The sequence below is a fragment of the Tabrizicola sp. T74 genome, assembly GCF_057219935.1.
In genome coordinates this window covers 220772-274376 of record NZ_JBXVVT010000003.1, presented here as the reverse complement: position 1 = coordinate 274376, position 53605 = coordinate 220772, and the positions used below count along the sequence as shown (strand labels likewise).

Below are 53605 nucleotides of genomic sequence, written 5' to 3'. Positions count from 1 at the left end.
CGATTTGGCACTGTCGCGGCGGATCGAGGCGATGACGTAAAGCGCCAGCGATTGCAGTTCGAGGCCCATATAGAGGGTGATGAGGTCGGCCGAGGACACCATCACCATCATCCCCACCACCGACAGGGTGACGAGCAGCGGATATTCGAACCTGAGCAAGTCGCGGCGGGTCATGTAGTCCTGGCTCATCACCAGCACGGCGGCAGCGGAGAGAAGGATCGTCACCTTGGCGAACCGCGCGAAGGGGTCATCGGTGAAAAGGCCGTTGAAGACGGTCCGCTCGCCCTCACCCGTGCCGCCGATGTAAAGCGCCAGCGCCACGAAGAGGCCCGCCGTCGCCCAGACGAGCGTCGCAGCCAGCTTGTCCTTGGTGGTGTAGACCGCCACCATCAGCGCGGCCATCGCGTAGCCCGACAGCACGATCTCGGGCAGCAGGGTCTGGAAATCGGCGGAGGTCATTCCGAATGTCCTTCGTTCAGGGCCAGCGCCGCATCGTCAGCGGGCAGCGCGGCCTGGTAGTCGGTCACAAGCGCCGAAACCGAGGGGCCGATGATGTCGGTCACCAGGCTCGGGTAGACGCCCAGGATCAGGGTCATTGCGATCAGAGGGGCGAAGATCGCCTTCTCGCGCCGGTCCATGTCGGTGATCGACTTCAGCGCCTCCTTGATGAGATCGCCAAAGACGACGCGGCGGTAGAGCCACAGCGCATAGGCGGCCGACAGGATCACGCCGGTGGTGGCCACGGCGGCAACCCAGGTGTTGACCTGGAAGATACCCATCAGCGTCAGGAATTCACCAACGAAGCCCGAGGTGCCTGGCAGGCCCACGTTCGCCATCGTGAAGAACATGAACACCAGCGCGTAAGCCGGCATCCGGTTCACGAGCCCGCCATAGGCGTCGATCTCGCGCGTGTGCATCCGGTCGTAGATGACGCCAACGCAGAGGAACAAAGCGCCCGAGATGAAGCCGTGGCTCAGCATCTGGAAGATCGCACCGTCGATACCCTGCTGGTTCGCGGCGAAGATACCCATTGTCACGTAACCCATGTGGGCGACCGAGGAATAGGCGATCAGCTTCTTCATGTCGGTCTGCGCCAACGCGACGAGGCTGGTGTAGACGATGGCGATGGCCGACATCCACAGGACCAGCGGCGCCATCACGTCGGACCCCACCGGGAACATCGGCAGGCTAAAGCGCAGGAAGCCGTAGCCGCCCATCTTCAGAAGGATCGCGGCCAGCACCACGGACCCTGCGGTCGGGGCCTGCACGTGGGCGTCGGGCAGCCAGGTATGGACCGGCCACATCGGCATCTTAACGGCAAAGCTGGCGAAGAAGGCCAGGAACAGCATGGTCTGCAAGCCCCCCACGACCTGGAAGCCGAGGAGGCTGAACGTCTCATGCCCGAAGTCATGCGCCAAGAGCTTCACGATGTCGGTCGTCCCCGCATCCAGATACATCGCGATCATCGCGACCAGCATCAGGACGGACCCAAGGAAGGTGTAGAGGAAGAACTTGAACGCCGCGTAGATGCGGTCCTTGCCACCCCAGATGCCGATGATCAGGAACATCGGGATGAGGCCTGCCTCGAAGAAGAGGTAGAAGAGGACGAGGTCGAGGGCGCAGAAGACGCCCAGCATCAGCGTTTCCAGCACCAGGAAGGCGATCATGTATTCCTTGACGCGGGTTTCGACGTTCCAGCACGACCAGATGGTGATCGGCATGAGGAACGTGGTCAGCATCACGAACAGGATCGAGATCCCGTCGACGCCCATCTTGTAGGTCAGGCCCAGGATCCATTCCCGTTCCTCGACGAACTGGAAGCCGGTGTTCGACGGATCGAACCGGAACAGGATGAACAGCGAGATGACGAAGGTCGCCGAGGTGGTGAAGAGCGCAAGCCACTTCGCCCCCTGCCGGGCCGCCGCATCGTCGCCCCGCATGAAAAGCGCGAGGATCAAGGCCGCGACCAGCGGCAGGAAGGTGATGATCGAGAGGAGTTGGTTTTCCATTGTGCGCGCCCCTTACTTCGCGCCGCCGAACAGCGTCATCCAGGTGACGAGGGCAACAATCCCCAGCACCATCGCGAAGGCGTAGTGGAACAGGTAGCCGGACTGCGCGCGGCCTGCGAGGCGGGTCAGCATCGGGATGATCCCCATCGCCACACCGTTGAGTGACCCGTCGATGACATTGCCGTCGCCCTTCTTCCACAGGAAGGCCCCCAGCCACTTGGCCGGGCGGACGAAGATCCAGTCATAAAGCTCGTCGAAGTACCACTTGTTCAGAAGGAACAGGTACAGCGGGCGCTGCTGCGCGGCCAGGCGGCGCGGCAGGCTGGGGTCCTTGATGTAGAAGAGCCAGGCCACGGCAAGGCCGATCAGCATCGCGACGAAGGGCGAGACCTTGACCCAGGTCGGCACCAGATGCGCCGCGTTGATCATCGTGGTGGGCGCGTGTTCCGACTTCGCCACCTTGTCGGCGTCGAGACGGCTGTCGACCACGGCCTGTTCCTCGGGCGTGAAGGGCAGCATCAGCAGCGCACCCTTCGGCGCGACGCCTGCGGCATGGCCCTCGGCGGCGTGCCCGTCAGCCGGGGCAGCCTCGGTCGCGGCATGGTCCTCGGTCGCTGCCGGTTCCGCAGGCGCGGCTTCGGTGGTGGCAGCCTCTGCGGTCTGGGTCTCGCCTTCGGTGTTGGCGGCGGCAACCTCGCCATGCGCGTCGCCATGTGCCTCGCCGTGGGCGGCAGCTTCCATGCCGAACCAGTTCCGCACTGCGGTCTCGTCCCCGAAGAAGACCTTGTACCACAGCATCCCCGAGAAGATCGCGCCCAGCGCCAGGACCCCCAGCGGGATCAGCATGACCATCGGGCTTTCGTGCGGCTCGTGATGGCCGTGGCCGTGGTCATCATGCCCGTGCGCTTCGTGGCCGTGGCCATGGCCGTGCGCGTCGTGTCCGTGACCATGCGTCCGGCTTTCCCCGAAGAAGGTCAGGAACATCAGCCGCCAGGAATAGAAGCTGGTGAAGCAGGCCGCGACTACGAGCAGCCAGAAGGCGAAGCCCGAGCCGACCCAGGCGCTCTCGATGACGGCGTCCTTCGACAGGAAACCGGCAAAGCCGTAATGCGTCAGCGGGATGCCCACGCCGGTGATCGCAAGTGTGCCGATCAGCATGGCCCAGAAGGTCAGCGGGATCTTTTTCCGCAACCCGCCATAGTTGCGCATGTCCTGTTCGTGGTGCGTCGCATGGATCACCGAACCGGCGCCCAGGAACAGCATGGCCTTGAAGAAGGCGTGGGTGAAAAGGTGGAACATCGCCACCGAATAGACGCCAACCCCGGCGGCCACGAACATGTAGCCGAGCTGCGACATCGTCGAGTAGGCGATCACGCGCTTGATGTCGTTCTGCACGAGGCCAATGGTCGCCGCGACAAAGGCCGACAGCGCCCCGATCACCACGATCAGCGACGAGGCATCAGGCGCATATTCGTACAGGGGCGACATCCGGCAGACGAGGAACACGCCGGCGGTCACCATGGTCGCCGCGTGGATCAGCGCGGAGACCGGCGTCGGGCCCTCCATCGCGTCCGGCAGCCAGGTGTGCAGGATCAGCTGCGCCGACTTGCCCATCGCGCCGATGAACAGAAGCACGCCCACCAGGTTCGCCGCGTTCCACTCGCCCCAGAGGAAGGTCAGGTTCGTCTCGGCCAGCGCCGGGGCGGCGGCAAAGACATCGTCAAACCGGATCGAGTCGGTCAGGTAGAACAGCGCGAAGATGCCAAGCGCAAAGCCGAAGTCGCCGACGCGGTTGACCACGAAGGCCTTGATCGCGGCGGCATTGGCCGACGGTTTGCGGTAGTAGAACCCGATCAGCAAGTAGGACGCGACGCCCACGCCTTCCCAGCCGAAGAACATCTGGACCAGGTTGTCCGACGTCACCAGCATCAGCATCGAGAAGGTGAAGAACGACAGGTAGGCAAAGAAGCGGGCCTTGTAATGCTCGCCCTCGCGCCAGTTGTCGTCATGCGCCATGTAGCCGAAGCTGTAGAGGTGGACGAGCGCCGAGACCGAGTTCACCACGACCAGCATGATCGCGGTCAGCCGGTCGAGGCGGATCGCCCATTCCGAGCCCATCGTGCCGGATTCGATCCAGCGCATCAGGACGATGCGCTGCGTCTCGCCGTCGAAGGTCAGGAAGATCTGCCAGGACAGGGCGGCGGCCAGGAAGATCAGCGCGGTGGCAATAACCTGCCCGGCCTTCTCGCCGATGAGCCGCCAGCCGAAGCCGCAGATGATGGCCCCGATCAGGGGAGCGAAGAGGATGATCGTTGCCATGGTCAAGCCCGCCGTTTCTCAAGGCAACCGGGTGCCTTACAGGTAATCTTCTCCTCCACCCCCGCCGGAACGGGGTAAGAGCAGTCGCAGTGGATGCACCGCAAGAAGACGATGCCGTTTTCTTCCTTCACAACCCTCATCCCTGCGAGGGTGCGTCGCTCCTTGGCCGTTCCCATCCGGATCAGCCCTTCATCACGTTGACGTCTTCCACCTCGATCGTGCCGCGGTTGCGGAAGAACACGACCAGGATGGCCAGACCGATCGCGGCCTCGGCGGCGGCGACGGTCAGGACGAACATGGTGAAGACCTGCCCCACCAGATCGCCCGAGAAACTGGAGAAGGCGACGAGGTTGATGTTGACCGCCAGAAGCATCAGTTCGATCGACATCAGGATGACGATCACGTTCTTCCGGTTCAGGAAGATCCCGAAGATCCCGATGACGAACAGCGCCGCGGCCACCGTCAGGTAATGTTCAAGTCCGATCATTCGTCATCTCCATTCGCTGACCGCGAGTCTTGAATCAACGGCACGTAGACGTAGGGCGTCTTGCCGCGGCGGTCATTCGGGTACAAGGCCTTGCAGGCACATATCTCTTGGTCGGCAACGGTGAGGTCGGACTCAAAACCGGCTTCGGCAAGCAAACCCTTAACATCAGTGAATGTGTAGCGGGTGTTCGATGCTACTGCGTCGCGGATCACGCCCAACGCGACATCACTGCGGGAATTTATCTTCACATCAACGTCAATCGTCTCGCCTGAGCGGCAATGCACGAAGGTAACGAAGTTCCAGCATCCGCCATCGACGCATCCCCCGTGCTGATATGCGATCAGGGAATGCCCGAAATCTTCGTAGTCGCCCTCCGCTGCGTGCGGGGCCATGATGTCGGCAGCTTCAGAACATTGATTGACATCCAGCGCGACGGCAGGAAGTGCGACGATTGCTGTTAATGCGGCGCAGAACGCTGCCTTCGCACCAACCGATTGCTTCCATTTCACCATCGTCTTGTTCCCTCGTCGGCCGTTCGGCCTTTACGTTCATTGGCGGGCTGAAGCCCGTCCTAAGCGCCTTGTAGGTCGGGCTTCAGCCCGCCTCCATCACAACCCCTGCCCCGGCTTGACGTCCTTCAGCTCCATCGCCTTGGCCGGGTCGCGCCACATCTGCTGCAGCACGTTCTGCCGCTTGATGTCCTTGCGATGCCGCAAGGTCAGCAGGATAGCCCCGACCATCGCCACCAGAAGGATCAGGCCGGACAGCTGGAACAACAGGAAGTACTTGTCGTAAAGGATCAGCCCCAGCGCGCGAGTATTCTCGATCTCGGTTGGCGTGACCGCCTGGCGCAGCGCATCGCGGTTTTCCGCCGCATCCCAGACGCCGACGCCGATTGCGACCTGCATCAGCAGGACCACGGCGATTAGCAGACCCAAGGGCATGTAGCGCGCCAACTCCCCCTTCAGCGCCGCGAAGTCGATGTCGAGCATCATGACCACGAACAGGAACAGCACCGCCACGGCGCCGACGTAGACGATCACCAGCAGCATCGCCACGAACTCGGCCCCCAGCATCACGAACAGGCCCGAGGTCGACAGGAACGCCAGGATCAGCCAGAGGACCGAGTGCACCGGGTTCCGCGACAGCGTCACCATCAGGCCCGAGGCGACCGTGGTGAAAGCGAACATGTAGAAGGCGAAACTGAAGACGGTCATGCGTCTTTCTCCATTGCATTCTTCTCGGCGGTCTCGGCAAAGACGGCTTGAGCCACCTCAAGCGCCTTCTGCGTGGCGGGCAGGCCGCCGAACATGGACATCTGCCAGATCACTTCCGCGATCTCGCGTTTCGTGGCCCCGGCTGCAAGGCCGTTCTTGATCGTCATCCGCAGCTGCGGCTCACCCACCGGGCCCAGCACCGTCAGCGCCGCGATGGTCACGAGGAACCGGGTCCGGGCGTCGAGGCCTTCCGGGTTGAAGGTCTTGCCGAACCACATCTCCAAGAGTTCCTTCGGCATGGCCGGGAAGAACTTCTCCATCGCCTTCGCGTCGAAGGTTTCCATGCCCGGCACGAAAGCCTGGGCCATCTTCTGGCCCTGCTCCATCCAGGCGGAAAACATCTTGGCGAAGTCGTCGGTCATCAGCGATACGGCGCGTCGATTTCAAGGTTGCGGGCGATCTCGGCTTCCCAGCGGGCGCCATTCTCAAGGAGTTTTTCCTTGGTGTAGAACAGCTCTTCCCGGGTCTCGGTCGAGAATTCGAAGTTCGGGCCTTCGACAATGGCATCGACCGGGCAGGCCTCCTGGCAGAAGCCGCAGTAAATGCACTTGGTCATGTCGATGTCGTAACGCGTGGTCCGGCGGCTGCCGTCCTCACGCGGTTCGGCGTCGATGGTGATCGCCTGCGCCGGGCAGACCGCCTCGCAGAGCTTGCAGGCGATGCAGCGTTCCTCGCCATTGGGATACCGGCGCAGCGCATGTTCGCCGCGGAAACGGGGCGACAGCGGCCCCTTCTCGTGCGGGTAGTTCAGCGTGGTCTTCGGCGCGAAGAAGTATTTCATCCCAAGGCCGAAGCCCTTGATGAAGTCCATCAGCAGGAAATACTTCGTGGCGCGGGTCCAGTCGATTTGGGTCATTGCAGGTACTCCTCTTCGCACCGCTTGAACTCTCGTTCGTCCTGGGCCTGAAAGACCCGAAAATATAGTGATGACAAGTGCGCTTCCATTTCTGGCTTACCTGCTTGTGCCATATCAGCCGCCAGGAACGCTTCACTTGTCTTTATCCAGTTGCTGCATTCGAGCACCTTCGCAGCCTCAAGGAACAGCGCGTTTTTCTTTTCTTTGCTGACAGCAAACTTTGAAAGCTCACCGTCATCGGGGGCGAGGCACTTCAAGAGTTCGGTGCTGGCGCGCGCCGAGTCGAAAAGCATTGCGGGATCGGTTTCGTGACCCTCGAGTTTTCCGGTGATGAGATAACCGAGATACTCTGCGATGAGGTCGGATTGAATGTCAGCCAGCGCAACGAAAGCCAAGCCATGATAGTCGGCGTTATATGGCCGCCCAGCGTCTTCCCAGCCATCCAATGAATCGTTCCAGATGCGATCAAGGCCTTCTACTTCCAGCTTGTTTTCAACGATGGCACGGAAGCGGTCAGCCTCCGGCTTGGTAAATGCCTCCGCCTCGACCGGGCATCGGGTTTCAGCCAGAGACCAGTGTGCGTCGACAAGACGCTGAGTTGTCGCCACATCCGCCTGTGCCATATGCACAAAGGATACGGTCGAAGCTATCGCAAGGACGCTGTGCATCCTCACCCCCCCACCGCCCAGCGGGCCCAGAAGCCGCCAAGCACTTCGAATTTCGCAAGGAACGCCACGATCACGACCCAAGCCAGCGACATGGGCAGGAAGACCTTCCAGCCGATCCGCATCAGCTGGTCGTAGCGGTAGCGGGGGACGATGGCCTTCACCATGGCGAACATGAAGAAGAAGAGCCACATCTTGGCGACCATCCACCACCAGCCGTCGGCGAGCCCCGGGATCGGCGAGAGCCAGCCGCCGAAGAAGAGGAGGCTGATCAGCGCGCACATCAGGAAGATCGCGATGTATTCGCCGGCCATGAACAGAAGGTAGGGGGTCGAGGAATACTCCACCATGAACCCGGCGACGAGTTCGGATTCGGCCTCGGGCAGGTCAAAGGGCGGGCGGTTGGTCTCGGCGAGCGCGCTGATGAAGAACAGGAACACCATCGGCAGGTGCGGCAGCCAGTACCAGTTGAACAGGCCCCAGTCCCCGTCCTGCGCGGCCACGATGGCGCCGAAGTTCATCGCCCCGGTGGAGATGATGACCCCGATGATGATCAGGCCCAAGGAGACCTCGTAAGAGATCATCTGTGCCGCCGACCGGAGGCTCCCGAGGAAGGCGTATTTCGAGTTCGAGGCCCAGCCGCCCATGATGACGCCATAGACCTCCAAGGAGGAGACGGCGAAGACGAACAGGATCGCCACGTTGATGTTGGCCAGCACCCAGCCGTCATCGAAGGGGATCACCGCCCAGGCGAGGATCGCAAGGACAAAGGACAGCATAGGGGCCAGGAAGAACACCGGACGGTCGACGCCCGCCGGGATTACGATCTCCTTGACGACATATTTCAGCGCGTCGGCGACCGACTGCAGCAGGCCGAACGGGCCCACCACGTTCGGTCCCCGCCGCATCTGCACCGCCGCCCAGATCTTCCGGTCGCCGTAGACGAGGAACAGAAGGCTGATCATCACGAAGGCCACGATCAGTAGCGACTGCGCCGCGATCAGCACCGCCGTCCCGAACCCCGTGGCAAGAAACCCGTCCATGTCAGTCCCTCATCCCTACTTCGTCGGTATCCCAAGTTCCGCGCACTCAGTCGCCACCACTTCGGCGTCGATGGTCCGCAGCCCTTGCGGCAGGCTGGCCGAGATCACGTAGACCGCATCCCCGTACCAGGCCCCACCCTTCTTCGTCACAATGGTCCGCACTTGCCGCGCGAAGCCAAACCCTTGATCCAGCGCATATTGCGCGGCAGCGCAGCGGCCATAGGCCTCGACATCCGCCCGGTCCTTCGCGCCCGTCATGGCGACGCTGAAGCTGACCAGATCGTCGTCAAGAAGGATCGTACTGACCCCCTGATAGACCACCGTCTGCCCGCGCTCCTCTGGCACCTCTCCGGCGGGCGTGCAAGCCCCAAGCGCCGCTGTCGCGGTGCCAAGGGTCGCCACAAGGGAGAGGCGCTGCGCCATCTTACTCCGCCGCAATCGGGGCCGCCGCCCGGGCCTTGGCCATCGCGGACAGTTCCGCCATGACGCTTGACGCCCGCGCAATCGGGTTCGTCAGGTAGAAGTCCTTGATCGCATTGCGGAAGGTGGCCTTGGCCGGTGCCTTCACCGCCAGCGGCTGCCAGTCGTTCTCCGGCACCTCGTCGATGCGGCCCAGATGCGGATGCGCCTTGACCAGCGCCGACCGCAGACCCGCCAGCGAATCCCAAGGAAGCTGCTTGCCGACCTCCGCCGACAGCGCCCGCAGGATCGCCCAGTTCTCCTTCGCCTCGCCCGGCGCAAACCCGGCGCGGAAGGCGAGTTGCGGGCGGCCTTCGGTGTTGACGAAGAGGCCGTTCTCTTCGGTGTAAGCCGCGCCCGGCAGAATGATGTCCGCCCGGTTCGCGCCCCGGTCGCCGTGCGACCCCTGGTAGATGACGAACGGAGCATTCGCCCCGTCACGGCTGATCTCGACCTCATCCGCGCCGAGGTTGTAGATCACCTGCGCGCCTTGGGTGGCCATCGCGAGGCCGCCTTCGGTCACCGCCCCCACGTCCATCGCGCCGACGCGGGCCGCCGCCGTGTGCAGGACCATGAACTTGGCCCCTGCCCCGGTCGCATAGGCCATCGCCTGGCTCAGCACCGCCTCGCCATCCGCCTCGTTGATCGCGCCCTGGCCGATGATGACCAGCGTGTTCTCTTTCGCCGTCACCCGGCCCACCAGCTCCACCAGCGCCGCGCGGTCGGACCCCATGTGCTTGTAGTCATAGGTCAGATCGACCTGTTCGCCGAACAGCCCCACCATCGCGCCATTGGTCCAAGCCTTGCGGATGCGGGCGTTCAGGACAGGAGCCTCGACCCGAGGGTTGGTCCCGATCAGCAGGATCACCTTGGCCGTATCGATGTCCTCGATCTTGGCCGTGCCGACATAGGCCGAGCGGTTGCCGGCGGGCAGCTTCGCGCCATCGGTGCGGCATTCGACATTGCCGCCCAGCGATTCGACCAGCGTTTTCAGGGAGTAAGCGGCCTCGACCGGCACCAGGTCACCGACCAGACCGGCAACCTTCTTGCCCTGCATGGCAGCTGCGGCCTTCGCCAGCGCCTCACCCCAGGTCGCTTTCCGCAGCTTGCCGTTTTCACGCACATAGGGCGTGTCCAGCCGCTGCCGACGCAGGCCGTCCCAGACAAAGCGGGTCTTGTCCGAAATCCACTCCTCGTTCACACCGTCATGGTTGCGCGGCAGAAAGCGCATGACTTCGCGGCCCTTGGTGTCGATGCGGATGTTCGACCCCAGCGCATCCATCACGTCGATGCTCTCGGTCTTCGTCAGCTCCCAAGGCCGGGCGGTAAACGCATAGGGCTTCGAGGTCAGCGCCCCCACCGGGCACAGGTCGATGATGTTGCCCTGCAGGTTACTGTCCAGCGTCGCGTTCAGGTAGGACGTGATCTCGCTGTCTTCCCCCCGGCCGGTCTGGCCCATCTGAGTGATGCCCGCCACTTCCGTGGTGAACCGAACGCAGCGGGTGCATGAGATGCAGCGGGTCATCTTCGTCTCGACCAGCGGGCCAAGGTTCAGGTCCTCGGACGCGCGCTTGGGTTCCCGATAGCGCGAGAAATCCACGCCATAGGCCATCGCCTGATCCTGCAGGTCGCACTCGCCGCCCTGGTCGCAGATCGGGCAATCCAAGGGATGGTTAATGAGCAGGAACTCCATCACCCCTTCCCGCGCCTTCTTCACCATCGGCGACTTGGTCTTGACGACCGGTGCCTGTCCTTCCGGCCCGGGCCGCAAGTCACGCACCTGCATCGCGCAGGACGCCGCGGGCTTCGGCGGGCCGCCGACCACTTCCACCAGGCACATCCGGCAGTTCCCGGCGATTGACAGGCGTTCGTGGTAGCAGAAGCGCGGGATCTCCACCCCGGCCACTTCCGCTGCCTGGATGATGGTCATCGCACCATCGACCTCGACCTCGATCCCGTCGATGTTGATTTTCTTCAAGTTAGACATGCGCCCGGTCCTTCCGCAGCAACCCGAATGCAGCGTCGCGCAGCCGGACCAGAAGCCCTGCTTGCGGCGCCAAGGCTGCCTGTTTCATCGTATCCTGTTCAAACGACAGGTGTTTCACGCGCGCCTCGATGTCGCGCATCATGTATTTCGGGTCGAGACCGCCGTAGCACATCGCCCTACTCCGCTGCCACATGGGCACAGCCGCGGCTTTGCCACAGTTGCGCTTCCTTGAGATACTTCCAGCCGAAGGCATGGTCGCTGTCGCCATGCGCTTCCAGATGCTTCAACCGCTCCAGCGCCTCGTCCAGGGTGGGCCGATGCCCCGCAGGCACCCACCACATGACGAAATGCATCCGCCCCAGCACCTCGAACCACTCGGCCCGCCGCTCATAAAACGTGCGGTGGACCGTGTTAAAGACGAAATGCTCCAGCGTCTCGACGCTTTCCCAGACCGTCAGGTTCGACACGAACTGCGGATCGCCCTCGATCTTGGCTTCGGTGTTCCCGGTCCCGGGCGCGCCCGAGCCTTCCATCATCCAGACGAACCCCGGCATCCGCTTGCCAAGCCCGTTCACCCGGTCCAGCGCCGCCATGAACTCGGCCACGCGCGGGTCGTCGGTGGGGGCCAGAAGGCGCCCCACGTTCAACTCGGCCAGGTGACGGGCTTCGGTCATTTCGTCGACCTCAACAGCGATCCGGCCAGCGTGCCCTTGGCGATCTCTTCCTCGCCGATCTTGCAGTAGGCCTCGGTGTTGCCCGGCTCGGCGCCCTTGGCCTTCAGCCATGCGGCGGCCTCGGCCTTGAAGCGGGCCTTCTCCGCGTCCGACCGGACGAACTCGCGCACCACATCGGCCTCATAGCCCTGCGCCAGTGCAAAGTCGCGCAGCTTGTTCAGCTCGCCCAGCGCCTTCATCGTGCGCGGCTTCAGCGTCGGGCAATTGTCGGCGATGGCGTCGCCGATGAAGCCCTGCAACAGCTTTTCCCGGATTTCCGGGTTCTCGTTGATCGGCACCAGTGCCAGCGCCGGCGTGGCGGCAAGGGTCAGGGCGATAAGGGTCGTGCGAAGCATCTTGGCCTCCTTGGCTACTGCTCGTGCAGCCGAGATGGGGCCAAACCCCCTTGATATGCCATGACAAACCGCCCGGATCAGGCCCTTGTGACCGAAGGTGACGGCATTCGTCATGCGCAGCCCTCCGGATAGACCCATTCGCCGGTCGCCCGGTCAAACCGGTCGTAGATCGAGACGCGCACCTGACCACCGCAGGCCGCATCCGCCGCCTTCCGGGCCAGCGCGCCCTCCCACTTCTGGAACGGCTGGCCGCCATTGGTGACGCGCACTGGCTCACGCACTGCGGGGACGGTCGAGGCCGTCGTCCCGCAGGCTGCCAGGGTCACCGTAAGGGCCAGCGCCATCCGCATCACTCCGCCGCGACCGCCGAGATGCGGCCGGTTTTCTTGGCCTTGATCCGGTCCTCGATCTCGTCGCGGAAGGCGCGGATCAGGCCCTGGATCGGCCAGGCGGCCGCGTCGCCAAGCGCGCAGATCGTGTGGCCCTCGACCTGCTTCGTCACGGAGAGAAGCATATCGATCTCCTCGACCTCCGCCTCGCCGCGCACCAGCCGGTCCATGACCCGCATCATCCAGCCCGTGCCTTCGCGGCAGGGAGTGCACTGGCCGCAGGACTCGTGCTTGTAGAACTTCGACAGCCGCCAGATCGCCTTGATGACGTCGGTCGACTGGTCCATCACGATCACCGCCGCGGTCCCGAGGCCCGAGCGCTGCTCGCGCAGCCAGTCGAAGTCCATGATCGCGTCGTCGCACTGGGCCTGGGTCAGCAGCGGAACGGACGAGCCGCCCGGGATCACCGCCTTCAGGTTCTTCCACCCGCCCCGCACGCCGCCGCAGTGGCGGTCGAGAAGCTCCTTCAGCGGGATCGACATCGCCTCTTCGACGACACAGGGCTGCATCACATGGCCCGAGATGCCGAAAAGCTTGGTCCCGGTGTTGTTCGGCCGCCCGAAGGAGGCGAACCAGTCGGACCCGCGCCGCAGGATCGTCGGCACAACCGCAATCGACTCCACGTTGTTCACCGTAGTCGGGCAGCCATAAAGGCCGGAGCCCGCCGGGAACGGCGGCTTCATCCGGGGCATGCCCTTCTTGCCTTCCAAGGACTCCAGCAGCGCCGTCTCTTCGCCGCAGATATAGGCCCCGGCCCCGTGGTGCAGGTACAGGTCGAAGTCCCAGCCCGACTTCGCGGCGTTCTTGCCCAGAAGCCCCGCATCATAGCATTCGTCGATCGCGGCCTGCAGCGCCTCACGCTCGCGGATGTATTCGCCGCGGATGTAGATGTAGCAGGCGTTGGCGTTCATCGCGAAGGACGCGATCAGGCAGCCCTCGATCAGCGTATGCGGATCGTGGCGCATGATCTCGCGGTCCTTGCAGGTCCCGGGTTCCGACTCGTCGGCGTTGACCACCAGATAGGACGGGCGACCATCCGACTGCTTCGGCATGAACGACCACTTCAGGCCCGTCGGGAACCCCGCCCCGCCCCGGCCCCGCAGGCCCGAGGCCTTCACCTGCTCGATGATCGTGTCGCGCCCGCGCTTGATGATCTCGGCGGTGCCGTTCCAATGGCCACGCTTCATCGCGCCCTTCAGGCTGCGGTCATGCATCCCGTAGAGGTTGGTGAAAATGCGGTCCTGATCCTTGAGCATTTGGTCTTCCTAACCCCGGCGTCCGCGCCAGATCTGATACGTCACCACCAGGGCCCAGATGAAGGCCGCGATGGCAGCTAGGTCGAAGAGGAACACAAAGCGCGTCTCCAACCCGAGTTGTCCGCCCAAGACTTGGGCCCCCATCCACAGAACCATCGCCACCGCCAGCACGATGCCGACCATCCGTGCCTGACGGGCGCGGCGGACATCTGCTGGATCGGGACGGGTCTGCATCATGGGGTCTTAGTAGTTGTTGGTCTTGGCGCGTTCCCGGAACGCCTCAAGCCCTTCGGCAACGATGATCTTCGCCTGCGCCACCCACTTGTCGCGGGTGATGCGGCCCTTGAAGGTCTTCATCTCGGAATCGACCAGCGCCACGTCGGCGTCCGACCAGCTGGCAATCTGGTCGAAGTGATAGAAGCCCATACCGTTCACCAGCTTTTCCATCGCCGGGCCGATGCCCTCGATCTCCTTCAGGTCGTCGGCCTTGCCCTTGCGCGGCGCGCTCAGCCGTTCGGGGCCGGCGAGCTTTGCCGGCTTCGGCTTGGCGGCGGCCTTGGGTTTCGCTGCGGGTTTCGGATCGGCAGCGGCAGCCTTGGGCTTGGCGGCGGGTTTCGCTGCGGCCTTGGCGGCGGGCTTTGCAGCAGGCTTTGCGGCTGCAGCCTTCGGGGCGGCAGGCGCAGGTGCAGCGGCAGGCGCGGACACGAAGGCCGCCGGCATCGCTTCGGCCACCGCGTGGGACGGGGCCGCCACCGGCTCGGCGGCTGGCAGAGGCGAAACGGTGCCCTTCGCCCCCCAGGGCATCCCGAGGATCAGCCCGGCAACCAGCGCCACGACGCCCGCAATCGCGCCAGCCGGGGTCAGGTCGAACTCGCCCACCACCACCAGCACGCCAAAGGCCACCAGACCGATAGCTGCGGCAATCAGCCAGCCGCCAATCCAGGGGGCATTCACATTCTCTGCACTGCGCATTCCATGTCACTCCCGTTCGTGCGGCCCGTTGGTCCGGGTCGCTGTTGGCCTCAGTAGTCGTTCGTCTTGGCGCGTTCCCGGAACGCGATCAGTCCCTCGGACACGATGATCCTGGCTTGCTCCACCCATTTGTCGCGCGTGATGCGGCCCTTGAAGGTCCGCAGTTCGGCATCGACCTTGGCGACATCCTCTTCGGTCCAGGCCGCGACCTGGTCGAAGTGGTAGAAGCCCAGGCCATTGACCAGCTTCTCGATTGCCGGACCGATGCCCTCAATCTCCTTCAGATCGTCCGCCACCCCGCCGCGCGGGGCCGACAGGCGCACCAGGCCGGCCTTGACCGGCTTCTCCGCCTTCGGCTTCGGCGTGGCCTTGGGCTTGGCGGCGGTCTTCGGCGTCGGTTCGGCTTTCGGCTCGGCCTTGGGCTTGCCTGCCGCCGGGGCCGCGACCTTTGCCTTCGCCGCAGGCTTCGGCTCGGGCTTCGGCTCGGCCTTGGCCTTCGGTTCGGCAGCCTTGGGCTTCGGCTCGGCCGCCTTTTGCGCCGCCGCCAGCTTGGCCGCCGCCTCTGCCTCGAGGTCGGCCTTGGTCTTGAACCCGACCTTTGGCTTGTCCGAGGTCGCAGGCTTTGCCTTGGCCGAGGCTTCCGGCGCGGCCTTTGGCTCGGGCTTGGCCACTGGCGCAGCCTTTGCCGCCGGGGCTGCCGTCTTGGCAGCAGGGGCCTTCGCGGCAGGCGCGGCCTTCGCCACCGGCGCCGCAGCCTTCGCCGCAGGTGCGGGCTTCGGCTCCGGCTTCGGCTCGGGCGTCGGCTTCGGCGCACGGGCAGGCCGGGCCCAGACGTCGGGCAGGAAGGTATCCGCGTCTTCCGGCGCCGAGACGAACTTCGACGGCGGTTCCGGAGGCGGCGGAGCCACGACCGGCTGCGGCGGCAGGATGGGTGCTGGCTCGACCCGCGACAGTGGCGTCACCACGGCAGCCGGGCGCATCGACGGCGGCGCACCAGCCTCGGGACGCACCGGCACGGCCACGACGGGCGAGGACTGTGCCCCTTCAATGCCGCTGACCCGCGTCGTCCCCTCCGTCACCGCCGAGGCCGGGACGATCCGGCGCACATGACGCTCGGCTTCGGCGTCGTCGTGCCGGTTCACCGCCACGGCAAGCCGGTACAGGATCAACAGCACGATCAGCGCGATGGCCAGCGCGAAGGCCAGCGCGGGGAACAGGTGATACTGCAGGGCAAAACGCAAGGCCAGGAACGAGATCGCACCGGACGCGATCACCAGCGCCCAGCCTCCCCGGCCTATCGTCGTGTCGTCGGCTTCGTCACTCATCCCCATCTACTCCATTCCTCTGCCCGATCCTGTCCGACCGGCGCCGAGTACCACGTCCCGTCTTACCCCCTCGCCGCCGCTTCGGCCGCCTCGACCGAACCGCCCGCCGCAAGGATCTTGGCCTGAGCCACCCACTTGTCCCGGCTCACCCGGCCCTTGAAGCCTTCCAGATTGTCGTCGACCCAGGCGATCTCGGCCTCGGTCCAGCTGGCGATTTGGTCAAAGTGGAAAAAGCCCAGCCTGTGGCACAGCGCCTCAAGCTTCGGGCCGATCCCGAGGATCAGCTTCAGGTCATCCGCCTTGCCCTTCCGCGCCGCCGTCAACGCCTTGGGCTTCTTGCCCTGGGCTGTTGGGACCTCCGCCTTCGGTTCCGCTTTCGGCGCGTCTGCCGCCGCCTTTGGCTTGGCCTTCGGCGCTTGCGGCTTGGCCACCGCCGCAGCAACGGCGACATCAGCGGCCGGCTTCGGCTCGGCCTTGGCCTTCACGGGCTTCACTGCGGCAACGCCAAGCCATGGGGTCAGGATCGGCACTTCGGTCCCGTCGATCCGCTTGACCGTGTCCTTCAGGTCCACCGCCGCCTGGGCGCTGGCATTGTATTTATTGCGGCCCGACTCGAACTCTTTCAGGCTGGTCAGCCCGCCCGAGGGCTCCGCCGCATAGCGACCGTTCTGCGGGCCCGGCACCGGCACCTCGCCGTTGCGGAAGCGCCCGATCAACTCGCGCAGCTTCTCGCCCGTCAGGTCCTCGTAATAGTCCTTGCCGATCTGGGCCATCGGCGCATTGGCGCAGGCCCCCATGCACTCGACCTCTTCCCAGCTGAACTTGCCATCGGTGCTCAGGGTATGCGGGGTCGGCGCGATCAGCTCCTTGGCCACCGCCACCAGATCCTCGGCGCCGCAGATCATGCAGCTGGTCGTCCCGCAAATCTGGACATGAGCCACGGACCCCACCGGCTGCAGCTGGAACATGAAGTAGAAGGTCGCCACTTCCAGCGCCCGGATATAGGCCATGCCCAGCATGTCCGCGACGTATTCGATGGCGGGACGGCTCAGCCACCCCTCCTGTTCTTGCGCGCGCCACAGCAGCGGGATGATCGCGCTGGCCTGCCGACCGGCAGGATACTTGCTGATCTGGCCCTTGGCCCATTCCAGGTTCGCCGGAGTGAACGCGAAAGAGGCGGGTTGGTCCTTGTGAAGGCGACGCAGCATCAGATCATTCCAGCGATTAGGGCGGGGGCCGCGATCATGCCGACCGGCATCACCACAAGCCCAAGCAGTAGAAACGGAGCAATTCCAAGGGCGATCATGACTCGCATCCTTCGGTCTTCAGGGTCAGCGTGGTCTGATCCTCGTTCACTTCGGCCAGCCCTTCGGCCAGCAGCGCATCGGTGATCATGGCCGAGGTTTCCCGGTCGATCCCGGCGGCGGGCAGCTGCACTTCGGCCTCGGCCTCGGTCATCTGGCAACCATTGGCAGTGATCGCGGCGATGAAGGCCTCACGCTGCGCTTCTGTCGGGCCGCCTTCGGCCAGCGCAGGGCCGGCCAAAAGGATCAGCAGCAGGACAGAACGGCCGATCACCGGTCGATCTCCCCAAACACCACGTCCATCGTGCCGATGATGGCGCTGACGTCGGCCAGTTGGTGGCCCTTGCAGATCCAGTCCATCGACTGCAGGTGCAGATAGCCCGGCGCGCGGATCTTGGCGCGGTAGGGCTTGTTCGTCCCGTCCGCCACCAGGTAGACCCCGAACTCACCCTTCGGCGCCTCGACGGCGGCATAGACCTCACCCGCCGGGACGTGGAAGCCCTCGGTGTACAGTTTGAAGTGGTGGATCAAGGCCTCCATCGAGGTCTTCATCTCCGCCCGCTTCGGCGGCGTGATCTTGCCGCGTGCCAGGATGTCACCCTGGCCATCGGGGGCCTTCAGCTTGGCCACCGCCTGACGGATGATGCTGGTCGATTCCCGCATCTCGGCCATCCGGCAGAGATAGCGGTCATAGCAGTCGCCGTTCTTGCCGACCGGGATCTTGAAGTCGAACTCGTCGTAGCATTCGTAGGGCTGCGCGCGCCGCAGGTCCCAGGCCAGGCCCGAGCCGCGCACCATCACGCCGGAATAGCCCCATTCCAGAATGTCCTTTTCGGTGACGATCCCGATATCGGCATTGCGCTGCTTGAAGATGCGGTTTTCGGTCAGCAGCCCGTCGATGTCGTCCAGCACCTTCGGGAAAGCCACGGCCCAGGCGTCGATGTCGTCCAGAAGCTGCGGCGTCAGGTCCTGATGCACGCCACCGGGGCGGAAGTACGCCGCATGCAGCCGCGCCCCGCAGGCGCGCTCATAGAACACCATCAGCTTTTCGCGTTCCTCGAACCCCCAAAGCGGGGGCGTCAAGGCACCCACGTCCATGGCTTGAGTGGTCACGTTCAGCAGGTGGTTCAGCACCCGTCCGATCTCGCTGAACAGGACCCGGATCAGGCTGGCGCGGCGCGGCACCACCGTCCCGGTCAGCCGCTCGATCGCGAGGCACCAGGCGTGCTCCTGGTTCATCGGCGCCACATAGTCCAGGCGGTCGAAGTAGGGCAGGTTCTGCAGGTAGGTCCGGCTTTCCATCAGCTTCTCGGTCCCGCGGTGCAAGAGGCCGATATGCGGGTCGCAGCGTTCGACGATCTCGCCGTCCAGTTCCAGCACCAGACGCAGCACGCCGTGTGCCGCGGGGTGCTGCGGGCCGAAGTTGATGTTGAAGTTGCGGATGCGCTGTTCGCCGGTCTCGAAATCACTCGAGCCGTCGTCATAGGTGTTCACGCGGATATCGCCGTCCATCCAACTATCCCTTTGCAAAGCTGTCTTCCCAGGCTGCGGGAAGACGCCCCATGCGCGAGCGCACGAATTCATACTGCGGTGTCAGGTATGCCCGTATCCTTGCGCGCTGGTCGTCGGCAAGGGGCAGGTCAATGCCCTCGTGCGGCCGTTTCACGTCTGACGGATGGGCCGAGATGCCCAGGAAGGCACAAAGCCGGTCGGTCCGGCCTGCGGGCACGATGTCCTCGAAAAAGTCGACATGCAGCCGTTCGGCAGGCACCACCGACTGCAACCGCGGCAGGATCACGTCATAGGCGCCCCGGTCGGTGACCGACGGGTCGCGCCCCGACAAGGCCAGGTCCAGATGGTGGGCTGCAGCCTGCGCGGCATCCGCCCCACCCCGGACGGCCCGACGCGCCAGCATCCGGACATGGCTCCACAGCCGGGCCACCGGATCGCGCATGAAGAAGACGAACCGGGTGTCCGGCAGAAGGTTCAGCATCTCGCGCACCGTCCCGGCCGAGACCATGGCATAGGCCGGCGTGATGTCGGCGATGACGGACCGCGTCCCCCGGCCCTCGGCCAGATAGCGCAGATAGGCGGCCCGGTCCTCGCGTTGCGCCACCGGCAGCCAGTCGGCAAAATCCCGCAGCCGACGCTCTGCATCCAGGTCCCCGGCCGGGCGTTCCTGCAACAGCGCCATGTTGCGCCGGATCTTGCGCAGCCGCGCCCGGGTCTTGCCGAACTCGATCGTGTCGAAGAAATGCAGCTCTTTCAGGTCGCGCAGATGGCATTCGGGATGCGACTGCAAGAACCGGAAAAGCCAACCGCTTCCCGATTTCGTCGCCCCCATGCCAAAGACCAGCCGCATCATGCCCACGCTTCAGTCAGCCTTTCTTGTCATCGCCGGGAAGGATGTATTCCGCGCCTTCCCAAGGGCTCATGAAGTCGAACTGCCGGTATTCCTGCACCAGCTTCACCGGTTCATAGACGACGCGCTTCAGCGCTTCGTCATAGCGGACCTCGGTATAGCCCGTGGTCGGGAAGTCTTTGCGCAGCGGATACCCACGGAACCCATAGTCGGTCAGGATGCGGCGCAGGTCCGGGTGGCCCGAGAACAGGATCCCGAACATGTCGAAGACTTCCCGCTCGAACCAGTTGGCGCTAGGGTGAAGGTCGACCAGCGACGGCACCATTTCCTCCTCGCGCACGGCGACCTTCACGCGGATGCGGTGGTTCCGGTACATCGACAGGAAGTGGTAGACCACGTCGAACCGCTGCGCGCGTTCCGGGTGGTCGACGGCGGTGATGTCGACAAGGGTCGAGAACCGGCACGAGGCATCGTCGCGCAGGAATTCGACCAGCGCTTCCAGGTTCGCCAGGTTCGCAACGACGGTCAGCTCGCCAAAGGCAACTTTCGCGGACACGACGGCATCCGGTTGCTTCAGCTCGATGTAGGCGGCCAGTTCCTGCAGGGCTTCGGACATGATTACCTCACCAGGGTGCCAGTGCGGCGGATCTTCCGCTGCAGCTGCAGGATGCCGTACAGAAGCGCCTCGGCCGTGGGCGGGCAGCCCGGCACGTAGACGTCGACCGGGACGATCCGGTCACAGCCGCGCACGACGGAATAGCTGTAGTGATAGTAGCCCCCGCCATTGGCGCAGGAGCCCATCGAGATCACATAGCGCGGCTCGGGCATCTGGTCGTAGACCTTGCGCAGCGCCGGGGCCATCTTGTTGGTCAGCGTGCCCGCGACGATCATCAGGTCCGACTGCCGGGGCGAGGCGCGCGGCGCGGTCCCGAAGCGTTCCAGGTCATAGCGCGGCATCGAGGTATGCATCATCTCGACCGCACAGCAGGCCAGACCGAAGGTCATCCAGTGCAAGGAGCCAATGCGGGCCCAGTTGATGATGTCCTCGGTGGACGTGAGGATGAACCCCTTGTCCGACAACTCGCGGTTCAGCGCCTGGACTGCGACCTCATGGTCGCCCCCGGCCGTGTTGGCACCCGCCATCACTCCCATTCCAGCGCCCCTTTCTTCCATTCATAGGCAAACCCGACGGTCAGCACCGCCAGGAACAGCATCATCGACCAGAAGGCCGCCATGCTGATCTCCCCGAAGGCCACGGCCCAAGGGAACAGGAAGGCGACTTCCAGGTCGAAGATGATGAACAGGATCGACACCAGGTAGAAGCGCACGTCGAACTTCATCCGCGCGTCGTCGAAGGCGTTGAAGCCGCATTCGTAGGCCGAAACCTTTTCCGGGTCGGGGTTGCGGACCGCCAGGATCGCGGCGGCAAGGATCAGGACAAGGCCCAATCCGACGGCAATGGCCATTAGGATGAGGATAGGCAGATACTCACGAAGAAGCAGGTCCACGTGGGGCTCCTTGGATAGCTGGCGGCGCGCGTGCGTGCGGGCGCTGTTCGGCGTCCGCTGTGTCTCCCCGCCCGTTTACTCTGCGACCCTGCCGGGGTCAACCGAAGCCGGGGCAGATTCCCGACTTTGCGGGTGCAGAAAATCAGGCGCACCAAGCGTTTCGGTCAGGAAATCTTCCGGTTCCCCTTACCTTGACCCCGGTCCCGATGCGGCCTTTCCTGCCGCCAGCCATGAAAGGACCCCGCCCATGCGTGCCGCACTTGTCCCCGCCCTGTTTCTTGCCGTCACGGCCAGCACAGCCCTTGCCCAAAGCTGCGGCATCGACGCCGCCGCGGTCGAGGCCCGGATCGCCGAGTTGGAGCCGTCCCACGGCCTGGTCCTGTCCGACATCAGCTGCGACGCGCCGACGAACCCCGCGCATGTGCTGATCTGCGATGCGGCCAACAGCCCGGACTGGTCGCTGTGGCGGATGGGGCGGCTCGATGACCTCGCCTGGGTCTACGCGGTAGAGAACGCCACCGGCCAAGACGTGGACGAGACGAACCCTGCCCGCGACGAGGATTTCCTCGCCCGCCGCGATGCCTGCACCGACGAGGCCTGCCTCTGCGCCGTGTTGATCGAGCATACAAACGCCAGCCTCGGCGGCACCTCGCCCTACCCGCAGTAGGGGGCGGCTTTCGAATTGAGCGCTGCCGCGCGAGCCTTTTGTCTCGTCGTCGGCCTACACCTCCTCCTCGGGCGATGGGGGTTTCACACCCAAACCCCGAGGATATTTGGGGAAGAGAAAGCCTTAGCGCATGACGGGATGGAAAGCGTAGGCCGCGCCCGCCCGCTCCAGCCGTCCGATCCCGGGATGCGGCAGGTGGGACCCGGCGACCAGCCAGCCCTCGTCGAGGATGCGTTCGAACAACTCTGCCCGGGTAGCCCGCGCCTGATCCGGATCCTCGTCGTACTTCCAGGTCACCCCGGGATGCGCCAGCTGCAGGGGGTGATGCAAGAGGTCGCCCCAGATCAAGAGCCGCCCCTCGACCAGGAACGCCATATGCCCCGGCGAATGACCCGGAGCATTCACCGCCACCACCCCCGGCAGCGGGCCATCGCCCTGTTCCAGCGGCATGAGGCGCGGCAGCACCGGGATCATCCGCGGCTCGGCCCGGAAGGCCATCAGTTCCTCGGTCGCGACGAAGATGCGGTCGGCGTTGGGGAAGGTCAGCCCGCCGTCCGCGTCTACCAGGCCGGACAGGTGGTCGATATGGGTATGGGTCAGCGCTACCACATCCACCTGCTGCGGCCCCGACCCCGCCTGGACCAGCGCCTCGGGCAACCGGCCCAGCCCCTTGTGCCAGGCATCCCCGGCACCAGCGTCGATCAAGAGGCGGCCCGCTGGCCCCTCAACCAGGAAGGCCCGCACCGGCAGGGGCAGCCGCCCACCAACCAGATCGCCCGCCCCCAGCACCAGCCCCTCGCCCACCAGGCAATCGGTGCCCATTACCGTCTCGCCATCCAGCAGCATGGTGACCGACAGGTCGCCCAGTTCCACCGTCATCGACAGCGCCGTTTCCCGTACAACTCTCATCCGCACCACGTCCCGCGCAAACCGCCACCATATTGCCGCCCGTGACCCGCCTGGATCATCCGCCGCGCCACATCGACTCCGTCGATCTCCAACGTCACCAGCATCCGGCCATAAAGGTCCGTCCCCTGCTGCCGGATTTCCATCCGGTCCGCCCCCTGGATCAGCGCCCGCAGGTGCCAGGACGCCCGTTCCGCCGCCAGGAATTCCTCCAGGCATTTCGGAGCGTATTTCTCGGGCGTGTCAAAGCCTTGCAGCCGGGCGCTGACCATGCCGTCCTCGGGGCAAATGAGCGACACCGTGTCCCCGTCCACCACCCGGAAAATCCGGCACGGCCCCTGGTCGCTGTCGGCCGTCTTCATCGCCGCGTTGACCAGATCGGCAAGCGTCGGCACCAGGATCAGCCCCGCCACCGCCAGCCCCAGCACCAGCTTCAGGTAGAACCGCGGATCGGCCAGCCGCCGCAAGGTCCGCACCACCGGCCCCGCAGGCCGTGCCGGGCGGAACAGCCAGCCCATCAGTCCGCCGCCACGCAGACGACCGGCCCCAGCGCCTCGGTCTTCGCCGCAAGGCCCGCCTCCTCGGTCAGGATGCGGGCAATCTGCGCCACGTCAGCTTCCGAGAAGGTCAGGGGCAGCCGCATGTCGATCAGCCCCGCCAGCACCCTGTCGGTCTGCGGCAAGGGCGTGGGCTGGGCGTATTGCCAATGCGCATAGCGGCTGGTGAAGCCCTGCGGGTCCGCCGCGCCGAACCACTTCAGCTCCACCCCTCGCGCCGCCGCCCCAGCGACGAAGCCCGCGACCCGCGCGGCCTCCCAGCCCGGCAACAGGAACTGGAAACTGGACCCCACATAATCCTCATGCTGCGGCCTGGGGATCAGCTTGACCCCCGGCGCACCCGCCAGCCCCGCCTCCATCCCCTGATACAAGGCCCGCCACCGCGCCCGGCGGTCATCCAGCATCGCTATCTGAGGCCGCAGGATCGCCGCGCGCAGATTGTCCATCCGGCTGGAGACGTTGGGGACCTCCAGCTTCAGCGCCTCGAACACCTCCGGCCCCGGCGCCGCCCGATGCCGCGCATACAGCATGTAGGACCCCGACAACAGAACTGCCCGCGCCGCCAGCTCTGCGTCATCGGTCACCAGAAACCCGCCCTCACCAGAATTCATGTGCTTGTAGGTCTGCGTCGAATAGCAGCCGATGGCCCCATGCCGGCCCGAAGGCACGCCCTTCCACCGCGCCCCCATCGTGTGCGCGCAATCCTCGATCACCCGCACGCCCAGCCGGTCGCACAGCGCCATCAGCGCCTCCATGTCGCAGACATGCCCCCGCATGTGCGACAGAAGCAGCACCTTCGCGCCCGTGGCCCTGGCCTGCACCTCGAGATGCCCAAGGTCGATGGTCAGGTCCTCAGTCACCTCGACGAAGACCGGCCGCGCGCCGACCGAGGCAATCGCCCCTGGCACCGGGGCGAGCGTGAAAGCATTGGACAGGACCGGCTCTCCTGGCTTCACCTGCAAGGCGCGCAAAGCACAAGCCATCGCCGCCCCGCCCGAGGCCAGCGCCAGGCAATACTTCGCGCCCACGTAAGCCGCGAATTCTTCCTCCAGCAGCGCCGTCTCGGCCACCTCGCCCGCCACCGTGTTATACCGGTGCAGCCGCCCATGCCGCAGCACCGCCATCGCCGCGTCGATCCCGGCCTCGGGGATCGGCTCCTGCTGGGTGAAACTGCCAGTGAAACGGTCAATCATGGGCGGGCACTCGGCTGCTGCTGTCATTCATGAGCGAAAACAAACGTTTCGGAAAAGCCATAGCGCACATCGGTCACGCGGTCGCCGTCATAGAAGATTTCCCCGTACTTCACTTTGCCCTCCTCGACGTACTGGAAGACGTCCATGATCGGCATATCCGGTGACGCATCTGCGGCATGGATGACCTTGTGGAAGGGGCGCAGGATACGCAGGACCTCGCGTTGCGTCATGCCAGCGCGGATGTCGCCCAGGCCCGGCGGGGCAACAGCCCCTTCTGGCGCATCAATTTGGCGCGGCACCAAAGGTGGGAGGGGGTCCGTCGCTGCGCATCCCGCCAACGCAATGGCCAGGAACAGCGCAAGGCTGGAAGCCCCGGGGCGATGGAAACGCTCGCTCATGCCTTCTCGGACCTCTTCAACATCAGGAACAACAGCGTCGTCAGCGCCAGGAACCCCGCCGCGACCCAATAGGCCACGTCGGTCGACCGCCAGGCGCGATCTTCCGCCCAGAAATGCCCGAAGATGAAGGCAAAGAACACCGTCCCGAACAGCATTGCGACATTCGTGACCGCCGAGATGCCGCCCTGCAGCTCTCCTTGCGCATCTTCGGGCACGCGCTTGGTCAGAAGCGTGGTCATCAATGGGTGCACAAAGCCTTCCGGCCCGTGCAGGATCATCAGCGCGATCACCGCGCCCAGGGATCCCACGAAGCCATAGCCCAGCACCACCAGCGTCGCGCAGACCAGTCCGAACAGCGCGACGTTCCACTCGCCGAAACGCTTAGTCGCCGGGCCAGTCAGCAGACCCTGGAAGCCCCCGGCGATCAGCCCGAAGACCGCCAGCGTTGCCCCCACCATCGCATCGGACCAGCCGAACTTGGCGATCCCCCAGAAGGTCCAGATCGCCGGATAGACGCTGGTGGAAAAGAAAAATAGGCCCATGACCAGGACCATCGGCAAGACGCCCTTGTACGTCGCGAAGACCCTGAATGCCCCGAAGGGGTTCGCCCGCCACAGCTCGAACTTGCGGCGGTTTTCCGGGGCAAGCGATTCCGGCAGGACGATCCAGCCGTAGATGAAGTTCAGGATGGAAATCCCCGCCGCCACCCAGAACGGCACGCGCGGGCCCAATTCTCCCAGCAATCCGCCGATGGCCGGGCCGATGACAAAGCCCACGCCAAAGGCCGCGCCCATGTAGCCGTAGGCCTTGGCACGGTCCTCGGGCGCGGTCACATCCGCGATGAAGGCCGAGGCGATGATCCAGCTTGCGCCGCAGACCCCGGCGATGATCCGCCCGACGAACAGCCATTCCAGCGACGGCGCCAGCGCCATCAGGATGAAGTCCATCCCCAGCCCGAAGATCGCCAGCAGAAGAAGCGGCCTTCGCCCGAACCGGTCGGCAAGGTTCCCCATCAGCGGCGCAAAGACGAACTGCGCCAGCGAAAACGCCGCGAACATCCAGCCGCCGATGACCGCGGCCTTAGCGATGTCGACATGGCCCACATCCTCGATCAGCTTCGGCAGGACCGGCATGATCAGGCCAAAGCCCACCATGTCCAGGAAGACGGTGATCAGGACGAAGGTCACCGCATGAGGGCTGACCGGCGGGCGGACGACGGCGCTGTCTGTCATGGCGGCGACCCTATGGGTCGGGGCCGAAACTGTCAAACCGCGACCGCTCCACCGTCCCCATGGCCCAGACTTTCCCTTCGCCAAATATCCCCGCCGGAGGTGCAACATGTTGGCGCCACTGGTTCGAGCCAACATGTTGCGGGCCCGAGCCGGTTGGCGCGCCGCGCCAGAGGCGAGACAAAAGGCGCGCGCCGCAGGCGCTCAATTTCACGACGCTGGCCTCCCCGCGCCGAAGTCGCAAAGGAAGCGCCTCCCCTCCCCCGCGTGGGGATGGGATGGGGGTGGGGGCATACCGCTGAAACGGCCCGTAGGGTGGGCCGTTCTGCGCTGGATAGCGCAGGTTGGCCCACCTTCCGCACCCGTTAAGAAACCCCTAACGTCCGCGGCCAACGTGTTGTTTTGAAACGATCATCAGTCTTTGTCCACCGTGGACACGTCAGGCAATCAGCCGCTCCGCCAGCCCCGGCAAGTCCTCGAATCGGTCCAGAAGCGCCGCCGGACTGAACCGGCTCACCCCCGCCCCCTCCGGCCCGAAGGTCACGAGGGCCACAGGCACCCCCGCCGCCACCCCGGTCTTCGCGTCCGTCTCGGTGTCCCCCACCAGCATCGACCGCCCGACCACGCCCCCCGCCCGCTCCACCGCCGCCCGGTAGGGCAAGGGGTCGGGCTTCCGGACCGGGAACGTATCCGCCCCGACCAGCGCCCCGAACGCCCCCCGCACCCCCAGCGCGGTCAGCAGCATCTCGGCCAGCCCCTCCGGCTTGTTCGTGCAGACCGACACCGCGAAGCCTGCGCGCCTCAAGGCCTCCACCGCCGCCATTGCCCCAGGATAAAGCCGGGTATGGGTCGCGATCCCGCCCCGATAGGCCTCCAGCAAAACCGGATAGGCCGCGTCCACGTCCGCCTCGCTCCACTCCATCCCCAGCCGGGAAAACCCCAGCCGCAGCATCGCCCGCCCGCCATGGAACGCCGTCAGGGCATCCTCCGGCCCCAGCAACTCGCGCGGAAAACAGGCATTCGCCGCCGCCAACAGGTCAGCCGAGGTGTCTGCCAAAGTTCCGTCCAGATCGAACACTACACAACGCATCGCGGGCATCCCATGTCGGGCCTGTAACCTCATGTGAAGCGCGGCCCCTTGCCGTCCTTCGCCACCGGGGTAAAACGGGCGCCGTCAGTTTGGAAGGGCAAGAATGCAGGTTTCAGTCATCGTTTTGGCCGCCGGGCAAGGCACGCGGATGAATTCCGACACGCCCAAGGTCCTGCATCAGGTCGCCGCAGCGCCCCTCCTGCACCACGCGCTCGCCACCGCCCAGCAACTGGAACCCTCGAGGATCGTGGTCGTGACAGGCCACGGGGGAGAGGCCGTCGCCGCCTCGGCCACCACCTACTCCGAAGCCGTCGAGACCGTCGTCCAGGACCCCCAGCTTGGCACCGCCCATGCCGTAGCCCAGGCCGCCCCGCTCCTCTCCGACGTTCCGGGCGAGGCTATCGTCCTTTACGCCGACACCCCGCTCATCCGCGAGGAAACCCTCCGCGCCATGCTGGACGCGCGGGCGAAGCACGCCGTCGTGATCCTCGGCTTCCACGCGCGTGACCCCGGCCGCTACGGCCGCCTTTTGACCCAAGGCGACGAGCTTCTTGCCATCCGCGAATTCAAGGACGCGACCGAGGCCGAGCGCGCGATCACTCTCTGCAACTCCGGCGTCGTCTGCGCCGAGGCCCGCACCCTCTTCTCCCTGATCGCCGAAGTGAAGAACGACAACGCCGCGCAGGAATACTACCTGACCGACATCGTGGAACTCGCCCGCAAACGCGGACTTTCTGCCGGGGTCGTCCTCTGCCCCGAGGCCGAGACCCTGGGCGTCAACACCCGCGCGCAGCTGGCCGAGGCAGAGGCCGCCTTCCAGTCCCGTGCCCGTGCGGAGGCGCTGGAGAACGGCGTCACCCTCACCGCGCCAGAGACGGTCTTCTTCGCGCTAGACACCCATATCGGCCGCGACGCGATCATCGGTCCGAACGTCCTCTTCGGTCCCGGCGTCACCGTGGAATCCGGGGCCGAGATCAAGGGCTTCTGCCACCTTGAAGGCTGCCACATCAGCCGCGGTGCGACCGTCGGCCCCTTTGCCCGCCTGCGCCCAGGCGCGGAACTCGCCGAGGATGTCCATGTCGGCAACTTCGTCGAGATCAAGAACGCGATCCTCGACGAGGGCGTGAAGGTCGGCCACCTGACCTATCTCGGCGATGCCCATGTGGGCGAGCACACCAACATTGGCGCGGGCACCATCACCTGCAACTACGACGGGGTGATGAAGCACCGCACCACAATCGGCAAACGCGCCTTCATCGGGTCGGACACCATGCTGGTCGCTCCGGTCACTGTGGGCGACGGCGCGCTGACCGGGTCGGGCTCGGTCATCACCGAAGACGTGCCCGCCGAAGCCGTGGCGATTGGCAGGGCACGGCAGGTCACCAAGGAAGGTCTTGCGACCAGAATGTTCGAAAAGTTGAAATCCATTAAGGCTGCGAAGGCGAAAGGGCATTAGAAATGTGCGGTATTGTAGGGGTGTTGGGGAACCATGAGGCGGCCCCGCTTCTGGTCGAGGCCTTGAAGCGGCTGGAGTATCGCGGCTACGACAGCGCCGGGATCGCCACGGTCAATGCAGGCAAGCTCGACCGTCGCCGGGCGGTGGGCAAGCTGGTGAACCTCTCGGACCTTCTGGTCCACGAACCGCTCGCCGGGAAATCCGGGATCGGCCACACCCGCTGGGCCACCCACGGCGCGGCGACGGTCAAGAACGCCCACCCGCACCGCGCGGGCGGGGTCGCGGTCGTCCACAACGGCATCATCGAGAACTTCCGCGAGCTGCGCACGGAACTCGCCGCCGACGGCTACACCCAGGAATCCGACACCGACACCGAAACCATCGTCCTTCTCGCCCGCCGCGCGATGGACCGGGGCGCCTCGCCTGTCGAGGCCGCCAAGGACACGCTGTCGCGCCTCCACGGCGCCTTTGCGCTCTGCTTCCTGTTCGACGGCCAGGACGACCTGATGATCGCCGCCCGCAAAGGCTCACCCCTCGCCATCGGCTGGGGCGACGGCGAGATGTTCGTGGGCTCGGACGCAATCGCGCTGGCGCCGATGACCGACCGGATCACCTATCTGGAGGAAGGCGACTGGGCCATCGTCACCCGCGCCGGGGCGGAAATCTACGACGCCCAGGGCACCCGCGCCAACCGGGCGGAAACCCGCATCCAGCTGGACGCCACCCGGATCGAAAAGGCCGGCTACAAGCACTTCATGGCCAAGGAAATCGCCGAGCAGCCGGTGGTCATCGCCGATGCGCTGAAGCATTACACCTCGGCCGAGGGCGAGTTGCACCTGCCGAAGGGCGTCGACTTCAAGGGCGTGTCGCGCCTGACGCTGGTCGCTTGCGGCACCGCCTCTTACGCCTGCCATGTCGCGAAATACTGGTTCGAGCAGATCGCGGGCCTGCCGGTCGACATCGATATCGCGTCCGAGTTCCGCTACCGCGAACCGCCGCTGTCGCCCACCTCCTGGGCGGTCTTTGTCAGCCAATCGGGCGAAACCGCCGATACGCTGGCGGCACTGCGCTATGCCGAGGGCAAGGTCGCCAAGATCGTCTCGGTGGTCAACGTGCCGACCTCCTCCATCGCCCGCGAAAGTGACCTGGCCCTACCGATCCACGCCGGGGTCGAGGTGGGCGTGGCCTCGACCAAGGCCTTCACCTGCCAACTGACCGTCCTCGCGCTGATGGCGCTGAAAGCGGCCTTCGACCGGGGCCGGATTGATGCCGCCGGGCTGCGCGCGCGGCTCGACTCGCTTCGCGCGGTCCCCGGCCTGATGAACGCGGCCCTCGCCCTGTCCGACCCGATCGCCAAGATCGCCGAGGACCTGGGCAAGGCGCAGGATGTCCTGTTCCTGGGGCGCGGCCCGATGTTCCCGCTGGCCCTGGAAGGCGCGCTGAAACTGAAGGAAATCAGCTACATCCACGCCGAAGGTTATGCGTCAGGTGAACTGAAGCACGGCCCCATCGCCCTGATCGACGCCGCCGTCCCGGTCATCGTGCTGGCCCCAAAGGATGCCCTCTTCGACAAGACCGTGTCGAACATGCAGGAAGTGATGGCGCGCAATGGCAAGGTGCTGCTTCTGTCCGACGCGGACGGGGTGGAAACCGCCGGCCAGGGCACCTGGAAGACGCTGACCCTGCCCACGGTCGACCCGCATTGGGCACCGATCCTCTATGCGGTGCCGGCGCAGCTTCTGGCCTATCACACGGCCATCGCCAAGGGCACCGACGTGGATCAGCCGCGGAACCTCGCAAAATCCGTGACGGTGGAATAAGACCCAGATTTTCTTGAAGAAACTGCAACGGAGCCTGCAAAGGCTCCGGCACGGAGTTTTCGAAAACTCCGCACCCCTGATCCACCGGCACGCGCGCTCCGTATTCAACTAAACGGAGTACAAAAATGCAGCGCAGAACCCTCCTCCTCGGCCTGGCCAGCCTTCCCCTTGCCGCCTGCGCCACCACCCCCGCCCCGCCAACAGAACCAGGCCTGCCGATCACCCTCGTCTCGGCCTTCCAGGGCCGCACCACCGGCCGCGGCCACTTCCGCGTCTGGGTGACCGGCGACGAACGCCGCTTCACCGCCCGGCTGAACGGCACCGTCAAGGGTCCCGAAGGTGCGCGCACCCTCACCGTGGTCGAGGATTTCGTCTACGATGACGGCCAGAAGGACCGACTGACTTGGGTTTTCCGTGAACAGGGCCCCGGTCGATGGACCGGCAAGCGCGAGGATACGGTGGGCGAGGCCACGGTGATCGAGGAAGACGGCCAGATCCGCCTGACCTACACGGCGGACTTCAAATCACCGTCGGGCGTCAATCGGTTGGGGTTCGAGGACATCCTCTACGCCCGCCCCGACGGCACTATCGTCAACGACGCCATCGTCACCCGCGCCGGGATCGCCGTCGCCTCGGTCCGCTTCCTGATCCGGCGCTGACTTGCCCTTGGGCTGCGGGGCTGGCAATCAGGGGCCGAATGGAGACCCCGATGACCCCGCTTGCCGAACTTCAGGCCCTGGCCGACCCCGTGAAAGCTGCCGAAATGGTGGCCTATCACAAGATGGACCGTCCCTATCTGGGCGTCCCCGTCCCGCAGATCGAGGAGCTGACCGACCGCTGGCGGGCGGAACTCACGCTCGACGATCGGATCGCACTGGCGGCGGACCTCTGGCGCACCAACATCCATGAGGCACGGGTGGCTGCCGCCAAGCTGCTGACCCAGGCCCGCATCCGGCCCGACCAGGCGGCCTGGGAGTTGATCGTCTCCTGGGTGCCTGACTTCGACGCCTGGGCCTTGGCCGATCACGCCAGCATTGCCGGGCAAAAGCGGCTGGTCGCCGATCCTACGCGGCTGGACACCGTCGAGACCTGGGTGACCAGCCCGCATATGTGGACCCGCCGCGCGGCGCTGGTGATGACGCTGCCCTGGACCAAGCAGAATTTCCCGAAAGCTCAGGACCTTGCGATCCGCGCGCGGGTCCTGGGCTGGTGCGCCCAACTGGCCCCGGACCGCGACTGGTTCATCCAGAAGGCCGTCGCCTGGTGGGTGCGCGATCTGTCAAAACACGACCCCGCAGCCGCACAGAGTTTTCTCATCACCCATGGCGAGACGCTGAAGCCCTTTGCGCGGAAAGAGGCATCCCGGCACCTTGTGGGCGATACCGAGCTATAGAAATGGCGGCCAGGGAGCCGACCGCCATTCCCACGTCGAAAGTCACCAGTCCATCCTTCGCGCAAACCGCCAGGACCCGCTAGCGCCCTTCGAACTTTCCGTCGAACTTGTCTGCGCCGGTGCCGTTCACCGACTTGGTGACCGCGGTGCCGCCGTTGTCGCTGCCATTGTTGGTGCCGCCACTGCCGTCCGGCGCAGCGTCGGTGCCGTTGCCCCAACCGTTGTTGCCTTTCGGCCCTTCGGTTGGCTCGCAGTCTTCAGTACATTCAAGGTTCGCAGAGGCCGTAGTGGCGAGACTCATCGCCAGAGCAAGAACAGAAGCAACTACCGTCAATGTCTTCGTGGTCATCTTCCCCTCCCTAATTGATGGGTGAGGAAAGAGTACTGACCCTGCGATGAACCCAGAATTAACGTTGATTTTGCAATTCTTGGTTGATTGTTATTCAAGTACGCACAGTTGGGCATTTTCCTTACGTATTGCCACCGAGGTCGCAGTTGATTTTTCAACAGACCCGCCGGCCGTGAGTCATGCGCCGCGATGCCGCTGCCAGCCAATCCGGTCGAAGAGCGGCGCGTAGACCCCTGCCAGCGCGCGCAAGACGGCCCCGTCGGTCCGCCCCGCAGGCTCCCACCCCTTGGTCGCGATCCCCAGGATCCGCGGGGCGATCATGCCTTCGGCCTGTCGATCCTCAATGGTGAACTCGCCCCAGAAACAGGCCTCGACCCCGGCAATGCGGGGGGCGATGTCTTCGGCCCCTTTCGGCACCGGGTCCCAGGCAACCGTCTTCTCCAGCGGCACGAAACCGGCCCAGGCCGCGCCCCAGTCGTCCAGGTCCGGGGAATGCGCAAGGTCGAAATAGGCGTGCTGGGCCGGGCACATCACCACGTCATGCCCCCGCCGCGCCGCTTCGATCCCCGGGCCCTGCCCCGTCCAACTGAACAGAAGCGCGCCGTTGCCGATGCCGCCCTGACAGCCCTTTGCAGCCTCCTCCCAGGCCGCCACGCGGATGCCGTCCGACCCCAGCTCCTCGGCCAGTTTCGCCAGCATCCAGCCCTGCACGTCGTCGGATGTCTTCAGCCCCTCCCGCGCCTTCAGCGCCGCGACGGCAGGCGAGCCGCCCCAGGCCCCATGCGGCGCCTCGTCCGCGCCAAGGTGCAGGACGCGCAGGGGGAAGAGGCTTGCCACCTCTTTCGCCAGGGGCACCAGCAGGTCCCAGGTCGCCGGGACCGCCGGGTTGACGATGTTGTCGAGGTAACCCTGGACCGAGACCTCCTCGCCATTGTCGCCGGGATCGCGCAGGCCCGGCACCGCCTTGACCATCGCGTGGGAATGGGCCGGGACCTCGATCTCCGGCAGGACCTCGATCTGCAGGGCCTTGGCATGGGCCACGATCCTCGCGACATCGGCCTTCGAATAACTCCCCCCCGCCCTTATCCCGCCGCCGAAGACCCCCGGCACCAGCTCCCCCTCGCCCCGGAAGGCGGTGCGCTGCCAGAGGAGCGGCTGGGTGTCGACCTCCAGCCGGAAGGCCTCATCATCGGCGAAATGCCAGTGAAAGCGGTTCAGCTTCAACAAAGCCATCAGGTCCAGAAGCCGCAGGATGAAGCCCGTCCCGAAGAAATGCCGCGCGCAATCAAGGTGTTGGCCGCGATAGCCGAATCGGGGTGTGTCGGAGATGGTCCCGCATGGCAGCTGGCCGCCACAGGTCTCGCGCAGGGTCAGAAGCGTGATCCCGGCGTAGTGGAGCCCCGCAGGCCCGCCAACCGCCACCGACAGGCCCGAGGGCGCGATCGTCAGGCAGTAGCCCTCGTGGCCAAGCGCGGCCTCCTCAGTGACAGCCAGCGCCACTCCACCCGGGGCAACCATGGGAGCAAGCCCCAGCCGTTCCGCCAGGCCGCTCACGCCCTCAAGGCCCGCGACCGAGGCAACTGCCACAAACTCCAGCGTCCCGCCCGCGGGCCTCCACTCCGTCGGCTGCGGCACCAGCGGCAAGCGGTCAGCCGGAAGCGACGGCGCAGCCGGACCCTCAACCTCCCTCAGCCCAAGGTCATTCCCCGGCGGCAGCGGCAGGCATTCCTTCCCCGCCCGCAGATACGCGCCGAGCGGCAGCCAGGCCCGGTTCCTCGGCCCGAATTCCTTGTGCGCGTGCTCCAGCACCACCTCGTGCTCCACCCCCGGCGCAAGGTCAGGCAGCGCCACCTCGGCATAGCCCGCCACACACCGCACCATCGTCCCGCCCGAGATCACCTTCGGCGCGGCCATCAGCGAGAAGCACAGGACCGGAGCGGTGAGGGGCCGGTCCGAGCCGACAAGGCAACGGATCTGGTTCCCGTCGACCCAGGTGCGGAAGGTAAGTGTCATGGCGCGTCGAGCCTCAATTCGGCTATGAAATCATAGATGTCACTGCGGTAGAGCCCGCGGGTGAACTCGATCGGCCGGCCCGAGGGCAGATAGGCTGTCCGGTCGATTCGCAGCACCGCCGCGCCCTCGGGCAGTAGCAGAAGCTTCGCATCCACCGCCGTCAGGTTGACCGCCGTGATCCGCTGCACCGCCCGCGTTGGGGCACGTCCAGCCGCCCGCAGCACGTCGTAAAGCGAAGTCTCCACCGCCTCCGGGTCCGGCAGGACGTCAGTGGGCAGCGACGACCATTCCAGTGCCAGCGGCGTGTCATCGGCAAAGCGCAAGCGTTCCACCCGCGCCACGCGGTCGCCCTGCGGCAGGCCCAGCGCCATCATCTCGTCCGGCGTCGGCAGGAACAGCCCGCGCCGCAGGATCCGGCTTGAGGAGGTCTTCCCCCGTTGCCGCATGTATTCGGTGAAGGACAACAAAGCCGACAGCGAATGCTCCATCTTCGACTTCGGCGGGCGCACGAAAGTCCCCGCGCCCCGACGCTGCTCCAGCACTCCGTCCTCGACCAGCTGGCTGACCGCTTTCCGCACCGTCACGCGGGAGACATCCGCGATCAGCGCCAGCTCGCGCTCCGGCGGGAGCTGCGCCTCGGGCGGCAGTTCCCCGGCGGCAATGGCCGCGGACAAATGCCGATACAGCTGCTCATACCGCGGCCCCCGCGCGGCGCGGAACCAGGCATCGGGGCGATACAGCGCCAGGTCGTCTTCCATCGGAAGCCCCCGAATTGGTATTATTTCGATGGGACCAATCCCCTCGGTTCCGCGCAAGATGGACCAAACTACCCAGCAAAAACAAGGGAAATCGGCAGTTGGTCCGGTTTTTCTGCAAACTTGGTATTATGATGGTAGCACGACATCACTTTTCTGGTATCGTCACACCAACGACATGATTCGACCCGTGCCGCCCCTTGCCAGGGCGGCCCAAGGGAGGACAGGGGGAACTGCATGACGCTTGTCGCCGAAGGCACCGCACCGGACCGGATGCAGCGGCGCGAGCTGTCGGACAAGGCTTTTGCCTGGCTCCTGATCTCGCCCGCGCTTCTCTTCATCCTGGTCATCGTCGTCTGGCCTTTGGTTGAGACGATCCGGCTGTCGTTCACCGACGCGACCCTTGGCGGGGAAAACTTCGTCGGCGTCGCCAACTATGCCGCGCTTTTCGGCGACCCGAAGTTCTGGCAGACCGTGGGGCGGACCTTCTACTGGATGGTGCTTGCCGTCAGCCTGAAGCTGATCGTCGGCCTGATCGGCGCCTCGCTCCTCAACGCCGCGATCCCCGGCAAGGCGCTCTTCCGCGTCCTGGTGATGCCGCCCTGGGTGATCCCGATCGCCATCGGCGTCATCGGCTGGAAGTGGATGTACAACGGCTATTTCGGGCTGATCTCGGGCCTTCTGCAGGAGTTCGGGCTGGTCGAGGACCGGATCGCGCTTCTCGCCACCAAGACTTCTGCCTTCTACTCCGCCGTCGTCACCGATGTCTGGGTCGGCACACCGATGGTGACCCTCTTCTTCCTCGCGGCGATGCAGGGGGTCAGCAAGGACCTCTACGAGGCCGCCTGGGTCGACGGGGCCAGCCGCTGGTATCGTTTCCGCCGCATCACCATTCCCCAGATCATGCCGGTGATCGTTTCGATGGCACTCCTCTCCGCGATCTGGACCTTCAACAGCTTCGAGATCATCTGGATCCTCACCGAAGGCGGCCCGCGCGGGGCGACGACGACGCTCATCATCGACACCTACAAGGTCGCGATCTCCTCGCAACGCTTCGGCGAGGGCGCGGCGCGGGCGGTGGTGATCGTGGTCCTCCTGGCGGCCTTCTCGCTCTTCTACCTGTGGTTCCTGAACCGCGTGAACCGGCATTACGGGGCGAAATGATGATCGACCGTCTGACACTCCTCCAGAAGATCGGCGTCTACATCGCCACGTTCTTCTTCCTGCTCTTCATCCTGATGCCCTTCATCGAGATGATCCGCGTCTCCCTCCGGCCCATGAGCCACCTGATGACCGCTGACTTCACCTGGTGGTCCGAGGATTTCAGCCTGCAGGCCTACCGCGACATGTGGGTCACCGTCCCGCTTCTGGGCCGCTACATCTTCAACTCGATCTTTGTCGCCAGCGCAGTGACGGCCATCACGATGGTCGTCGTGATCCCCGCCGCCTATGCCTATGCCCGGCTGGAGTTTCCCTTCAAATCGCTCTCGCTCGGCGGGTTCCTGGCCGTGAACATGTTCACTGGGGCGGTTCTCCTGATCCCGCTTTACCGCGTTCTGCGGTCGCTCTCGATGCTGAACACCTACTGGGCGATGATCATCCCGGGCGTGGCCTTCCTGATCCCCACCGGCATCTGGCTCCTCCGCTCCTACCTGGAAAAGATACCGAAAGAGCTTGAGGAAGCCGCCTACGTCGACGGCGCGTCCCGCCTCTATACGCTCCGCCGCGTCGTCATCCCGCTGGCGGTCCCAGGCCTGATCGTTGTCGGCACCGCCGTCTTCATCGGCGCCTATGCCCAGCAGTTCCTCTTCGCGATCACTTTCAACAACGTCCGCGAGATCCAGCCGCTGCCTGCGGGTCTTTATGAGTTCATCGGCTACCAGGACGTCACCTGGAACGAGATGATGGCCGCCGCCCTCACGGGCATCACCCCGGTGATGATCGTGTTCCTGTTCCTGCAGAAATACCTCGTCGCGGGCCTGACCGCGGGCGCGGTGAAAGAATGACCAACCAAGACCACCAACAAGGGAGACTACCAATGACCCACATCAAGACCCTGACGGTCGCTGCCGCGCTGATGGCCGGCACGGCCCTCTCGGCCCAGGCGCAAGAGCTGCACTTCATCATGTGCGGCGGCGAAGTGCGCGCGGCCGACCAGAAGGTCATCGACCAGTTCCAGGCCGAAAACGCCGGCGTCACCGTGAAGATGGAAGCGGTGGAATGGGGCACCTGCCAGGACAAGTCGATGCAGCTTGCCGCCGCCGGTGACCCGCCGGACGTGGCCTACATGGGCTCGCGCACCCTGCGGCAGCTTGCCAACAACGACCTGATCGTCCCCGTGACCTTCACGCCCGAGGAAGAGGCAGCCTACCAGCCCGGCGTCCTCAAGACCGTGACCAACGGCGGCCAGTACTGGGGCATCCCGCACGCCTTCTCGACCAAGGCTCTCTACATCAACTGCGCCGTGGTCGAGGCCGCGGGGGCCGAGTGCAAGGCGCCCGCCACCTGGGCCGACCTCGTCGCGCTGGCGAAGACCGTGACCGACAACACCGACGCCGCAGGCATCGGCATCGCCGGCAAGGATTTCGACAACACGATGCACATGTTCCTCGACTTCCTCTATTCGAACGGCGGCAAGGTCTACAACGACGACGGCACCCCGGCACTCGACAGCCAGCAGACCCGCGAAACCCTGCAGCTCTACGCAGACCTCCTGCCCTACATGCAGTCCGGCCCGACCGAGTGGGAGCGCGACCAGATGCGCGACCTCTTCAACGACGGCCAGATCGCGATGTATGTCTCGGGTCCCTGGGGCGAAGGACAGCACAAGGAAAAGGTGCCGACCCAGATCGTCGCCCCGGTTCCGGCTGGCCCTTCGGGTGTCTCGGGCACCATCCTGATCACCGACTCGCTGGCGGTCTTCAAGGGCACCGGCAACGAGGAACTGGCAATCAAGCTGGCCAAGGCACTGACCACGGGCGAGGCGCAGTATGATCTCGACTCGTCTTGGGGCCTGACGCCGATCCTGCAGTACGAAAAGCTGGGCATCGCCGACCCCTACTACACCAAGGGCAACTGGCCGATCTTTGTGGCCGGCATCTCGACCGGCGGACCCGAGCCGATGGTCGAGGACTTCAAGGCGCTGCAGGCCGTCTTCACCAACATGATCCAGGGCATCATGCTGGAAGAAGGCACCGTGGACGAGCTTGTGACCCAGGCCGGCGTCGAACTCGCCGCCGTCCGCTGATCGCAACCGGGGGCGCGGGTTTCCTCGCGCCCCCAACCTTTCCGCAAAGGACCGCCCCGCATGGCCACGCTTGACCTTCAAGGCATCACGAAGAGCTTCGGCACCTCTCAGGTGCTGACCGGCATTGACCTTGCGATCCGCGACAAGGAGTTCGTCGTCTTCGTCGGCCCCTCGGGCTGCGGCAAGTCCACCCTCCTCCGCATCATCGCGGGGCTTGAGGCGGCCACTGCGGGCCACATCCTGATCGACGGTGTCGATGTCTCTGCCGCCGCACCGGTCGACCGTGGCATCTCGATGGTCTTCCAGTCCTACGCGCTTTACCCCCACCTCTCGGTCTTCGAGAACATCGCCTTCCCCCTCCGCGTCGCCCGCCTGCCCGAGGCCGAGGTGAAGCAAAAGGTCGGCCGCGCCGCCGAAATCCTGCAACTGACCGAAAAGCTTGGCCTGAAACCCGGCCAACTGTCGGGAGGCCAGCGCCAGCGCGTCGCCATCGGACGGTCCATCGTCCGGAACCCCAAGGTCTTCCTCTTCGACGAGCCGCTCTCCAACCTCGACGCCGCCCTCCGCGGCGAGATGCGGGTCGAACTTTCCGCCCTGCAACGCGACCTCGACGCCACCATGGTCTACGTCACCCACGACCAGGTGGAAGCCATGACCATGGCGCACCGCATCGTCGTCCTGAACAAGGGCCGCATCGAACAATTCGGCACCCCGATGGAGCTTTACCACCACCCCGCCACCCGCTTTGTCGCCACCTTCATCGGCCAGCCCAACATGAACCTCCTCCCCGCCACCGTCACCAGCGCAGGCGCGGATGGCCTGTCTGTCGAATTCCACGGCGGCACCCGTATGACACTGCCGGTCGAGCCCGCCGCCAAACCCGGCGACAAAGTGGACGTCGGCGTCAGGCCCGAAAATCTGAAGCTTGGCCAAGGCCTTGCCATGCGCCTACGGGTCCTCGAACGCCTTGGCGGCACCGCCATTGCCTATGGCCAGATGGCCGACGGGCTGAAGCTTTGCGCCGCCCTGCCCGGCGACACCACCGTTCACGAGGGCGAGGAGGTGGGCCTCACCTTCGCCCCCGCCGACGCCCATGTTTTCGACACCCAAGGCCGCGTGATGCGGCGGCGGCAGGCGCCAGCGCTCGCCGCCTGAAGAAGGAGACCGTTATGCGCATCGTCACCTCAGGCATCGGCCTGCGGGCCGGTCACGTGTTGACCACGCTCAAGGAAGAAATGCCGGAAGCCGAAGTGGTCGGCTACTACGACCCCCAGCCCACGCATCTGGACATGATCGGCACCGACACTCCGCGCTACCCCTCGGTTGAGGCGATGCTCTCCGACGCCAGGCCCGACCTCTACTGCGTCTTCTCCCCGAACGTCTTCCACCTCGACCAGATTCGCCTTGGCCTCGAAGCGGGCGTCCAGGTCTTCACCGAAAAACCCGTCGTCGTCTCGATCGAAGAAACCCTCGAACTCGCCCGCCTCCTTGCGAAACACGGTGGGGTGAACCGCGCCATGGTCGGCCTCGTGCTCCGCTATTCCCAGCACATGGTCGACCTCCGCTCTGCCATGTCGCAAGGCTGGCTCGGCGACATCACCAGCCTCGAGGCCAACGAACACATCGGCCCCTACCACGGCGCCTTCTTCATGCGCGACTGGCGGCGGAAGACCGGCCTTGCGGGCGGCTTCATGCTGGAGAAATGCTGCCACGACCTCGACATCTACAACATGGTCACCGGCTCACGGCCGAGCCGCGTCGCCAGCTTCGGTGGCCGCAAAAGCTTCGTCCCCGCCAACGCGCCCAAGTCGAATGCCGAGGCCGAAATCTTCCACGTCAAGAAATCCGTCTGGGAAGCGACCGATGACCCTTTCAACTCCGACGGCGACATCATCGACTACCAGACCGCGATCCTGCAGTACGAAACCGGTGCCAGCCTCGCCTTCCACACCAACCTGAACGTCCCCGACGAACATCGCCGCTTCTGCGTGATCGGCACCCACGGCATGGCCGAAGGCGACTTCGTGCGCGGCTTCCTGAAGGTCACCGCCCGCGACGGCCGCCGCCTCGCCGACCACGACTACACGCAAGGCACCGCGATGAAAGGCGCCCACTACGGCGCCGACCAACTGATGTGCCGCGACATCACCGCCTACCTGCGCGGCCAGACGGGTAGCCTCCCCGTCTCCATCCTCGACGCGATGGAAGCCGGCATCGCCGCCATCGCCCTCGACCAAGCCCGCACCACCGGCCAGGTCGTCGACCTCACCGACACCTGGGCGCAACTGGACAAACACGGCCTCCACCAATGATTTACGCACCCTTTCATCTGTCCCCAAGTATCCCCGCCGGAGGCCCCGCACCCGCAACCCGCGCCAACGACTGCCTACCGCACCCCCACCACCCCAAGCGCCTCCCCTCCCCCTCCGTGGGCAGGGTCCGGGGGTGGGGGGCCACCGGATCCGCCACATGACCGACCTCCCCGCAAACGCCGGCCAGCACATGGCACGCGAAATCGCCGAGTCCCCCGGCGTCTTCGCCACCGCCGTCGCGCAGCCCGTCACCCTGCCGAGCCTCCAGAACCTCAGCGCAATCTACACCGTCGCCCGCGGCTCCTCCGACGCCGCCGCCAACATCCTCGCCTACGAACTGATGCGGGAAACCCACCTCCCCGTCACCTCGCTCCCCCCCTCGATCTTCTCACTGGGCCAGGGCGTCCGCCTGACCGACGCCGCCGTCCTCGTCGTATCCCAATCCGGAGCCTCCCCCGACCTCGTCCGCTCCGCTGAAGGAGCCCGCGACGCCGGGGCCACCGTCCTCGCCCTCACCAACGCCCTCGGCAGCCCGGTGGAGGCCAAGGCCCACGCCACCCTGAAAATCAGCGCAGGACCCGAACAGGCCGTCCCTGCCACCAAATCCGTGGTGGGCTCCATCGCTGCCGGAATGGCCCTCCTCTCCACCCTCTCCCCCGCCTACGCCCCCCGCGCCCGGGCCTCCGCACAGGCCATCGCAGCCCTGCAAGGCAAGCAGCTCCCCCAGACCAAATCCCTCCTCGCCGCCCTCTTGCGCGCCTCCCATGTCTACGTCATCGGCCGCGACACCGGCTTCGGCGCCGCCCAGGAGCTGGCCCTGAAACTCAAGGAATGCTGCGCGCTGCACGCCGAGGCCTATTCCTCCTCCGAGGTCCTCCACGGCCCCCTGCAACTGGTGACGAACCCCCTCCTGATCCTGATCCTCGATACCGAACAGCCTGACGTCCAACCCAGCCTCGACACCGCCGAGCAGCGCTTCAAAGCCGCCGGCGGCACCACCTTCCGCCTCCGCCCCTCCGACGTGGGCGCAACCGACCTAACCCCCGCCGCCGCAGCCGCCGCGCTCCTGATCCTAACCTACCCCCTTGCCCTGCAAACCGCCCTGGCCCTCGGCCACGACCCAGACCGTCCCACAACGCTCGCCAAGGTCACCCAAACCCGATGACCCACGCCCAGCCTTTCCCTTCGCCAAATATCCCCGCGCGGCGCGCACGCCCGAGCCGGTTGGCCGCAGGCCAGAGGCGAGACAAAAGGCTCGCGCCGCAGGCGCTCAATTTCCTCACCGGCGCAAACCGCAAGCGTGACGTTTCCGCGCCAGGACCAAGGCCCGCCCCAAGCGCCTCCCCTCCCCCTCCGTGGGGAGGGGCCGGGGGTGGGGGGCAGCCGCAATACCAAGAAGACCAGGAATGACCGACCTAACCCGCCACGCCACTTTCCGCGAAATCCTCGCCCAGCCTGCCATCTGGACCGCATGGGGCGCCGAACTCCCCGTGGCCGACCTCCGCGCATGGATTACCAGCGCCGGAACCCACGAAGTCTGGTTCTGCGGCGCAGGCACCTCCGCCTACATCGGCGACATCCTCGCTGCAGGCCTTGAGGGCCAACCCGGCCCCCGCCTCCGCTCCGTCCCCACCACCGACATCGTCGCCCGCCCCCACGCCTACCTGCGCGGGCAGCCTAAACTCATCGTCAGCTTCGGCCGCTCCGGCAACTCCACCGAAAGCATCGGCCTCCAGACCGCCCTCGACGCCCTCGCCCCGCACTGGCCTCGCCTGCACATCACCTGCAACGCCCAGTCCGCCCTTGGCCAGGACCCCAAGGCCCGCGTCATCACCCTGCCCGAAGTCACCCACGACCAGGGCTTCGCGATGACCTCCAGCTTCTCCACCATGCTCCTGACCGCCGCCGCACTCTTCGACTCCACCCTCCCGGCTTCTCAGACGGCCAGGCGCTTCTCCCTACTCGCCGACACCCTCAAAACCCTCCTCCCCGCCTTCATCGAAGCCGCCCGCTCCGCCCGCCGCCCCCGGCGCGCCGTCTTTCTCGGCTCCGGCCCCCTCACCTTCGCCGCCCGTGAGGCCGCGCTCAAAGTCATGGAGCTTGCCGCAGGCCGGATCCCCGCGCTCTGGGACTCGACCCTCGGCTTTCGCCACGGCCCGAAAAGCTTCACCGTAGGCGAGACCGACCTCTGGCTCTTCCGCTCATCCGACCCTCACACCCGCGCCTATGACGACGACCTCCTGACTGAGCTTCGTACCCAATACCCGGCCAGCCAGATCACCGCCCCCGAGATCCTGCTTCCCTACACAGACCTCTGGTCAGCCCCCCTCTACGTCGCCCTCGCCCAGCTCCTCGCCGTCCACTGGTCCGACGCCCTCGGCCTCAACGTCGACGACCCCTTCGCGGGCCAGGGCACCCTGACCCGTGTCGTCTCGGGCGTCCGCCTCCACCCGGTGACGCCATGATCGCAGCAGGCATCGACCTCGGCGGCACCAAGATCGAGGCGCAGGTCTTCGCCCCCGACTGGACCCTTCAGGCCCGTCTCCGCTGGCCCACGCCCAGGGACTATCCCGCCCTTGTCACCGCCATGGCCGACGCCATCCACTGGTGCGCAACCCACGGAGAAAGCCCCATCGGCATCTCCGCCGCAGGCCTCATCCACCCAAAGACCGGCCTCGCGCTGACCTCCAACCTCTCCGCCACCGGCAAACCCTTCCCCGCCGACATCGCCCAGGCCGCGGGCCGCAAGATCGCCTGGATCAACGACTGCCGCGCCCTCACCCTCTCCGAAGCCACCCTCGGGGCCGCCAAGGGCGCCGACCCCGCCGTCGGCCTCATCCTCGGCACCGGCGTCGCCGGAGGCGTCGTGACGGGCGGCAAACTCCTCCCCTCGCCCGCCCAGACCGGCGGCGAGTTCGGCCACTTCCCCCTCGCCGCCCCCCCCATCGCCGCCCACAACCTCCCCATCCTCACCTGCGGCTGCGGCCGCCAGGGATGCGTCGAGACCTACCTCTCCGCCCCCGGCCTCTCCCGCATCGCAGCCCACCTGACTGGCGTCACGTACGCCCCCGAAACCATTGTCTCGGGTCGCGCCACCACCCCCGCCTTCGCCATGGCCTGGGACATCTGGCTCGACCTCGCGACCGAGTTCCTCATCACCCTCTGCCTCACCATTGACCCCGCAGTGATCGTCCTCGGCGGCGGCCTCTCCCGCGCCCCCGGCCTGACCGAAGACCTGACGCGGACCCTCACCAAGGCCTCCCTCGGCGGCTTCCCGATCCCCGCCATCCGCCTCGCCGAAGGCGGCGACGCCAGTGGCGCGCGCGGTGCCGCCCTCCATGCTCTGAACGAGGCCCGGCATGCCTGACCTCCGCCAGATCATCGCCCGCAACCGCGCCGGGGAAGCCATCGCCATCCCCTCCGTCTGCACTGCCCACCCGGACGCGCTGGAAGCCTCGCTCACCCTTGCCGAGCAGCTCGACCAGCCCATCGTCGTCGAGGCCACCTCGAACCAGGTCAACCAGGATGGCGGCTACACCGGCCTAAGACCCGCCGACTTCATCAGCTTCGTCAAAGACATCGCCGCGAAAGCTCACGTGTCACATGAACGCATCCTCTTCGGCGGCGACCACCTCGGCCCCCAAGCCTGGCGCAAGCTTCCTGCCGACGAGGCTATGGCCAAAGCCCACCGGATGGTCGCCGACTACGCCGCCGCAGGCTTCACCAAGATCCACCTCGACTGCTCCGAGGGCTGCGCCTTCGAGCCCGCCCAACTTCCCGACGAAATCACCGCCACCCGCTCCGCCGCCCTGGCCGCCACCGCCCTGCAACACGCTCCCGACCCCGCAAACCTCCTCTTCGTCATCGGCACCGAGGTCCCACCCCCCGGCGGCGCGCGCACCGACGACCACGGCGACATCCCGCCCACCACGCCCGCCTCCGCCAAAGCCACCCTCGACGCCCACCACGACGCCTTCCGGGCTGCCCAAATCCCCCTCGACCTGATCGGCGGCCTCGTCGTCCAGCCCGGCGTCGAGTTCTCGCCAATGGAAGTCCACCACCTCCCCCTCGCCCGCAACCCCGGCCTTCTGACCGCCCTCAAAGACTGGCCAACGGTTTGCCTCGAAGCCCATTCCACCGACTACCAGCACCCCGAAGCCTACCCCCGCCTCGCCCAACTCGGCTTCGCCTTCCAGAAGGTCGGCCCCGCCCTCACCTTCGCCTGGCGCGAGGCGCTCTACGCCCTCGACACCATCCGCGCCCAGAACGGCTGGTCCACCAGCCCCTCCCTCCCCGACTCGATGGAGGAAGTGATGCTGCAGAACCCCGTCTACTGGCAGGCCCATATCCACGGGCCTTACCCGCGCCTGCAGCGCCACTTCGGCCTTGCCGACCGCATCCGCTACTACTGGCCCGAGCCCAAGGCGCAAGCCGCCGTCAACCGCCTGCTCAAAGACCTCGAAGACAAACGCCTCCCGGACCCCCTTCTCCTCGCGCATTTCCGCGAGGGAGAGATTGCCAGCGCCCGCTCCAGCACATATCCCCTGCCCCGCGCGCTGGCCCTGGCCCGGGTGCAAACCGCCCTTCGCCCCTATTTCTTCACGGGATCACGGCCATGACCGCCACACCCGACCTCTGGCTGATCCCCGACGCGATCTTCGACGGCATCAGCTTGCGCCCCGGTGCGGCCCTCGCCGTCGCCGGGAACCGCAGCCTGCGGATCGGCACGCCCCCGAAAGGTGCCCCGACCCGCCGCCTGACGGGCACCCTCACCCCCGGCTTCCTCGACCTCCAGGTCAACGGCGGCGGCGACGCCCTTCTGAACAATGACCAGACGCCCGCAGCCCTGCACACCATGGCCGCCGCCCACCGCCGCTTCGGCACCGTCGGCATCCTGCCCACTGTCATCACCGACGCGCCCGAGGTCCTTTCCTGCGCTGTCGACGCCATCCTCTCGGCCCACGCGGAACCATCCCCCGACCGCAGCCTTCTCGGCCTCCATATCGAAGGCCCACACCTCTCGATTCCCCGCCGTGGCACCCATGCCGCCGAGTATGTCCGCCCCTTCGACGCCACGACCCTGGCTCATATCCAGCGCCTGCGAGCCGCAGGCGTTTTCGTCAAGATCACCGTCGCCCCCGAAAGCGTGACGCCCGCTCAGGTCCGCCAGATCGCGGCGACCGGCACCGTCGTCTCCATCGGCCATTCCGACGCCACGGCAGACGAGGTGCGCACCCTCCTCGACGCCGGTGCGACCTCATTCACCCACCTCTTCAACGCCATGTCGCCGATGCTGAACCGCGCCCCCGGCGTGACCGGCGCCTGCATCAACTCCACCTCCTATGCGGGCATCATCTGCGACGGCATCCATGTCGCCGACGAGATGGTGGGCCTCGCGATCCGCGCCAGGCCGATCCCTGGCCGGATGTTCCTTGTCTCCGACGCGATGTGTACTGTCGGCGGCTCGGACCACTTCCGCCTCTACGGTCAGGACATCTGGCTGAAGGACGGCCGCCTGGTGAATGCCGAAGGCTCCCTCGCAGGCGCGCATGTCACCATGGCCGAAGGCCTCCGCCGTCTCATCACCGTGGTCGGAATCAACCCCGAGACCGCCCTCGACATGGCCGTCTCCGCCCCTGCCCGCCTCCTGAACCGCCCCGACCTGGCAACCCCCGAAGGCCGCGACCTCGCCGACCTTCTCCTCCTCGACGATGATTGGCAGGTCACCGGAACGCTTGCGGAAACCCTCGCCACCCAACCCGCCTGAAACCGCAAGCATCTTGCCCTTGGACAAATACTCCGGGGGTTTGGGGGCAGCGCCCCCATCTGGCCCGAGGAGGAGGCGCAGGCCGACGACGAGACAAAAGCCTCGCGCGTCAGCGCTCATTTCGAAAGACCGCCCTTACGGCCCGTAGACCGTGACCTCCGGCAACTCGGTCAGGCTCAGCCCCAAGGCCTGGAACGCCGCCAACGACAACAGCGCCCCGCCCGTCCCCGGCCGCAACTCCACCGCCAGCGACTTGCCCGCCGCCGTGACGATCCGCCCCTGCGCCTTGTCCGTGACCAGCGCCGAGGACAGCCAGATCCCCTGCTCGGCCGGCGGACCCAGCGCCACGACAACCTTGCCCAATTCGCGCTCTCCGCCTGAAGCCGGTGCCGCCAGCGCCGCGGCCTTCTCCTCGGCCGTGGTCTTGTCCAGCGCCTCCGCACTCGTCGCCCGGCTCGTGCCCAAGACGGAGGTCGACACCTCCGGGGCAAACTCGGTCGCAGGACCGGGCTCGGCCGGGCCGGTGACCGACCGCGGGCCCTCCGCCTGCTTCTGGAACAGGGCACAGCCCGACAGGGCCAGGGCGACAGCGGAAAGCATGGCAAGATGTCTCATGGTCGTAGCCTAGCCCGCCGCTTTCCCCCCCGCAATTGCCGCTCGCGCACTTGTGCGCCCCCCCGCGCAGGCATACCTTACCCCCATGCAGCCCCTGATCGACCCCTTCGCCCGCGCCATCAGCTACCTGCGCGTCTCGGTCACCGACCGCTGCGATTTCCGCTGCACCTATTGCATGTCGGAACACATGACCTTCCTGCCCAAGGCCGACCTCCTGTCCCTGGAGGAGCTTGACCGCCTCTGCTCCACCTTCGTCCGTCTTGGCGTCCAGAAGCTGCGCATCACCGGGGGCGAGCCCCTGGTCCGCAAGGGCATCCTGACCTTCTTCCGCGCCATGTCGCGCCATCTCGACACGGGCGCGCTGAAGGAGTTGACGCTCACCACCAACGGCAGCCAGCTCACCCGCTTCGCCGATGAACTCGCCGCCGTGGGTGTCCGCCGGATCAACGTCTCGCTCGACACGCTCGACCCCGACAAGTTCCAGCAGATCACCCGCTGGGGCCGTCTGAACCAGGTCCTGAAAGGGATCGAAGCCGCGAAATCCGTGGGCCTCAAGGTCAAGATCAACGCCGTCGCCCTGAAAGGCTTCAACGAAAACGAACTCTTCCCCCTCCTCGACTGGTGCGCCGAGGAAGGCCACGACCTCACCTTCATCGAGGTCATGCCGATGGGCGAGGACATGTCCCCCCTCCGCCTCGACCAGTACTGGCCCCTGAAAGACCTCCGCGCGCGGCTCGCCGAGCGCTACACCCTCACTGACCTCGCTGAACGCACCGGCGGCCCGGCGCGATATGTCCGCATCGAGGAAACCGGCCAGAAGGTCGGCTTCATCACGCCCCTCACCCACAATTTCTGCGAAAGCTGCAACCGCGTGCGGCTGACCTGCACGGGCGAGCTTTACATGTGCCTCGGGCAAGAGGACATGGCCGACCTCCGAGCCCCCCTTCGCGCCAGCCCCGACGACGCGCACCTGGAACAGGCCATCCGCGCCGCCATTGCGCGCAAGCCCAAGGGCCACGACTTCGATTACAGCCGCCAGAAGGTCGCCGGGCAAATCACCCGGCACATGAGCCACACCGGGGGCTGAGGACTCCAAATTCCTTAAGTAAGGAATTTGTCAAATTTCTTACTCAAGAAATTTGCCCTTGGGCCCGACCGCGGCGCCCTATTTCGTCAGGATCAGCTTCCCCGCCCGCGTGATCCGCAGGGAATACACCTGCCCGTCCAGCACGATCCGCGCCAGCGATCCGCCCTCGGTCAGCACCCGCGCATCATGGACCGGGGTCGCATCCGTGGTCAGCCACGGCTCCACATAGGCGTTCATCCCCGCCCCTCCAGCCGCGCGATCAGCGCTTCCAAGGCTGGGCCGGGGAAGACCACAGCAGCGTTCAACAGGTCCAGGAATTCCCCCCAAGGGAAACGGCGTTCGGGCATGATGACCTCCAGATGACGATCACACCGGGCGGACCCGTACGGGCTGGCTGGGCTTCCGATATATCCTTACTAAAACACTCAACCATGTCAACGCATATTCCGCTGGCCCCTTGCTCGGCAATCTTTATCCTGCGGCGCAAATGACCGATCCAGCCGGAAGCCTCCTCTCCCTCCCCCCGCCGCAAGTGCCGCCGGACGCGCTGGCGACGCTCGTCCGCACTCACTGGGGCCTCTCCGGCACCCTCCACCCCCTCACATCCGAGCGTGACCAGAACCACCGCCTCGACACCGCCAGTGCGAGCTACACCCTGAAACTCGCCAACCTCGCCGAGCCCGCCGCGTTGACCGACTTCCAGACTCAGGCGCTCCTCCACACCGCCCACCACGCGCCAAACCTCCCCACCCCCCGCGTCATCCCCACCCGAGACGGCGGCAACATCCTCCCCACCCCCGACGGCGCCCTGCGCCTCCTCACTTGGCTCCCCGGCACCCCCCTCGCGCATCTCCCCCGCACCCCCGCCCTCGCCGCCGCCATCGGCCGCGCCCTGGGCCAGCTCGACGCCACCCTCGCCCACTTCCACCACCCGGCCTCGGACCACCACCTCCTCTGGGACATCCGCAACACCCCCGACCTCGCCCCCCTGACCGGCGCCCTGCCGGACGACCTGAGGCCGCGCATTACCACCTTCCTCGCCCACTTCACCACCCACCTCGCCCCGGCCCTGAAAAAACTCCCCCGTCAGGTCATCCACGGCGACTTCAACCCGCACAACCTCCTCGCCGACACCGAAAAGCCCACTCACCTCACCGGCATCCTCGACTTCGGCGACATGACCCTCAGCTACCGCATCTGCGACCTCGCCGTCGCCGCCTCTTACTTGATCGACCCCGCCGATCCGGCGTCCCTCCTGATCCCGCTCACCAAAACCTACCACCAGGCCAACCCGTTGACGGCACAGGAACTCCACCTCCTCCCCGACCTCATCACCGCCCGCCTGGTGACCACGCTTACGATCTCCGCCTGGCGCGCCGCGCGTTACCCGCAGAACGCCGCCTACATCCTCCGAAACGCCCCCACCTCGCGCGCGGGCCTCGACGCCATGACCGACCCCACGGCCCTCGCCACCCAACTCCTCGCAGCCTGCGGAACCCCAACATGACCCGCCAGACCACCATGCTGAACGCCTACACCCCCGGCGCCGGGCGCCTTTCGCCCGAGGACGAGGCGCTTGCCAACCGCCGCGCCAAGGCGCTCGGCCCCGCCTATCGGCTCTTCTACGAAACCCCGGTCCACCTCACCCGAGGCGAAGGCGTCCACCTCTACGCCCCCGACGGCACGGGGTACCTTGACTGCTACAACAACGTCGCCTCGGTCGGCCACTGCCACCCCCGCGTCGTCGAAGCCCTCAGCAGACAAGCCGCCACCCTCGCCACCCACACCCGCTACCTCCACGACGGCATCCTGGATTATGCCGAGCGCCTCCTCGCCCTCTTCCCGCCCGACCTCTCTCACGTGATGTTCACCTGCACGGGGAGCGAGGCGAACGACCTCGCCCTGCGCATCGCCCGCGCGGCCACCGGCGGCACCGGGATCATCGTCACCGACAACGCCTACCACGGCGTCACCCTCGCCACCGCCGAGATGTCGATGTCCATCGGCCCAGCCGTCGCCCCCGGGCCCACAGTCTTCCCGATCCCCGCGCCCTCCGCCGCAAACTACCCAAGCGGCATCGCCCACGGCTTCGCCCAAGCCGTCACCGAGGCCTGCGACCGCATGGCCGAACACGGCATCAAGCCCGCCCTCCTGATCGTCGACACGATCTTCTCCTCCGACGGCGTCTACCCCGACCCCGCGGGCTTCCTCGCCCCCGCCGCCGCCGCGATCCGCGCCAATGGAGGCCTCTTCCTCGCCGACGAAGTCCAACCCGGCTTCGGCCGCACCGGCTCCCACTTCTGGGGCTTCCAGCGCCACGGGGTGATCCCCGACATGGTCTCCATGGGCAAGCCGATGGGCAACGGCTACCCCCTCGCAGGCCTGGTCCTGAAACCGGAAACCATTGCCGAATTCGGCGCGAAGGCGCGCTACTTCAACACCTTCGGTGGCAATGCCGTCGCTGCCGCCGTGGGCCTCGCCGTCCTCGACGTGATCCGCGACGAGGGCCTGCGACAGAACGCCGAAACCACCGGCTTGGCCTTCGCACAAGGTCTAAGGACTCTCGCGCAACACCATGACTCTCTTGGCGAAACCCGTGCTGCCGGCCTCTTCATCGGCCAGACCATCCTGACCGACGGCCAACCAGACCCCGCCCGCACTGCGCGCCTCGTCAACGCACTGCGAGACCATCACATCCTGATCAGCTCCACCGGCCCCAAGGGCGACAGCCTGAAGATCCGCCCGCCACTGCCTTTCAGCATGGGCAACGTCGACCAGGTCCTGACCACCCTCGACCGGCTGCTCCCGACCCTCTGATTTCTCCTGTCGAGAAATATCCCAGGGAGCTCGAGGGGCAGCGCCCCTCGTCAGCCGAGGAGGAGGGCGAAGTCCCGACGACGAGAGAAAAACCTTGCGCGGCAGCGCTCGATTCGAAAAGCGCCCCAACCCGTGCGGCGGAAAGATTGGTTACCCAATCCCTAGTCTCCGCAGGCAAGTCGCTGATTCAATGCGATAAACAGAAAATGTCCACCGTGGACACTAGCCCAGCGAATAGCCCGCCCCGCGCACCGTCCGCACCGGATCGGCCCCACCGAACTGCATCAGGCTCTTCCGCAGGCGGCCCACATGAACATCGACCGTCCGGGTATCCACATAGATGTCCCGGCCCCAGACGAGGTCCAGCAGCTGCTCGCGGGAAAACACCCGCCCAGGCCGTTCCATCAGCGTGACCAGAAGCTTGAACTCCGTCGGCCCAAGCTTCAGCACCTTGTCTGCCCGGTAGACCCGGTGGCTCTCCGGATCCAGCCGGATATCCTCATGCTCCAGCACCACCCCGGCGGTCGAGGGCCGCACGCGGCGCAACTGCGCCCGCGCCCGCGCCATCAGCTCCAGGACCGAATAGGGCTTCACCACGTAATCGTCCGCGCCAGTCTCCAGCCCCCGGATCCGGTCCACTTCCTCGGCCCGGGCCGACAGCATGATGATCGGGATCCCCCGCGTGTCCGGGCGCATCTTCAGCCGGCGGCAGACCTCGATGCCACTGACCTTCGGCATCATCCAGTCCAGGATGATGATGTCCGGGTCTTCCTCATCGACCAGAACCATCGCGTCCTCGCCGTTGTCGGCCTGGGTCACCGCAAATCCCTCGGCTTCCAGGTTGTAGGCCAGCACGGTCCGCTGCGCCGGTTCATCCTCGACCAGCAGCACCCTCGGCTGTCCGCTCCGTGCCATCTCAAAGCCCCGTATCGGTGCTGTCGACTTTCGGTCGATCATCCCCCGGCATCGCCCCGGTCACCAGGTAGATCACCTGTTCCGCCACCGCCGTCGCATGGTCGCCGACGCGCTCGATGTTCTTCGCGATGAAATGCAAATGCATGCAGGGCCCGATGTTGCGCGGGTCCTCCATCATGTGGGTCAGGAACTCGCGGAAGATCGAGTTGTACATCTGGTCCACTTCGCGGTCGCGGGTGCGCACATCCTCGGCCAGCTTCACGTCGCGGCGGATGTAGGCGTCCAGCGCATCGGTCAGCATCTGCACCACCGCCTTGGCCAGCCGCCGGATCGACCCCGAGGCGCCCGGCACCGGCGTCATCTGCGACAGGATCGCGGTCCGTTTCGCCAGGTTCTTGGCATAATCACCGCAACGTTCCAGCGCGGCGGCGATCTTCATCACCGTCAGCACCGTACGCAGGTCGCCCGCCGTCGGACCCCGCAGCGCCAGCAGCATCGCGCATCTGGTGTTGATCTCGTCCTCGAGCGCATCGATGGCCTTGTCTCCGGCCCGCACCCGGGCGGCAAGGTCTTCGTCCCGCGTGTCAAGCGCCTGGGCCGCTTCCAGAAGGGCAGTCTCGACCAGCCCCCCCATCCGCATCACCATGGCCTGCGCCGCCTCAAGGTCGCGGTCGAAGGCGGTGAGGATATGTGCGGTGCTCATGGTCTCTCCTTAGCCGATCCGGCCGGTGATGTAGGCCTCGGTCCGGGGGTCTTTCGGGTTGGTGAAGATCGCGGGCGTGTCGCCATATTCCACCAGGTTGCCCAGATGGAAGAAGGCCGTCTTCTGGCTGACCCGCGCGGCCTGCTGCATCGAATGGGTGACGATCACGACAGAGAACTGGCTGCGCAGCTCGTCGATCAGCTCCTCGACCTGCGCCGTGGCGATGGGGTCAAGGGCGGAACAGGGCTCGTCCATCAGCAGCACTTCCGGCGAAGTCGCCACCGCCCGCGCGATGCACAGCCGCTGCTGCTGCCCGCCCGAGAGACCCGTGCCCGGCGCATCCAGCCGGTCCTTCACCTCGTTCCACAGCGCGGCCTTCTTCAGGCTCGCTTCGACGACTGCGTCCAGTTCCGCCTTGTTGCGGGTCAGCCCGTGGATCTTCGGCCCGTAGGCCACATTGTCGTAGATCGACTTCGGGAAAGGATTCGGCTTCTGGAACACCATCCCCACCTTGGCGCGCAGTTGCACCGGGTCGACGCGGGGGTCGTAGATATCCTCGCCATCCAGAAGGATCTTGCCCGAGATCCGGGCCGAGGCGATGGTGTCGTTCATCCGGTTAAGACAGCGCAGGAAGGTCGACTTGCCGCAGCCCGACGGGCCGATGAAGGCGGTCACCGCCCGATCCAGAATATCGACCGACACGTCCTTCAGCGCATGGCTCTGGCCGTAATGGACCTGCACGCCCGAAGCGCTGATTTTCGTGGTGGCGGCCTGAAGGTCCTGCTCGATTGCACGCATGTCGTCCATCTTCTGCTCCGCGCCGCCTCTGTGCCGGTCTAGAACGGCATGGTGACGCATATGCGACGTATTTGTAACAGATGGATGACGGACAGCGCCATGGGCGATCCACACCCATAGCGCGCGCCCTCTTGCGCCGGGGGGAACGGCTGGCGCAGTGTCGGCAAAGCCTGACCGGAGTTTGCCTTGACCCTGCCGCCCTATGCCTGGCCCGACCCCGACCGCGACTAT

At 65.9% G+C, this 53605-nt stretch carries 60 protein-coding genes (2 of these 60 cut by a window edge); 19 read left to right on the top strand and 41 right to left on the bottom strand.

Translation table 11 applies throughout. The annotated features are described in order from the left end of the window. From nuoN to AC2EAL_RS10705, 27 genes are all read right to left on the bottom strand, one after another. Nucleotides 1-459, bottom strand: the 5' end (the start) of a protein-coding gene (gene nuoN, locus AC2EAL_RS10835) for an NADH-quinone oxidoreductase subunit NuoN (protein WP_484724227.1). 978 nt of this gene lie to the left of the window's left edge; 459 of the gene's 1437 nt are visible here — the first part of the coding sequence; its start codon is at nucleotides 457-459; its stop codon lies beyond the left edge, outside the window. Continuing rightward, nucleotides 456-2009 (bottom strand): NADH-quinone oxidoreductase subunit M, encoded by a 1554-nt coding sequence (locus AC2EAL_RS10830; protein WP_484724226.1) that lies wholly within the window; start codon nucleotides 2007-2009, stop codon nucleotides 456-458. Before AC2EAL_RS10830 ends, nuoN begins: the two co-directional genes overlap by 4 nt. A gap of 12 nt (nucleotides 2010-2021) precedes the next feature. Next, the gene (gene nuoL / locus AC2EAL_RS10825; protein WP_484724225.1) at nucleotides 2022-4328 is read right to left on the bottom strand and encodes an NADH-quinone oxidoreductase subunit L; all 2307 of its coding nucleotides are present in this window, start codon (nucleotides 4326-4328) and stop codon (nucleotides 2022-2024) included. Nucleotides 4329-4509: 181 nt separating this feature from the next. Further along, complete coding sequence (gene nuoK, locus AC2EAL_RS10820; RefSeq protein ID WP_295075016.1) at nucleotides 4510-4815, bottom strand: NADH-quinone oxidoreductase subunit NuoK; 306 nt, start codon at nucleotides 4813-4815, stop codon at nucleotides 4510-4512. Beyond that, nucleotides 4812-5327 carry a hypothetical protein gene (locus AC2EAL_RS10815; RefSeq protein WP_484724224.1) on the bottom strand — a complete coding sequence of 172 codons (516 nt, stop codon included), beginning with the start codon at nucleotides 5325-5327 and terminating at the stop codon, nucleotides 4812-4814. The genes nuoK and AC2EAL_RS10815 overlap by 4 nt, the downstream gene beginning before the upstream one ends. A gap of 96 nt (nucleotides 5328-5423) precedes the next feature. Further along, the gene (locus tag AC2EAL_RS10810; protein ID WP_484724223.1) at nucleotides 5424-6032 is read right to left on the bottom strand and encodes an NADH-quinone oxidoreductase subunit J; all 609 of its coding nucleotides are present in this window, start codon (nucleotides 6030-6032) and stop codon (nucleotides 5424-5426) included. Further along, nucleotides 6029-6454: a carboxymuconolactone decarboxylase family protein gene (locus AC2EAL_RS10805; protein ID WP_484724222.1), complete on the bottom strand. Its 426-nt coding sequence runs from the start codon at nucleotides 6452-6454 to the stop codon at nucleotides 6029-6031. Before AC2EAL_RS10805 ends, AC2EAL_RS10810 begins: the two co-directional genes overlap by 4 nt. Continuing rightward, nucleotides 6454-6948: an NADH-quinone oxidoreductase subunit NuoI gene (gene nuoI / locus AC2EAL_RS10800; RefSeq protein ID WP_484724221.1), complete on the bottom strand. Its 495-nt coding sequence runs from the start codon at nucleotides 6946-6948 to the stop codon at nucleotides 6454-6456. Before nuoI ends, AC2EAL_RS10805 begins: the two co-directional genes overlap by 1 nt. After that, entirely contained in the window at nucleotides 6945-7616 is a 672-nt protein-coding gene (locus tag AC2EAL_RS10795) for a hypothetical protein (protein WP_484724220.1), read from the bottom strand. Before AC2EAL_RS10795 ends, nuoI begins: the two co-directional genes overlap by 4 nt. 2 nt (nucleotides 7617-7618) lie before the next feature. Continuing rightward, nucleotides 7619-8656 carry an NADH-quinone oxidoreductase subunit NuoH gene (gene nuoH / locus AC2EAL_RS10790; protein WP_484724219.1) on the bottom strand — a complete coding sequence of 346 codons (1038 nt, stop codon included), beginning with the start codon at nucleotides 8654-8656 and terminating at the stop codon, nucleotides 7619-7621. A 15-nt stretch (nucleotides 8657-8671) separates the two neighbouring features. Beyond that, nucleotides 8672-9079 carry a hypothetical protein gene (locus tag AC2EAL_RS10785; RefSeq protein WP_484724218.1) on the bottom strand — a complete coding sequence of 136 codons (408 nt, stop codon included), beginning with the start codon at nucleotides 9077-9079 and terminating at the stop codon, nucleotides 8672-8674. A gap of 1 nt (nucleotide 9080) precedes the next feature. Then, nucleotides 9081-11102, bottom strand: coding sequence for an NADH-quinone oxidoreductase subunit NuoG (gene nuoG / locus AC2EAL_RS10780; protein WP_484724217.1), 2022 nt, complete (start codon nucleotides 11100-11102; stop codon nucleotides 9081-9083). After that, nucleotides 11095-11274 (bottom strand): hypothetical protein, encoded by a 180-nt coding sequence (locus AC2EAL_RS10775; protein ID WP_484724216.1) that lies wholly within the window; start codon nucleotides 11272-11274, stop codon nucleotides 11095-11097. The genes nuoG and AC2EAL_RS10775 overlap by 8 nt, the downstream gene beginning before the upstream one ends. Before the next feature lie 4 nt (nucleotides 11275-11278). After that, nucleotides 11279-11776, bottom strand: a complete 498-nt coding sequence (locus AC2EAL_RS10770; protein ID WP_484724215.1) for a DUF3291 domain-containing protein — start codon at nucleotides 11774-11776, stop codon at nucleotides 11279-11281. Further along, nucleotides 11773-12171, bottom strand: a complete 399-nt coding sequence (locus tag AC2EAL_RS10765; protein ID WP_484724214.1) for a DUF5333 domain-containing protein — start codon at nucleotides 12169-12171, stop codon at nucleotides 11773-11775. The genes AC2EAL_RS10770 and AC2EAL_RS10765 overlap by 4 nt, the downstream gene beginning before the upstream one ends. 110 nt (nucleotides 12172-12281) lie before the next feature. After that, on the bottom strand, nucleotides 12282-12515 hold the full coding sequence (locus AC2EAL_RS10760; protein WP_484724213.1) for a hypothetical protein: 234 nt from the start codon (nucleotides 12513-12515) through the stop codon (nucleotides 12282-12284). Between the two features lie 5 nt (nucleotides 12516-12520). Continuing rightward, complete coding sequence (nuoF, locus tag AC2EAL_RS10755; protein WP_484724212.1) at nucleotides 12521-13816, bottom strand: NADH-quinone oxidoreductase subunit NuoF; 1296 nt, start codon at nucleotides 13814-13816, stop codon at nucleotides 12521-12523. A gap of 9 nt (nucleotides 13817-13825) precedes the next feature. Beyond that, on the bottom strand, nucleotides 13826-14050 hold the full coding sequence (locus tag AC2EAL_RS10750; protein WP_484724473.1) for a DUF5337 domain-containing protein: 225 nt from the start codon (nucleotides 14048-14050) through the stop codon (nucleotides 13826-13828). 9 nt (nucleotides 14051-14059) lie between these two features. Beyond that, nucleotides 14060-14788: an NADH:quinone oxidoreductase gene (locus AC2EAL_RS10745; protein WP_484724211.1), complete on the bottom strand. Its 729-nt coding sequence runs from the start codon at nucleotides 14786-14788 to the stop codon at nucleotides 14060-14062. Nucleotides 14789-14838: 50 nt separating this feature from the next. Continuing rightward, nucleotides 14839-16113, bottom strand: a complete 1275-nt coding sequence (locus tag AC2EAL_RS10740; protein ID WP_484724210.1) for an NADH-quinone oxidoreductase subunit E — start codon at nucleotides 16111-16113, stop codon at nucleotides 14839-14841. Between the two features lie 62 nt (nucleotides 16114-16175). Then, complete coding sequence (locus AC2EAL_RS10735) at nucleotides 16176-17321, bottom strand: NADH-quinone oxidoreductase subunit E (RefSeq protein ID WP_484724209.1); 1146 nt, start codon at nucleotides 17319-17321, stop codon at nucleotides 16176-16178. Nucleotides 17322-17415: 94 nt separating this feature from the next. Then, nucleotides 17416-17691, bottom strand: coding sequence for a hypothetical protein (locus tag AC2EAL_RS10730; RefSeq protein WP_484724208.1), 276 nt, complete (start codon nucleotides 17689-17691; stop codon nucleotides 17416-17418). Then, a complete protein-coding gene (locus AC2EAL_RS10725; protein ID WP_484724207.1) occupies nucleotides 17688-18929 on the bottom strand; it encodes an NADH-quinone oxidoreductase subunit D in 1242 nt (413 codons plus the stop codon). The genes AC2EAL_RS10730 and AC2EAL_RS10725 overlap by 4 nt, the downstream gene beginning before the upstream one ends. Before the next feature lie 4 nt (nucleotides 18930-18933). After that, nucleotides 18934-19782: a sulfotransferase family protein gene (locus AC2EAL_RS10720; RefSeq protein WP_484724206.1), complete on the bottom strand. Its 849-nt coding sequence runs from the start codon at nucleotides 19780-19782 to the stop codon at nucleotides 18934-18936. Nucleotides 19783-19795: 13 nt separating this feature from the next. Further along, nucleotides 19796-20395 carry an NADH-quinone oxidoreductase subunit C gene (locus tag AC2EAL_RS10715; RefSeq protein WP_484724205.1) on the bottom strand — a complete coding sequence of 200 codons (600 nt, stop codon included), beginning with the start codon at nucleotides 20393-20395 and terminating at the stop codon, nucleotides 19796-19798. Nucleotides 20396-20397: 2 nt separating this feature from the next. After that, nucleotides 20398-20931 (bottom strand): NuoB/complex I 20 kDa subunit family protein, encoded by a 534-nt coding sequence (locus tag AC2EAL_RS10710; RefSeq protein WP_484724204.1) that lies wholly within the window; start codon nucleotides 20929-20931, stop codon nucleotides 20398-20400. Continuing rightward, nucleotides 20922-21287 (bottom strand): NADH-quinone oxidoreductase subunit A, encoded by a 366-nt coding sequence (locus tag AC2EAL_RS10705; protein ID WP_484724203.1) that lies wholly within the window; start codon nucleotides 21285-21287, stop codon nucleotides 20922-20924. Before AC2EAL_RS10705 ends, AC2EAL_RS10710 begins: the two co-directional genes overlap by 10 nt. Nucleotides 21288-21534: 247 nt before the next feature. Between AC2EAL_RS10705 and AC2EAL_RS10700 the strand changes: the two genes are divergently transcribed. After that, nucleotides 21535-21954 carry a hypothetical protein gene (locus tag AC2EAL_RS10700; RefSeq protein WP_484724202.1) on the top strand — a complete coding sequence of 140 codons (420 nt, stop codon included), beginning with the start codon at nucleotides 21535-21537 and terminating at the stop codon, nucleotides 21952-21954. A 123-nt stretch (nucleotides 21955-22077) separates the two neighbouring features. Here the strand turns inward: AC2EAL_RS10700 and AC2EAL_RS10695 are convergent, their stop codons facing one another. From AC2EAL_RS10695 to AC2EAL_RS10670, 6 genes are all read right to left on the bottom strand, one after another. Beyond that, nucleotides 22078-22863 (bottom strand): MBL fold metallo-hydrolase, encoded by a 786-nt coding sequence (locus AC2EAL_RS10695; protein WP_484724201.1) that lies wholly within the window; start codon nucleotides 22861-22863, stop codon nucleotides 22078-22080. Next, on the bottom strand, nucleotides 22860-23378 hold the full coding sequence (locus AC2EAL_RS10690) for a thermonuclease family protein (protein WP_484724200.1): 519 nt from the start codon (nucleotides 23376-23378) through the stop codon (nucleotides 22860-22862). Before AC2EAL_RS10690 ends, AC2EAL_RS10695 begins: the two co-directional genes overlap by 4 nt. Further along, nucleotides 23378-24610, bottom strand: coding sequence for a DegT/DnrJ/EryC1/StrS family aminotransferase (locus AC2EAL_RS10685; RefSeq protein ID WP_484724472.1), 1233 nt, complete (start codon nucleotides 24608-24610; stop codon nucleotides 23378-23380). Before AC2EAL_RS10685 ends, AC2EAL_RS10690 begins: the two co-directional genes overlap by 1 nt. A gap of 23 nt (nucleotides 24611-24633) precedes the next feature. Continuing rightward, nucleotides 24634-25008 carry a hypothetical protein gene (locus AC2EAL_RS10680; protein ID WP_484724199.1) on the bottom strand — a complete coding sequence of 125 codons (375 nt, stop codon included), beginning with the start codon at nucleotides 25006-25008 and terminating at the stop codon, nucleotides 24634-24636. Then, nucleotides 25005-26240: a TCR/Tet family MFS transporter gene (locus AC2EAL_RS10675; protein ID WP_484724198.1), complete on the bottom strand. Its 1236-nt coding sequence runs from the start codon at nucleotides 26238-26240 to the stop codon at nucleotides 25005-25007. Before AC2EAL_RS10675 ends, AC2EAL_RS10680 begins: the two co-directional genes overlap by 4 nt. 436 nt (nucleotides 26241-26676) lie before the next feature. After that, nucleotides 26677-27327, bottom strand: a complete 651-nt coding sequence (locus AC2EAL_RS10670) for an HAD family hydrolase (protein WP_484724471.1) — start codon at nucleotides 27325-27327, stop codon at nucleotides 26677-26679. A 103-nt stretch (nucleotides 27328-27430) separates the two neighbouring features. Between AC2EAL_RS10670 and glmU the strand changes: the two genes are divergently transcribed. From glmU to AC2EAL_RS10650, 4 genes are all read left to right on the top strand, one after another. Next, nucleotides 27431-28783 carry a bifunctional UDP-N-acetylglucosamine diphosphorylase/glucosamine-1-phosphate N-acetyltransferase GlmU gene (glmU, locus tag AC2EAL_RS10665; RefSeq protein WP_484724197.1) on the top strand — a complete coding sequence of 451 codons (1353 nt, stop codon included), beginning with the start codon at nucleotides 27431-27433 and terminating at the stop codon, nucleotides 28781-28783. A 2-nt stretch (nucleotides 28784-28785) separates the two neighbouring features. Beyond that, nucleotides 28786-30603 carry a glutamine--fructose-6-phosphate transaminase (isomerizing) gene (gene glmS / locus AC2EAL_RS10660; RefSeq protein ID WP_484724196.1) on the top strand — a complete coding sequence of 606 codons (1818 nt, stop codon included), beginning with the start codon at nucleotides 28786-28788 and terminating at the stop codon, nucleotides 30601-30603. A gap of 125 nt (nucleotides 30604-30728) precedes the next feature. Further along, on the top strand, nucleotides 30729-31262 hold the full coding sequence (locus AC2EAL_RS10655; RefSeq protein WP_484724195.1) for a DUF3833 family protein: 534 nt from the start codon (nucleotides 30729-30731) through the stop codon (nucleotides 31260-31262). A gap of 50 nt (nucleotides 31263-31312) precedes the next feature. Continuing rightward, the gene (locus tag AC2EAL_RS10650) at nucleotides 31313-31996 is read left to right on the top strand and encodes a DNA alkylation repair protein (RefSeq protein ID WP_484724194.1); all 684 of its coding nucleotides are present in this window, start codon (nucleotides 31313-31315) and stop codon (nucleotides 31994-31996) included. Between the two features lie 79 nt (nucleotides 31997-32075). Here AC2EAL_RS10650 and AC2EAL_RS10645 read toward each other — a convergent pair whose 3' ends face one another. The 3 genes from AC2EAL_RS10645 to AC2EAL_RS10635 all read right to left on the bottom strand — a co-directional run bounded on the left by AC2EAL_RS10645 (nucleotide 32076) and on the right by AC2EAL_RS10635 (nucleotide 35116). Beyond that, on the bottom strand, nucleotides 32076-32345 hold the full coding sequence (locus AC2EAL_RS10645) for a hypothetical protein (RefSeq protein WP_484724193.1): 270 nt from the start codon (nucleotides 32343-32345) through the stop codon (nucleotides 32076-32078). 177 nt (nucleotides 32346-32522) lie between these two features. Then, nucleotides 32523-34358, bottom strand: coding sequence for a beta-N-acetylhexosaminidase (locus tag AC2EAL_RS10640; protein ID WP_484724192.1), 1836 nt, complete (start codon nucleotides 34356-34358; stop codon nucleotides 32523-32525). After that, nucleotides 34355-35116: a GntR family transcriptional regulator gene (locus AC2EAL_RS10635; RefSeq protein ID WP_484724191.1), complete on the bottom strand. Its 762-nt coding sequence runs from the start codon at nucleotides 35114-35116 to the stop codon at nucleotides 34355-34357. The genes AC2EAL_RS10640 and AC2EAL_RS10635 overlap by 4 nt, the downstream gene beginning before the upstream one ends. A gap of 234 nt (nucleotides 35117-35350) precedes the next feature. Here AC2EAL_RS10635 and AC2EAL_RS10630 point away from each other — a divergent pair, with 234 nt between their 5' ends. The 10 genes from AC2EAL_RS10630 to nagA all read left to right on the top strand — a co-directional run bounded on the left by AC2EAL_RS10630 (nucleotide 35351) and on the right by nagA (nucleotide 46439). Beyond that, nucleotides 35351-36277, top strand: a complete 927-nt coding sequence (locus AC2EAL_RS10630; RefSeq protein ID WP_484724190.1) for a carbohydrate ABC transporter permease — start codon at nucleotides 35351-35353, stop codon at nucleotides 36275-36277. Further along, nucleotides 36277-37119 (top strand): carbohydrate ABC transporter permease, encoded by an 843-nt coding sequence (locus AC2EAL_RS10625; protein ID WP_484724189.1) that lies wholly within the window; start codon nucleotides 36277-36279, stop codon nucleotides 37117-37119. The genes AC2EAL_RS10630 and AC2EAL_RS10625 overlap by 1 nt, the downstream gene beginning before the upstream one ends. 32 nt (nucleotides 37120-37151) lie before the next feature. Next, the gene (locus AC2EAL_RS10620; protein ID WP_484724188.1) at nucleotides 37152-38360 is read left to right on the top strand and encodes an ABC transporter substrate-binding protein; all 1209 of its coding nucleotides are present in this window, start codon (nucleotides 37152-37154) and stop codon (nucleotides 38358-38360) included. A 60-nt stretch (nucleotides 38361-38420) separates the two neighbouring features. Then, nucleotides 38421-39515: an ABC transporter ATP-binding protein gene (locus AC2EAL_RS10615; RefSeq protein WP_484724187.1), complete on the top strand. Its 1095-nt coding sequence runs from the start codon at nucleotides 38421-38423 to the stop codon at nucleotides 39513-39515. Between the two features lie 14 nt (nucleotides 39516-39529). Further along, a complete protein-coding gene (locus AC2EAL_RS10610; RefSeq protein WP_484724186.1) occupies nucleotides 39530-40672 on the top strand; it encodes a Gfo/Idh/MocA family protein in 1143 nt (380 codons plus the stop codon). 157 nt (nucleotides 40673-40829) lie between these two features. Beyond that, nucleotides 40830-41837: an SIS domain-containing protein gene (locus AC2EAL_RS10605; protein WP_484724185.1), complete on the top strand. Its 1008-nt coding sequence runs from the start codon at nucleotides 40830-40832 to the stop codon at nucleotides 41835-41837. A gap of 241 nt (nucleotides 41838-42078) precedes the next feature. Beyond that, nucleotides 42079-43137 (top strand): AgaS family sugar isomerase, encoded by a 1059-nt coding sequence (locus tag AC2EAL_RS10600; protein WP_484724184.1) that lies wholly within the window; start codon nucleotides 42079-42081, stop codon nucleotides 43135-43137. Continuing rightward, complete coding sequence (locus AC2EAL_RS10595) at nucleotides 43134-44039, top strand: ROK family protein (protein ID WP_484724183.1); 906 nt, start codon at nucleotides 43134-43136, stop codon at nucleotides 44037-44039. The genes AC2EAL_RS10600 and AC2EAL_RS10595 overlap by 4 nt, the downstream gene beginning before the upstream one ends. Then, nucleotides 44032-45291: a class II D-tagatose-bisphosphate aldolase non-catalytic subunit gene (locus AC2EAL_RS10590; protein ID WP_484724182.1), complete on the top strand. Its 1260-nt coding sequence runs from the start codon at nucleotides 44032-44034 to the stop codon at nucleotides 45289-45291. Before AC2EAL_RS10595 ends, AC2EAL_RS10590 begins: the two co-directional genes overlap by 8 nt. Beyond that, nucleotides 45288-46439: an N-acetylglucosamine-6-phosphate deacetylase gene (gene nagA / locus AC2EAL_RS10585; protein WP_484724181.1), complete on the top strand. Its 1152-nt coding sequence runs from the start codon at nucleotides 45288-45290 to the stop codon at nucleotides 46437-46439. The genes AC2EAL_RS10590 and nagA overlap by 4 nt, the downstream gene beginning before the upstream one ends. Before the next feature lie 135 nt (nucleotides 46440-46574). On the opposite strand, the gene AC2EAL_RS10580 is transcribed toward nagA, so the two are convergent. Continuing rightward, complete coding sequence (locus AC2EAL_RS10580) at nucleotides 46575-47054, bottom strand: D-galactarate dehydratase (protein ID WP_484724180.1); 480 nt, start codon at nucleotides 47052-47054, stop codon at nucleotides 46575-46577. Between the two features lie 85 nt (nucleotides 47055-47139). Between AC2EAL_RS10580 and moaA the strand changes: the two genes are divergently transcribed. Next, on the top strand, nucleotides 47140-48141 hold the full coding sequence (moaA, locus tag AC2EAL_RS10575) for a GTP 3',8-cyclase MoaA (protein WP_484724179.1): 1002 nt from the start codon (nucleotides 47140-47142) through the stop codon (nucleotides 48139-48141). Between the two features lie 78 nt (nucleotides 48142-48219). Here moaA and hemP read toward each other — a convergent pair whose 3' ends face one another. Beyond that, nucleotides 48220-48378, bottom strand: a complete 159-nt coding sequence (gene hemP, locus AC2EAL_RS10570) for a hemin uptake protein HemP (protein ID WP_484724178.1) — start codon at nucleotides 48376-48378, stop codon at nucleotides 48220-48222. A 250-nt stretch (nucleotides 48379-48628) separates the two neighbouring features. On the opposite strand from hemP, the gene AC2EAL_RS10565 reads away from it, so the two are divergent. After that, a complete protein-coding gene (locus AC2EAL_RS10565; protein ID WP_484724177.1) occupies nucleotides 48629-49648 on the top strand; it encodes a phosphotransferase in 1020 nt (339 codons plus the stop codon). Next, a complete protein-coding gene (locus AC2EAL_RS10560; RefSeq protein ID WP_484724176.1) occupies nucleotides 49645-50958 on the top strand; it encodes an aspartate aminotransferase family protein in 1314 nt (437 codons plus the stop codon). Before AC2EAL_RS10565 ends, AC2EAL_RS10560 begins: the two co-directional genes overlap by 4 nt. Before the next feature lie 222 nt (nucleotides 50959-51180). Here AC2EAL_RS10560 and phoB read toward each other — a convergent pair whose 3' ends face one another. From phoB to pstB, 3 genes are read right to left on the bottom strand one after another with little or no spacing between them, the layout of a single operon-like run. After that, nucleotides 51181-51873, bottom strand: coding sequence for a phosphate regulon transcriptional regulator PhoB (gene phoB / locus AC2EAL_RS10555; RefSeq protein ID WP_484724175.1), 693 nt, complete (start codon nucleotides 51871-51873; stop codon nucleotides 51181-51183). Nucleotide 51874: 1 nt separating this feature from the next. Further along, complete coding sequence (gene phoU / locus AC2EAL_RS10550) at nucleotides 51875-52576, bottom strand: phosphate signaling complex protein PhoU (RefSeq protein WP_484724174.1); 702 nt, start codon at nucleotides 52574-52576, stop codon at nucleotides 51875-51877. Nucleotides 52577-52585: 9 nt separating this feature from the next. Continuing rightward, entirely contained in the window at nucleotides 52586-53383 is a 798-nt protein-coding gene (pstB, locus tag AC2EAL_RS10545; RefSeq protein ID WP_484724173.1) for a phosphate ABC transporter ATP-binding protein PstB, read from the bottom strand. 177 nt (nucleotides 53384-53560) lie between these two features. Here pstB and AC2EAL_RS10540 point away from each other — a divergent pair, with 177 nt between their 5' ends. Continuing rightward, nucleotides 53561-53605, top strand: the 5' end (the start) of a protein-coding gene (locus AC2EAL_RS10540) for an alpha/beta hydrolase (RefSeq protein WP_484724172.1). 756 nt of this gene lie beyond the right edge of the window; only the first 45 of its 801 coding nucleotides appear in the window; the start codon lies at nucleotides 53561-53563; the stop codon falls past the right edge of the window.

What these genes read in the sequence shown, in the direction of transcription:
- AC2EAL_RS10685 (WP_484724472.1), bottom strand. Translation starts at nt 24,610, where the DNA reads ATGATTGACCGTTTCACTGGCAGTTTCACCCAGCAGGAGCCGATCCCC.
- AC2EAL_RS10745 (WP_484724211.1), bottom strand. Translation starts at nt 14,788, where the DNA reads ATGCGCAGTGCAGAGAATGTGAATGCCCCCTGGATTGGCGGCTGGCTG.
- AC2EAL_RS10830 (WP_484724226.1), bottom strand. Translation starts at nt 2,009, where the DNA reads ATGGAAAACCAACTCCTCTCGATCATCACCTTCCTGCCGCTGGTCGCG.
- AC2EAL_RS10600 (WP_484724184.1), top strand. Translation starts at nt 42,079, where the DNA reads ATGACCGACCTAACCCGCCACGCCACTTTCCGCGAAATCCTCGCCCAG.
- nuoF (WP_484724212.1), bottom strand. Translation starts at nt 13,816, where the DNA reads ATGCTCAAGGATCAGGACCGCATTTTCACCAACCTCTACGGGATGCAT.
- AC2EAL_RS10720 (WP_484724206.1), bottom strand. Translation starts at nt 19,782, where the DNA reads ATGATGCGGCTGGTCTTTGGCATGGGGGCGACGAAATCGGGAAGCGGT.
- AC2EAL_RS10805 (WP_484724222.1), bottom strand. Translation starts at nt 6,454, where the DNA reads ATGACCGACGACTTCGCCAAGATGTTTTCCGCCTGGATGGAGCAGGGC.
- AC2EAL_RS10635 (WP_484724191.1), bottom strand. Translation starts at nt 35,116, where the DNA reads ATGGAAGACGACCTGGCGCTGTATCGCCCCGATGCCTGGTTCCGCGCC.
- AC2EAL_RS10615 (WP_484724187.1), top strand. Translation starts at nt 38,421, where the DNA reads ATGGCCACGCTTGACCTTCAAGGCATCACGAAGAGCTTCGGCACCTCT.
- AC2EAL_RS10620 (WP_484724188.1), top strand. Translation starts at nt 37,152, where the DNA reads ATGACCCACATCAAGACCCTGACGGTCGCTGCCGCGCTGATGGCCGGC.
- AC2EAL_RS10625 (WP_484724189.1), top strand. Translation starts at nt 36,277, where the DNA reads ATGATCGACCGTCTGACACTCCTCCAGAAGATCGGCGTCTACATCGCC.
- AC2EAL_RS10650 (WP_484724194.1), top strand. Translation starts at nt 31,313, where the DNA reads ATGACCCCGCTTGCCGAACTTCAGGCCCTGGCCGACCCCGTGAAAGCT.
- AC2EAL_RS10815 (WP_484724224.1), bottom strand. Translation starts at nt 5,327, where the DNA reads ATGGTGAAATGGAAGCAATCGGTTGGTGCGAAGGCAGCGTTCTGCGCC.
- nagA (WP_484724181.1), top strand. Translation starts at nt 45,288, where the DNA reads ATGACCGCCACACCCGACCTCTGGCTGATCCCCGACGCGATCTTCGAC.
- AC2EAL_RS10565 (WP_484724177.1), top strand. Translation starts at nt 48,629, where the DNA reads ATGACCGATCCAGCCGGAAGCCTCCTCTCCCTCCCCCCGCCGCAAGTG.
- AC2EAL_RS10605 (WP_484724185.1), top strand. Translation starts at nt 40,830, where the DNA reads ATGACCGACCTCCCCGCAAACGCCGGCCAGCACATGGCACGCGAAATC.
- nuoK (WP_295075016.1), bottom strand. Translation starts at nt 4,815, where the DNA reads ATGATCGGACTTGAACATTACCTGACGGTGGCCGCGGCGCTGTTCGTC.
- glmU (WP_484724197.1), top strand. Translation starts at nt 27,431, where the DNA reads ATGCAGGTTTCAGTCATCGTTTTGGCCGCCGGGCAAGGCACGCGGATG.
- AC2EAL_RS10795 (WP_484724220.1), bottom strand. Translation starts at nt 7,616, where the DNA reads ATGCACAGCGTCCTTGCGATAGCTTCGACCGTATCCTTTGTGCATATG.
- AC2EAL_RS10645 (WP_484724193.1), bottom strand. Translation starts at nt 32,345, where the DNA reads ATGACCACGAAGACATTGACGGTAGTTGCTTCTGTTCTTGCTCTGGCG.
- nuoG (WP_484724217.1), bottom strand. Translation starts at nt 11,102, where the DNA reads ATGTCTAACTTGAAGAAAATCAACATCGACGGGATCGAGGTCGAGGTC.
- AC2EAL_RS10655 (WP_484724195.1), top strand. Translation starts at nt 30,729, where the DNA reads ATGCAGCGCAGAACCCTCCTCCTCGGCCTGGCCAGCCTTCCCCTTGCC.
- AC2EAL_RS10690 (WP_484724200.1), bottom strand. Translation starts at nt 23,378, where the DNA reads ATGGGCTGGCTGTTCCGCCCGGCACGGCCTGCGGGGCCGGTGGTGCGG.
- AC2EAL_RS10715 (WP_484724205.1), bottom strand. Translation starts at nt 20,395, where the DNA reads ATGTCCGAAGCCCTGCAGGAACTGGCCGCCTACATCGAGCTGAAGCAA.
- AC2EAL_RS10630 (WP_484724190.1), top strand. Translation starts at nt 35,351, where the DNA reads ATGACGCTTGTCGCCGAAGGCACCGCACCGGACCGGATGCAGCGGCGC.
- glmS (WP_484724196.1), top strand. Translation starts at nt 28,786, where the DNA reads ATGTGCGGTATTGTAGGGGTGTTGGGGAACCATGAGGCGGCCCCGCTT.
- AC2EAL_RS10750 (WP_484724473.1), bottom strand. Translation starts at nt 14,050, where the DNA reads ATGCAGACCCGTCCCGATCCAGCAGATGTCCGCCGCGCCCGTCAGGCA.
- AC2EAL_RS10785 (WP_484724218.1), bottom strand. Translation starts at nt 9,079, where the DNA reads ATGGCGCAGCGCCTCTCCCTTGTGGCGACCCTTGGCACCGCGACAGCG.
- AC2EAL_RS10675 (WP_484724198.1), bottom strand. Translation starts at nt 26,240, where the DNA reads ATGACAGACAGCGCCGTCGTCCGCCCGCCGGTCAGCCCTCATGCGGTG.
- AC2EAL_RS10740 (WP_484724210.1), bottom strand. Translation starts at nt 16,113, where the DNA reads ATGAGTGACGAAGCCGACGACACGACGATAGGCCGGGGAGGCTGGGCG.
- AC2EAL_RS10695 (WP_484724201.1), bottom strand. Translation starts at nt 22,863, where the DNA reads ATGAGAGTTGTACGGGAAACGGCGCTGTCGATGACGGTGGAACTGGGC.
- AC2EAL_RS10680 (WP_484724199.1), bottom strand. Translation starts at nt 25,008, where the DNA reads ATGAGCGAGCGTTTCCATCGCCCCGGGGCTTCCAGCCTTGCGCTGTTC.
- AC2EAL_RS10735 (WP_484724209.1), bottom strand. Translation starts at nt 17,321, where the DNA reads ATGCTGCGTCGCCTTCACAAGGACCAACCCGCCTCTTTCGCGTTCACT.
- AC2EAL_RS10770 (WP_484724215.1), bottom strand. Translation starts at nt 11,776, where the DNA reads ATGACCGAAGCCCGTCACCTGGCCGAGTTGAACGTGGGGCGCCTTCTG.
- nuoI (WP_484724221.1), bottom strand. Translation starts at nt 6,948, where the DNA reads ATGACCCAAATCGACTGGACCCGCGCCACGAAGTATTTCCTGCTGATG.
- AC2EAL_RS10810 (WP_484724223.1), bottom strand. Translation starts at nt 6,032, where the DNA reads ATGACCGTCTTCAGTTTCGCCTTCTACATGTTCGCTTTCACCACGGTC.
- nuoH (WP_484724219.1), bottom strand. Translation starts at nt 8,656, where the DNA reads ATGGACGGGTTTCTTGCCACGGGGTTCGGGACGGCGGTGCTGATCGCG.
- AC2EAL_RS10595 (WP_484724183.1), top strand. Translation starts at nt 43,134, where the DNA reads ATGATCGCAGCAGGCATCGACCTCGGCGGCACCAAGATCGAGGCGCAG.
- AC2EAL_RS10670 (WP_484724471.1), bottom strand. Translation starts at nt 27,327, where the DNA reads ATGCGTTGTGTAGTGTTCGATCTGGACGGAACTTTGGCAGACACCTCG.
- AC2EAL_RS10760 (WP_484724213.1), bottom strand. Translation starts at nt 12,515, where the DNA reads ATGGCGCTGGCCCTTACGGTGACCCTGGCAGCCTGCGGGACGACGGCC.
- AC2EAL_RS10725 (WP_484724207.1), bottom strand. Translation starts at nt 18,929, where the DNA reads ATGGACGGCGATATCCGCGTGAACACCTATGACGACGGCTCGAGTGAT.
- pstB (WP_484724173.1), bottom strand. Translation starts at nt 53,383, where the DNA reads ATGGACGACATGCGTGCAATCGAGCAGGACCTTCAGGCCGCCACCACG.
- AC2EAL_RS10580 (WP_484724180.1), bottom strand. Translation starts at nt 47,054, where the DNA reads ATGAGACATCTTGCCATGCTTTCCGCTGTCGCCCTGGCCCTGTCGGGC.
- AC2EAL_RS10560 (WP_484724176.1), top strand. Translation starts at nt 49,645, where the DNA reads ATGACCCGCCAGACCACCATGCTGAACGCCTACACCCCCGGCGCCGGG.
- AC2EAL_RS10700 (WP_484724202.1), top strand. Translation starts at nt 21,535, where the DNA reads ATGCGTGCCGCACTTGTCCCCGCCCTGTTTCTTGCCGTCACGGCCAGC.
- nuoL (WP_484724225.1), bottom strand. Translation starts at nt 4,328, where the DNA reads ATGGCAACGATCATCCTCTTCGCTCCCCTGATCGGGGCCATCATCTGC.
- phoB (WP_484724175.1), bottom strand. Translation starts at nt 51,873, where the DNA reads ATGGCACGGAGCGGACAGCCGAGGGTGCTGCTGGTCGAGGATGAACCG.
- AC2EAL_RS10710 (WP_484724204.1), bottom strand. Translation starts at nt 20,931, where the DNA reads ATGGGAGTGATGGCGGGTGCCAACACGGCCGGGGGCGACCATGAGGTC.
- AC2EAL_RS10765 (WP_484724214.1), bottom strand. Translation starts at nt 12,171, where the DNA reads ATGCTTCGCACGACCCTTATCGCCCTGACCCTTGCCGCCACGCCGGCG.
- AC2EAL_RS10640 (WP_484724192.1), bottom strand. Translation starts at nt 34,358, where the DNA reads ATGACACTTACCTTCCGCACCTGGGTCGACGGGAACCAGATCCGTTGC.
- AC2EAL_RS10590 (WP_484724182.1), top strand. Translation starts at nt 44,032, where the DNA reads ATGCCTGACCTCCGCCAGATCATCGCCCGCAACCGCGCCGGGGAAGCC.
- AC2EAL_RS10775 (WP_484724216.1), bottom strand. Translation starts at nt 11,274, where the DNA reads ATGTGCTACGGCGGTCTCGACCCGAAATACATGATGCGCGACATCGAG.
- AC2EAL_RS10610 (WP_484724186.1), top strand. Translation starts at nt 39,530, where the DNA reads ATGCGCATCGTCACCTCAGGCATCGGCCTGCGGGCCGGTCACGTGTTG.
- hemP (WP_484724178.1), bottom strand. Translation starts at nt 48,378, where the DNA reads ATGAACGCCTATGTGGAGCCGTGGCTGACCACGGATGCGACCCCGGTC.
- moaA (WP_484724179.1), top strand. Translation starts at nt 47,140, where the DNA reads ATGCAGCCCCTGATCGACCCCTTCGCCCGCGCCATCAGCTACCTGCGC.
- phoU (WP_484724174.1), bottom strand. Translation starts at nt 52,576, where the DNA reads ATGAGCACCGCACATATCCTCACCGCCTTCGACCGCGACCTTGAGGCG.